The organism is Streptomyces sp. NPDC001532, assembly GCF_040298625.1.
Lineage (GTDB): Bacteria > Actinomycetota > Actinomycetes > Streptomycetales > Streptomycetaceae > Streptomyces.
The window spans coordinates 1-56,424 of record NZ_JBEPAL010000049.1 but is presented as its reverse complement, the minus strand read 5'-3'; the positions used below and the strand labels follow the sequence as shown (position 1 = coordinate 56,424).

General features: G+C 71.7%; 53 protein-coding genes (1 of these 53 only partly in view). 32 read left to right on the top strand and 21 right to left on the bottom strand.

The features are described from left to right. On the top strand, positions 1–635 hold the 3' portion of the coding sequence (locus ABT232_RS32580) for a CHAT domain-containing protein (protein ID WP_351846765.1). It extends 3,496 nt beyond the left edge of the window; the window shows 635 of its 4,131 coding nt (coding positions 3,497–4,131); its start codon lies beyond the left edge, outside the window; it ends in the stop codon at positions 633–635. Between the two features lie 57 nt (positions 636–692). Here ABT232_RS32580 and ABT232_RS32575 read toward each other — a convergent pair whose 3' ends face one another. Further along, the gene (locus tag ABT232_RS32575; RefSeq protein WP_351846763.1) at positions 693–2,378 is read right to left on the bottom strand and encodes a multicopper oxidase family protein; all 1,686 of its coding nucleotides are present in this window, start codon (positions 2,376–2,378) and stop codon (positions 693–695) included. Positions 2,379–2,479: 101 nt separating this feature from the next. Continuing rightward, positions 2,480–3,196, bottom strand: coding sequence for a hypothetical protein (locus tag ABT232_RS32570; RefSeq protein ID WP_351846760.1), 717 nt, complete (start codon positions 3,194–3,196; stop codon positions 2,480–2,482). Between the two features lie 400 nt (positions 3,197–3,596). Here ABT232_RS32570 and ABT232_RS32565 point away from each other — a divergent pair, with 400 nt between their 5' ends. From ABT232_RS32565 to ABT232_RS32550, 4 genes are all read left to right on the top strand, one after another. After that, positions 3,597–4,157 (top strand): snapalysin family zinc-dependent metalloprotease, encoded by a 561-nt coding sequence (locus ABT232_RS32565; protein WP_351846757.1) that lies wholly within the window; start codon positions 3,597–3,599, stop codon positions 4,155–4,157. Positions 4,158–4,316: 159 nt separating this feature from the next. After that, positions 4,317–4,922, top strand: a complete 606-nt coding sequence (locus tag ABT232_RS32560) for a flavodoxin family protein (protein WP_351846755.1) — start codon at positions 4,317–4,319, stop codon at positions 4,920–4,922. Between the two features lie 182 nt (positions 4,923–5,104). Further along, entirely contained in the window at positions 5,105–5,782 is a 678-nt protein-coding gene (locus ABT232_RS32555) for a hypothetical protein (protein WP_351846752.1), read from the top strand. 47 nt (positions 5,783–5,829) lie between these two features. Then, complete coding sequence (locus ABT232_RS32550; RefSeq protein WP_351846749.1) at positions 5,830–6,111, top strand: hypothetical protein; 282 nt, start codon at positions 5,830–5,832, stop codon at positions 6,109–6,111. Between the two features lie 42 nt (positions 6,112–6,153). Here the strand turns inward: ABT232_RS32550 and ABT232_RS32545 are convergent, their stop codons facing one another. After that, on the bottom strand, positions 6,154–6,489 hold the full coding sequence (locus ABT232_RS32545; RefSeq protein ID WP_450871838.1) for a GNAT family N-acetyltransferase: 336 nt from the start codon (positions 6,487–6,489) through the stop codon (positions 6,154–6,156). Positions 6,490–6,712: 223 nt separating this feature from the next. On the opposite strand from ABT232_RS32545, the gene ABT232_RS32540 reads away from it, so the two are divergent. Together ABT232_RS32540 and ABT232_RS32535 are read left to right on the top strand one after the other, a co-directional pair. Further along, entirely contained in the window at positions 6,713–7,042 is a 330-nt protein-coding gene (locus tag ABT232_RS32540) for an ArsR/SmtB family transcription factor (RefSeq protein WP_351846745.1), read from the top strand. After that, positions 7,039–7,431, top strand: coding sequence for a VOC family protein (locus ABT232_RS32535; protein ID WP_351846742.1), 393 nt, complete (start codon positions 7,039–7,041; stop codon positions 7,429–7,431). Before ABT232_RS32540 ends, ABT232_RS32535 begins: the two co-directional genes overlap by 4 nt. Positions 7,432–7,435: 4 nt before the next feature. On the opposite strand, the gene ABT232_RS32530 is transcribed toward ABT232_RS32535, so the two are convergent. Next, positions 7,436–9,286 (bottom strand): SMI1/KNR4 family protein, encoded by a 1,851-nt coding sequence (locus ABT232_RS32530; protein WP_351846779.1) that lies wholly within the window; start codon positions 9,284–9,286, stop codon positions 7,436–7,438. A 466-nt stretch (positions 9,287–9,752) separates the two neighbouring features. On the opposite strand from ABT232_RS32530, the gene ABT232_RS32520 reads away from it, so the two are divergent. Both ABT232_RS32520 and ABT232_RS32515 read left to right on the top strand, forming a co-directional pair. Further along, positions 9,753–11,090 (top strand): bifunctional class I SAM-dependent methyltransferase/NUDIX hydrolase, encoded by a 1,338-nt coding sequence (locus ABT232_RS32520; protein ID WP_351846740.1) that lies wholly within the window; start codon positions 9,753–9,755, stop codon positions 11,088–11,090. Beyond that, a complete protein-coding gene (locus tag ABT232_RS32515; protein WP_351846737.1) occupies positions 11,087–11,239 on the top strand; it encodes a hypothetical protein in 153 nt (50 codons plus the stop codon). The genes ABT232_RS32520 and ABT232_RS32515 overlap by 4 nt, the downstream gene beginning before the upstream one ends. 41 nt (positions 11,240–11,280) lie before the next feature. Here ABT232_RS32515 and ABT232_RS32510 read toward each other — a convergent pair whose 3' ends face one another. The 6 genes from ABT232_RS32510 to ABT232_RS32485 all read right to left on the bottom strand — a co-directional run bounded on the left by ABT232_RS32510 (position 11,281) and on the right by ABT232_RS32485 (position 20,468). Continuing rightward, positions 11,281–12,912 (bottom strand): glycoside hydrolase family 13 protein, encoded by a 1,632-nt coding sequence (locus tag ABT232_RS32510; RefSeq protein ID WP_351846736.1) that lies wholly within the window; start codon positions 12,910–12,912, stop codon positions 11,281–11,283. Between the two features lie 102 nt (positions 12,913–13,014). Continuing rightward, positions 13,015–15,558, bottom strand: a complete 2,544-nt coding sequence (locus ABT232_RS32505; RefSeq protein ID WP_351846734.1) for a CBM35 domain-containing protein — start codon at positions 15,556–15,558, stop codon at positions 13,015–13,017. A 573-nt stretch (positions 15,559–16,131) separates the two neighbouring features. Beyond that, a complete protein-coding gene (locus tag ABT232_RS32500; protein WP_351846732.1) occupies positions 16,132–17,016 on the bottom strand; it encodes a carbohydrate ABC transporter permease in 885 nt (294 codons plus the stop codon). An 11-nt stretch (positions 17,017–17,027) separates the two neighbouring features. After that, a complete protein-coding gene (locus ABT232_RS32495) occupies positions 17,028–17,972 on the bottom strand; it encodes a carbohydrate ABC transporter permease (protein ID WP_351846730.1) in 945 nt (314 codons plus the stop codon). A 1-nt stretch (position 17,973) separates the two neighbouring features. Beyond that, positions 17,974–19,329: an ABC transporter substrate-binding protein gene (locus ABT232_RS32490; protein WP_351846727.1), complete on the bottom strand. Its 1,356-nt coding sequence runs from the start codon at positions 19,327–19,329 to the stop codon at positions 17,974–17,976. A 125-nt stretch (positions 19,330–19,454) separates the two neighbouring features. Beyond that, a complete protein-coding gene (locus tag ABT232_RS32485) occupies positions 19,455–20,468 on the bottom strand; it encodes a LacI family DNA-binding transcriptional regulator (RefSeq protein ID WP_351846724.1) in 1,014 nt (337 codons plus the stop codon). Positions 20,469–20,660: 192 nt separating this feature from the next. On the opposite strand from ABT232_RS32485, the gene ABT232_RS32480 reads away from it, so the two are divergent. Genes ABT232_RS32480 through ABT232_RS32435 form a run of 10 tightly spaced genes read left to right on the top strand, consistent with a single transcriptional unit; the run spans position 20,661 to position 26,177 of the window. Further along, entirely contained in the window at positions 20,661–20,984 is a 324-nt protein-coding gene (locus ABT232_RS32480) for a gas vesicle protein GvpO (protein WP_351846721.1), read from the top strand. 34 nt (positions 20,985–21,018) lie between these two features. Beyond that, on the top strand, positions 21,019–21,606 hold the full coding sequence (locus ABT232_RS32475; protein ID WP_351846719.1) for a gas vesicle structural protein GvpA: 588 nt from the start codon (positions 21,019–21,021) through the stop codon (positions 21,604–21,606). Then, entirely contained in the window at positions 21,603–22,355 is a 753-nt protein-coding gene (locus ABT232_RS32470; RefSeq protein WP_351846718.1) for a GvpL/GvpF family gas vesicle protein, read from the top strand. The genes ABT232_RS32475 and ABT232_RS32470 overlap by 4 nt, the downstream gene beginning before the upstream one ends. 4 nt (positions 22,356–22,359) lie before the next feature. Next, positions 22,360–22,641 carry a gas vesicle protein GvpG gene (locus ABT232_RS32465; protein ID WP_351846715.1) on the top strand — a complete coding sequence of 94 codons (282 nt, stop codon included), beginning with the start codon at positions 22,360–22,362 and terminating at the stop codon, positions 22,639–22,641. Next, positions 22,638–23,366 carry a hypothetical protein gene (locus tag ABT232_RS32460; RefSeq protein ID WP_351846713.1) on the top strand — a complete coding sequence of 243 codons (729 nt, stop codon included), beginning with the start codon at positions 22,638–22,640 and terminating at the stop codon, positions 23,364–23,366. The genes ABT232_RS32465 and ABT232_RS32460 overlap by 4 nt, the downstream gene beginning before the upstream one ends. 6 nt (positions 23,367–23,372) lie before the next feature. Further along, positions 23,373–24,368: an SRPBCC family protein gene (locus ABT232_RS32455; protein ID WP_351846711.1), complete on the top strand. Its 996-nt coding sequence runs from the start codon at positions 23,373–23,375 to the stop codon at positions 24,366–24,368. A gap of 18 nt (positions 24,369–24,386) precedes the next feature. Then, positions 24,387–24,731 carry a gas vesicle protein gene (locus ABT232_RS32450; protein ID WP_351846708.1) on the top strand — a complete coding sequence of 115 codons (345 nt, stop codon included), beginning with the start codon at positions 24,387–24,389 and terminating at the stop codon, positions 24,729–24,731. Continuing rightward, positions 24,728–25,642, top strand: coding sequence for a GvpL/GvpF family gas vesicle protein (locus ABT232_RS32445; protein ID WP_351846706.1), 915 nt, complete (start codon positions 24,728–24,730; stop codon positions 25,640–25,642). The genes ABT232_RS32450 and ABT232_RS32445 overlap by 4 nt, the downstream gene beginning before the upstream one ends. Next, positions 25,639–25,887 (top strand): gas vesicle protein, encoded by a 249-nt coding sequence (locus ABT232_RS32440; RefSeq protein ID WP_351846704.1) that lies wholly within the window; start codon positions 25,639–25,641, stop codon positions 25,885–25,887. The genes ABT232_RS32445 and ABT232_RS32440 overlap by 4 nt, the downstream gene beginning before the upstream one ends. Beyond that, positions 25,884–26,177, top strand: a complete 294-nt coding sequence (locus ABT232_RS32435) for a gas vesicle protein K (protein ID WP_351846702.1) — start codon at positions 25,884–25,886, stop codon at positions 26,175–26,177. The genes ABT232_RS32440 and ABT232_RS32435 overlap by 4 nt, the downstream gene beginning before the upstream one ends. A gap of 56 nt (positions 26,178–26,233) precedes the next feature. Here ABT232_RS32435 and ABT232_RS32430 read toward each other — a convergent pair whose 3' ends face one another. From ABT232_RS32430 to ABT232_RS32420, 3 genes are all read right to left on the bottom strand, one after another. Next, complete coding sequence (locus ABT232_RS32430; RefSeq protein WP_351846699.1) at positions 26,234–28,021, bottom strand: acyltransferase domain-containing protein; 1,788 nt, start codon at positions 28,019–28,021, stop codon at positions 26,234–26,236. Positions 28,022–28,165: 144 nt separating this feature from the next. Further along, the gene (locus tag ABT232_RS32425; RefSeq protein ID WP_351846697.1) at positions 28,166–29,431 is read right to left on the bottom strand and encodes a DUF4241 domain-containing protein; all 1,266 of its coding nucleotides are present in this window, start codon (positions 29,429–29,431) and stop codon (positions 28,166–28,168) included. A gap of 211 nt (positions 29,432–29,642) precedes the next feature. Further along, complete coding sequence (locus ABT232_RS32420) at positions 29,643–30,260, bottom strand: lytic polysaccharide monooxygenase auxiliary activity family 9 protein (RefSeq protein WP_502975518.1); 618 nt, start codon at positions 30,258–30,260, stop codon at positions 29,643–29,645. Positions 30,261–30,656: 396 nt separating this feature from the next. Between ABT232_RS32420 and ABT232_RS32415 the strand changes: the two genes are divergently transcribed. From ABT232_RS32415 to ABT232_RS32405, 3 genes are all read left to right on the top strand, one after another. Continuing rightward, a complete protein-coding gene (locus ABT232_RS32415; protein WP_351846692.1) occupies positions 30,657–31,397 on the top strand; it encodes a hypothetical protein in 741 nt (246 codons plus the stop codon). Positions 31,398–31,496: 99 nt separating this feature from the next. Next, on the top strand, positions 31,497–32,021 hold the full coding sequence (locus ABT232_RS32410; protein WP_351846689.1) for a hypothetical protein: 525 nt from the start codon (positions 31,497–31,499) through the stop codon (positions 32,019–32,021). 49 nt (positions 32,022–32,070) lie between these two features. Then, positions 32,071–32,466 (top strand): TOBE domain-containing protein, encoded by a 396-nt coding sequence (locus tag ABT232_RS32405; RefSeq protein WP_351846687.1) that lies wholly within the window; start codon positions 32,071–32,073, stop codon positions 32,464–32,466. 103 nt (positions 32,467–32,569) lie between these two features. On the opposite strand, the gene ABT232_RS32400 is transcribed toward ABT232_RS32405, so the two are convergent. The 3 genes from ABT232_RS32400 to ABT232_RS32390 all read right to left on the bottom strand — a co-directional run bounded on the left by ABT232_RS32400 (position 32,570) and on the right by ABT232_RS32390 (position 36,700). Continuing rightward, on the bottom strand, positions 32,570–33,763 hold the full coding sequence (locus tag ABT232_RS32400) for a phospholipase D-like domain-containing protein (protein ID WP_351846685.1): 1,194 nt from the start codon (positions 33,761–33,763) through the stop codon (positions 32,570–32,572). A 98-nt stretch (positions 33,764–33,861) separates the two neighbouring features. Continuing rightward, positions 33,862–36,249 carry a hypothetical protein gene (locus ABT232_RS32395; RefSeq protein ID WP_351846682.1) on the bottom strand — a complete coding sequence of 796 codons (2,388 nt, stop codon included), beginning with the start codon at positions 36,247–36,249 and terminating at the stop codon, positions 33,862–33,864. 91 nt (positions 36,250–36,340) lie between these two features. After that, entirely contained in the window at positions 36,341–36,700 is a 360-nt protein-coding gene (locus ABT232_RS32390; protein ID WP_351846679.1) for a hypothetical protein, read from the bottom strand. 89 nt (positions 36,701–36,789) lie between these two features. Here ABT232_RS32390 and ABT232_RS32385 point away from each other — a divergent pair, with 89 nt between their 5' ends. The 5 genes from ABT232_RS32385 (at position 36,790) to ABT232_RS32365 (ending at position 42,045) form a co-directional block, all read left to right on the top strand. After that, positions 36,790–38,244, top strand: coding sequence for a hypothetical protein (locus tag ABT232_RS32385; protein ID WP_351846677.1), 1,455 nt, complete (start codon positions 36,790–36,792; stop codon positions 38,242–38,244). Between the two features lie 467 nt (positions 38,245–38,711). Then, positions 38,712–39,542 (top strand): molybdate ABC transporter substrate-binding protein, encoded by an 831-nt coding sequence (gene modA, locus ABT232_RS32380; protein ID WP_351846674.1) that lies wholly within the window; start codon positions 38,712–38,714, stop codon positions 39,540–39,542. After that, a complete protein-coding gene (gene modB, locus ABT232_RS32375) occupies positions 39,539–40,387 on the top strand; it encodes a molybdate ABC transporter permease subunit (protein ID WP_351846671.1) in 849 nt (282 codons plus the stop codon). Before modA ends, modB begins: the two co-directional genes overlap by 4 nt. Further along, on the top strand, positions 40,384–41,511 hold the full coding sequence (locus ABT232_RS32370; RefSeq protein WP_351846670.1) for an ABC transporter ATP-binding protein: 1,128 nt from the start codon (positions 40,384–40,386) through the stop codon (positions 41,509–41,511). Before modB ends, ABT232_RS32370 begins: the two co-directional genes overlap by 4 nt. Before the next feature lie 114 nt (positions 41,512–41,625). Next, a complete protein-coding gene (locus tag ABT232_RS32365) occupies positions 41,626–42,045 on the top strand; it encodes a TOBE domain-containing protein (RefSeq protein ID WP_351846667.1) in 420 nt (139 codons plus the stop codon). Positions 42,046–42,395: 350 nt separating this feature from the next. Here ABT232_RS32365 and ABT232_RS32360 read toward each other — a convergent pair whose 3' ends face one another. After that, positions 42,396–43,679 (bottom strand): serine hydrolase domain-containing protein, encoded by a 1,284-nt coding sequence (locus ABT232_RS32360; RefSeq protein WP_450871831.1) that lies wholly within the window; start codon positions 43,677–43,679, stop codon positions 42,396–42,398. 346 nt (positions 43,680–44,025) lie between these two features. On the opposite strand from ABT232_RS32360, the gene ABT232_RS32355 reads away from it, so the two are divergent. After that, entirely contained in the window at positions 44,026–44,928 is a 903-nt protein-coding gene (locus tag ABT232_RS32355; RefSeq protein ID WP_351846663.1) for a hypothetical protein, read from the top strand. A 616-nt stretch (positions 44,929–45,544) separates the two neighbouring features. On the opposite strand, the gene ABT232_RS32350 is transcribed toward ABT232_RS32355, so the two are convergent. Beyond that, the gene (locus ABT232_RS32350; RefSeq protein WP_351846661.1) at positions 45,545–46,528 is read right to left on the bottom strand and encodes a trypsin-like serine peptidase; all 984 of its coding nucleotides are present in this window, start codon (positions 46,526–46,528) and stop codon (positions 45,545–45,547) included. Positions 46,529–46,844: 316 nt separating this feature from the next. On the opposite strand from ABT232_RS32350, the gene ABT232_RS32345 reads away from it, so the two are divergent. The 3 genes from ABT232_RS32345 to ABT232_RS32335 all read left to right on the top strand — a co-directional run bounded on the left by ABT232_RS32345 (position 46,845) and on the right by ABT232_RS32335 (position 51,678). Then, positions 46,845–48,233, top strand: a complete 1,389-nt coding sequence (locus ABT232_RS32345; RefSeq protein WP_351846658.1) for a ricin-type beta-trefoil lectin domain protein — start codon at positions 46,845–46,847, stop codon at positions 48,231–48,233. Positions 48,234–48,295: 62 nt separating this feature from the next. Next, the gene (locus tag ABT232_RS32340) at positions 48,296–50,539 is read left to right on the top strand and encodes a pectate lyase-like domain-containing protein (protein ID WP_450871830.1); all 2,244 of its coding nucleotides are present in this window, start codon (positions 48,296–48,298) and stop codon (positions 50,537–50,539) included. A gap of 176 nt (positions 50,540–50,715) precedes the next feature. Then, positions 50,716–51,678, top strand: coding sequence for a YihY/virulence factor BrkB family protein (locus ABT232_RS32335; protein ID WP_351846656.1), 963 nt, complete (start codon positions 50,716–50,718; stop codon positions 51,676–51,678). 90 nt (positions 51,679–51,768) lie between these two features. Here ABT232_RS32335 and ABT232_RS32330 read toward each other — a convergent pair whose 3' ends face one another. Beyond that, the gene (locus ABT232_RS32330) at positions 51,769–53,181 is read right to left on the bottom strand and encodes an alpha-lytic protease prodomain-containing protein (protein ID WP_351846653.1); all 1,413 of its coding nucleotides are present in this window, start codon (positions 53,179–53,181) and stop codon (positions 51,769–51,771) included. Positions 53,182–53,335: 154 nt separating this feature from the next. After that, the gene (locus ABT232_RS32325) at positions 53,336–54,283 is read right to left on the bottom strand and encodes a LysR family transcriptional regulator (protein WP_351846650.1); all 948 of its coding nucleotides are present in this window, start codon (positions 54,281–54,283) and stop codon (positions 53,336–53,338) included. Positions 54,284–54,506: 223 nt separating this feature from the next. Between ABT232_RS32325 and ABT232_RS32320 the strand changes: the two genes are divergently transcribed. Next, positions 54,507–55,061, top strand: coding sequence for a tellurite resistance TerB family protein (locus ABT232_RS32320; RefSeq protein ID WP_351846648.1), 555 nt, complete (start codon positions 54,507–54,509; stop codon positions 55,059–55,061). Positions 55,062–55,125: 64 nt separating this feature from the next. Here ABT232_RS32320 and ABT232_RS32315 read toward each other — a convergent pair whose 3' ends face one another. Continuing rightward, positions 55,126–56,289: an FG-GAP repeat domain-containing protein gene (locus ABT232_RS32315; RefSeq protein ID WP_351846645.1), complete on the bottom strand. Its 1,164-nt coding sequence runs from the start codon at positions 56,287–56,289 to the stop codon at positions 55,126–55,128. Positions 56,290–56,424 lie beyond the last annotated feature (135 nt).

Genomic DNA, 56,424 nt, shown 5'->3' with positions numbered 1-56,424 from the left:
CGCACGCGGGCCGGGAGGCCGCCGCCCTGCACGCCGCCTTCTACCGCACCGCCCCGTACCTGGGGCGGCACCCGGCCGGCGCGGCCACCGGCACCGGCACTCCGGAGGAAGTCCTCGGCTGGCTGCGGCTGCGTGGCCTGTCTCCGGGCGGAGTGCTGCATCTGGCCTGCCACGCCGAGGTGGCGGCGCACTCGGCAGCCCGCACCTCACACCTCCACCTCGCGGGCGGCACGCTCGCCGCCGAGCAGCTCACCGAGCTGGCCCAGCGCCGCGACCGGCCCGGACGACTGGGGCTGGTGGCGCTGGCGGCCTGCACCACCCATGTCTCCGGGCGCGGCTACGACGAGGCGTTCACACTGTCCACCGCGTTCCTGGTGGACGGGGCCAGGTCGGTGCTGGGCTCGCTGTGGCCGGTGCCGGACGAGGCGACCTCGTACCTGATGTTCATGGTCCACCACTACCTGCGCACCGAGGGCGCCCGTCCCGCCGCCGCGCTGCGGCTGGCCCAGCTGTGGATGCTCGACCCCGAGCGGCGGCCCCCCGCGACCATGCCACCCGAACTGGCCGCGCGGGCCGCCTCCGTGGACCCCGACGACCTGCGGGGGTGGGCGGGCTTCACCCACCTCGGGCAGTGAGGCGGCCGTCCTCGGCCACAGACCGCAGGTCGAAGGTCACAGGTCACAGGTCGCAGGTCACTTCTGATAGCCGACGACGGTCATCATGCCGCTTTCGGAGTGGTACTGGTTGTGGCAGTGGAGCATCCACAGGCCCGGGTTGTCGGCGTAGAAGTCGAACACCAGCTTGCGGTGGGGCAGGACGATGGCGGTGTCCTTGCGGGTCCCCGCCGCGTCGATGCCGGTCAGGGCGAAGGTGTGGCCGTGCAGATGCACGGGGTGCCACATGTCGGTGGCGTTGATGACGGTCAGCCGGACCCGCTCGCCCTGCCGGACCGCGTGCCGCTGTTCCACGGCGTAGGGCTGGTGGTCGATGCCCCAGTCGAACTTCTTCATGCTCCCGGTGAGCCTGATACGGATCTCACGGTCCGGTTCCTCGTCCCGCAGGGCCACGCTCTCCGCAGGCAGGAGACGTCTGGCCGGCACGACGAGCCCGTCCAGCTCCACCGGATGCGCGTCGGGCGAGGGAAGCGCGCCCTGGCTGCCGGTGCGCAGTACCGCCATCGCTCTGGCGCCCTTGCCCTCGGCGAGCGCGACCAGGGGGAACACCCCGTCCTTGGCGGTGACCACAACGTCGTAGCGCTCCGCCATGCCGATCAGCAGGGCGTCCGTGGTCCTGTGCTCGACCGGGTAGCCGTCCGTGTGCGTGATCGTCATCTCGTGGCCGCCGAGCGCCACCCGGAAGGCCGTGTCGGCCCCCGCGTTGATGATCCGCAGCCGGATCCGGTCCCCGGGGCGGGCCCTGAAGACCGACGGAGCCTGCGGAAGGCGCCCGTTGACCAGGTAGTACGGGTAGGCGACATGGCCGGCCACGCCGTGCAGCATGCGGCTGTGGGAGTCGTGCAGGATGCGCGAGGGGACGCCGGGGGCGACGGAGGCCGAGGCGTCGGGGTGGACGGGCGCGCGACGGCCGGCCGCTCCGCCTGCGGCCTCCGGTCCCATTCCCATGTGCATCGGCGGCATGGCCCGGCCGCCTCGCAGCTGGGCCAGCACGCCGTCGGGCGAGGAGCCGCCCACGCCGTCCAGCCAGTCGTCCAGGACGACGACCCACTCCTGGTCGTAGGACAACGGCTCCTTGGGGTCCTCCACGATCAGCGGGGTGTAGAGGCCGCGGTCGGGCTGCATGCCCGAGTGCGAGTGCAGCAGATAGGTCCCCGGGTGCGCGGCGGCGTAGCGGTAGGTGTAGTCCGTGCCCGGCATGATCGGGTCCTGGGTCAGCCCCAGAACGCCGTCCATGTCGCAGCGCAGGCGCACGCCGTGCGCGTGGAGCGATGTCGCCTCGGGCAGGCGGTTGGCCACCGTGAGCTGGAGGAGGTCGCCCGCGGTGACGCGGATCGCCCTGCCCGGCACCATGTCGCCGTACGCCCATGACCTGACCTGCTGTCCTCCCAGGTCGAGAACCGTCTCGGTGGCGGTGAGGCGGTGTCTGCGCAGCGGGCCGGAACCGCGTTCGCGCTCAACGGCCAGGACCTCGGGATCGGAGGGGTTGATGTATCCCTTGGGGCCTTTGGGGACGAAGCCGCCGCCGTCTCCGCTGTGCGCGCTGCCGCTTCCGGGTCCTGCCGCGGAGCCCGGACGTGAGGCGCGTGCGGACGCGGGACCGGGCGGGGACTGCGAGTCCGGCCCGGAACAGGCTCCCAGGACTCCCGCGCCGACGGTCGCGATCGAGGCACTGAGCACGGTACGCCGCTTAGGTGTATTCATGATCAAATAACACACGTTTTGTGATGATATGTCCGGGAAGCGGCGCGGCGCGTCTCGTCAAGGGCCGATCCGAGGCAGCGGTGACACCGCCCCGCGGCCGGCTAGCTCCGGCTCTGCGGGGACGCGGACGCCTCGGGCTCGTCCTCCATGCCCATCAGGGCCTCCTCCTCCGCGCTGAGGCGATCGAAGCAGGCGTTCTCCGTGGCCACGACTTCGGACCGCGCCCATCCGCCCAGGTCGAAGTGGCGGGCGTACACGCTCCAGCCTCGCTTCTCGTACGAGGCCTGGAAGTACGACCGGCCCTCCCCCACGGGTGTCTCCGTGTCCGGGCCGGTCTTCTTCCAGCCCTGCGCGGCGAGCTCGGAGAGCATGGCGTTGAGCTCCTGGCGCCGCTCGGTCGCGGACACCTCCGTGTCGCTCTCCGACGAGCCCGACGACGTGTCCGACGAGTCGTACGACGACTTGTCCGACGACCAGGAGACGACGCAGGGCGAGAGACGGGTGGCGAGGGCGATCAGCTTCCGTTCCTTCTCCGTGGCCTCGGGGTCCGCGGACCGATCCGCCTCGGGGTAGCCCACCTCGGTCTGCCCGGCGGGCATCCCGGCGGCCTCGACGGCCGCGTCGAGCTCACCCTTCACCGCCGCCTGCCCGAACGCCGTCCCGGACGGGGCCGGGGACGACGACGCGGACGCGGACGCGGACGCGGACGGAGCGACGGTCCGAGCGGAGGAAGCGTCACCGCCGCCGCAGCCGGCGGCGAGGACGAGCCCCGCGACGGACATCGCTGCTCGGCCGGCTCTGATCACGTTGGTGCGCATACGGACTTTCCTTGGTGCTGGGTCGCCCCGGTCGGCTCTCGCGGTCCCGGGCGTGGATACCTGAGTGCGGATCTTCGCACGTCACTCACCGGAGACTCACAGGGGGTGAGCGGGCAGGTGAGCGGTCAGGTGACCGGCCTATGACCGTCGTCGCAGCAGGCGTCCCGGTTCGACGTGGCCGCGCCACCGCGGCCGTCCTACGAGCGTGCAGCGGGAGGCGGTGGTGGCGGGCGACGGCGGACGGCGGCGGGGGCAGCGGACCACGGGCCGCGCGGATGTTCGGTTACGGTGGCCCGGTGCCGGGTGCGCCGAATGAGGGATTGGCGCTCGCCGAGCACGGGCAGGGAGCCCAGCAGTACGCGGCATGAGCACGCCCACCTTCCCCCACAGGAGGTCGACCTTGCACGCACGCACACTCGCCCCGATCCTCGCCGCAACCTTCGCAGCGAGTCTGATAACCGCAGGTCAGGCATACGCCACACCCGCAGCCGCCGAGGCCCCGGCCATCGCGGCCCGCGTCGTCACCTACGACGCCGGCGCCTCGGCCGAGTTCAAGGCCGCCGTCGACAGGGGCGCCGCCATCTGGAACGAGAGCGTCGACAGCGTCGAACTGCGCCCGGTCGCGGCCGGACAGCGCGCGAACATCCGGATCCTGGCCGACAACGGCTGGCCCCGCGCCCTGACCACCTCGCTCGGCAACGGCACCGTCTACATCGGCCGGCAGGCCGTCACCCAGGGTTACAACACCGTACGGATCTCGGCGCACGAACTCGGCCACATCCTGGGCCTGCCGGACCGCAAGCCCGGCCCCTGCTCCAGCCTTATGTCGGGCTCCAGCGCGGGAGTGTCCTGCACGAACCCGTACCCCGACGCCGCCGAGAAGGCGGAGGTCGAGGACAACTTCGCGTCGGCGGCGGCATCGCGGGCAGGCGTCCCGCGCCAGGCGGCGCTGGTGGACTGACCCACCGGAGTGCGTGCGTGGGGGCGGTGTGCCCGTCCCCGCGCACGTCCGAACGCGGACCGGGCCGCCCTCGCGCTGGTGGTGAAGGGACGGGATCGATCGGGTGAACAGACCGGACGCCGGCCGTGTGGTTCCGCCGAGCGGGGAAAGAGGGGCTGCATGCGCGCACTCGTCATCAACTGCACCCTCAAGCCGTCACCGCAGCCCTCGAACACCGAGGCTCTCGCCGAGATCGTCATCGCCGCCCTGAAGGGCCACGGAGTGGAAGTGGACGTCGTACGGGCCGTCGATCTGAACCTCAAGCCCGGGGTCGAGACCGACATGGGCGAGGGCGACGACTGGCCCGGCGTACACGAGAAGGTGTTGTCGTCGCAGATCCTGATCATCGCTTCGCCGACCTGGCTCGGTCGCCCGTCCTCGGTCGCCCAGCGCGTCCTCGAACGCCTCGACGCGATGCTGAGCGAGACGGACGACCAGGAGCGCCCCGTCGCCTACAACCGCGTCGCCGGTGTCCTGGTGACCGGCAACGAGGACGGCGCACACCACGTCATCAGCGAGATCAACGGCGCCCTCGGCGACATCGGCTTCACGATCCCCGGTCAGGCCTGGACATACTGGCATCTCGGCCCCGGTCCCGGCCCGGACTACCTGGACGACGAGCGCGGCCACGACTGGGCCGCCTCGACGGGGCGGGCCATGGCGTCCAACCTCGTCCACGCGGCCTTGGCCCTGAACGCGAAGCCGATCCCCGCTCCGCCCTCCTGACCCGGATGAAGGGGGCCCGGATGTCCGGCAGGGTGGCAGACTTCGCCAAGTAGGCTGCCTTGCACCGCCGTTGGGGCGGACCGGGACGAGCAGGCGGCCTTTCGGGGGTGGTGTCCGGTGTCCTACCTTCCGGTGTCACACAGCTCGAGCGGAGCGGCGGGGCCGCTGTCGTGAGCGGCGGCATGGCATGGATCGCCACCGGCTGGCCGCTCGCCTTCGCGGGCGTCAACGCGGCGCTGTACGTGGTCTGGTGGCGGCGCACCGTGCCGCGCGGACGCCTCGGGACGCAGCAGAACCCGGCACTGGCAGCCCTCGTGACGACCGTGCGCCGGCACAAGGGCGCCACCGTCCGCGAGTTGCTGCACGACGCCCGCTTCGCCCGGTTCCGCAAGCTCCTCCAGTCGCGCCGTCCGCCGCTGCGCAGCACGTTCGGCACCTACCGCGTACCCGCGCTGACGGCCGCCCTCGCCACGGCGTTCGGCCTGTCCATGCACGCGATGATCGCGAGGTGTCCGGTGCCGGGACTGCCCGCTCTGGATGCCGGTATGTGGACGACAGCGTGGATCGTCCTGTGGGCCGTACTGGCCGCCCTCGCGGCGATCCGGCCGCCCGCGTTGTCCCGCCCCTGGCCCCGCTTCACCCGCCGCTGCCGCGCCGCGGTCACGCGGGCACTGGCCGGCGAGGACACCCGCACTCGCTACCGGGTGTCCGTCGTCAGCTCGTCCGCTCCGCCGACACCGGTCACGACAGCGCGCTCATGCCCGAGGGGCAGGCCGAGCCGCGCCGGCCGAACGGCGCCCCGGTGGGACCTGGGCGACGTGACGGACTCGGACAGCGGCGATCTCGGCGGAGGAGACTGACCGGCCCGACGGCCGCAGCCGACACCCACCACTACGGAAAGGCAGCCATGCCCATCACCTACCTGCTGCTCGCACGCCTGCCGGAAGGAGGACTCGATGCGTTCGACGCCTACGAGAACGCCGTTCTCCCGCTCCTCGAGGAGCACGGCGGGCGACTGGAACAGCGACTTCGCACTCTGGACGACCGCGTCGAAGCCCATGTCGTGACCTTCCCGAGCGACGAGCACTTCGCCACCTACCGAGCCGACCCCCGCCGCACCTCCGCCGCACCGCTGCTGGAACGGTCCGGCGCGGACATCGAACTGCTCGCCGTGCGCGAGGTGCGGTGACGCCACCGCGTGGGGGGACCTGCCGAGCAGCAGTGCTGCCGCCTAGTCGGCGACCCTGCTCCGGTTCTGGTAGGCGAGGTCGCGGTACTCCGGGTGCCGCAGCATCCAGGCCGAGATGAACGGGCAGGTGGCCAGCACCGGCAGGCCGCGTTCGCGGGCGTCGTCGAGGACCGCGCGCGCCAGGGCGGAGCCGAGGCCCAGGCCGTTCAGGGACTCGTCGATCTCCGTGTGCGGGTACACCACCAAGGCGTCGGTGCGGAGGTAGTCCGCAAGGCCCACGGTCCTGCCGTCGAGGCGTACCTCGAACCGCGAGGCCTCGGGGACGTCGACGATCTCCACGGTCCGGTCGTCGGAGTCGGAAAGGGGTCGTGCGGGCATGTGCATCTCCGGAGATCTTGCGAATGGGCGACGCGCAGGAGCCTATAGCGGCCCTGACCGTCGACCGGCCGACCGGCGCACGGGTTCTGGTCTCCGCGCGCACTCGGAGCGGTCCGGGGTGCTGGGGCAGTGCGTGCCGGCGTCCGAGCTGCCAGGTCCCGATCGCCCTCCTGGCTCCGCCCTCGACTTGATAGGCAAGCGAGGGCTTGCCTATGCTGTGGTCGTGGCCGACGACCTTTTCAAAGCCTTGGCCGACCCCACCCGTCGCACGATCATGGACGAGCTTTCAGAGAGGTCCGGACAGACACTGTTCGAGATCTGCGGGAGGCTGAGCATGAAGCACCGGCTCGGTATCTCGCGGCAGGCGATCTCCCAGCACCTCGCCGTACTGGAGGCCGCCGGGCTCGTCGAGACCAGGCGGGAGGGCCGCTACAAGTTCCATGACCTGAACACGGCCCCGCTGCGGCACATAACCGAGCGATGGCCCGCACCCACCCCGTCCGACGCATCGGAGCCCTCGGACGCCTCAGATACCTCGGAGAGCACCTCATGAAGATCCGTCTGACCAGCGTCTTCGTCGACGACCAGGCAGAGGCCCTGCGCTTCTACACCGAGATCCTCGGCTTCGTGAAGAAGCACGACGTCCCGTTGGGCGAGAAGGACCGCTGGCTGACCGTCGTCTCCCCCGACGAGCCCGGCGGCACCGAACTCCTCCTGGAACCCGCCGGCCACCCCATCGCCAAGACCTACCGCGACACCCTCGTCCAGGACGGCATCCCGCTGGCCCAGTTCGCCGTCGACGACGTGACGGCGGAGTACGAGCGCCTGCGCGCCCTCGGCGTCCGCTTCACCCAGGAACCGCTGGAGATGGGCCCCGTCACCACCGCCGTCTTCGACGACACCTGCGGCAACCTGATCCAGATCGCCACCCAGGCCCCGTAGAGGCTTACCTGATCCACGGTTTCGTCGGCAGGGCGGGCAATCTGCCGTGATCCAGGGCGAATTGCGGGAGCGAGACTCCGAATTCCGCCGCTATGGCGTCCAGGGCACGGCGCTCGTCCGGGACCGGGGTCGCGGTCTCCGCGAGGTACGGGAGGAGACGGTCCGGGAAGAGGCGGTCCGGGGCGAGCGCGGTGGGGAAGGTGCCCGTGTGGTGGAGATCCGCTCCGTGGAGTGTGCAGGCGTACCGCTGCTCGCCGTCCTCGGCGCAGGCGAAGTGGAAGAGGTTCCGCGCTCGCCAGACCGTGACGGCACGGGTGCCGCGCGACAGCTGGGTGCCGGGGTGGGTCAGGCGGGCGGCGGCGAAGCCCTGTCCGCAGGCCGACTCGAAGGCGAAGCTCCAGCCGTCCCGGTGACCGATGCGGGCCAAGGGGCCGACCCGGCCCTCCCGCTGCCATGCGTACCGCAGACCCCAGAGGTCGGTCTCGCCGGCCACCGGCTCCAGCGGGCCGACGCCGAATCGCTCCGCGAGCTCTTCTGGGCGTATGCCTTCCAGCAGGACGAAGCGGTACGAGTCCCGGCGCAGCGCATGCCTGGGGTGTCCCTGGGACAGCCATCCGAGCCCGTCGACGACCGTCTCCTCCGCAGCGGCGGGCACCGGCGTCGCCGCCGCGTGACCCGCACGGGGCGTGGTCAGCAGTTGGCGGCCTCGCTCCGGCGTGACGAGCGGCCCGAGCAGCGGATCGCCTAGCAGGCCGAACGGGGCCACATGGTCCTCGCGGTACGGCTCCCACTGCGGGACGGCCGCCGCGAGCACCCGCCAGGCGCCGTCCGTGTCGCCCCAGCGCGCCAGCTTCCTGGCGTCCTCGACCGCGCGGCCGAAGGGACCCGGTGAGGTGTACTGGTAGGTGCGCTGCCTGATCTCTTCCAGGACGGCCTTGGCCCGTACCCGGTCCGCCGCGTAGTCCTCCGTCACGGGGCCGAGGACGAAGGAGTCGTCGTGCGGGTGTCCGCGCAGGTGGTCGCGCACCTTCAGGGGCAGCACCTCACGCGCGTACAGCGGATCGTCCATGCGTGGTTCGACCGGGATCCAGCCACTGCCGTCGAGCAGGGCCCGGAGCTGGGCGGCCAGCAGGCCGGCGCGTGGTCTGCCGAGCTCTCCCGCTTCGCCGAGGACGGCGAGTGCTTCGTCCAGCCGGCCCCGCAGACAGCCAAGTCGGGCCTCTTCGGTCTTGGCGTCGAGGTCACGCGTCACGGCGTTCTCGAATCCCGGCTGACCGCCGCCGAGCCGGTAGAACTCCTGGTACATGTCCTCCATGAACACGCGGAACGAGTCGTACCGGTCCGGCGGCTCACCGCCCCACCCGTGGTACAGGTACACCGCCCACTCCCCGTCGGCGCCCACATCGCCCGGGTCGAGCAGCACGTCCGTCATGTCCGAGTCGAGCGACAGTTGCAGCGCACGGCCCCACATACCGGCCCGGAGGGCCTCCTCCTCGGTCGGGTCCTCGGCCAGGTGCTCCTCGTAGATCGACTGGAGGTCGTACGGATCTCCGTAAGGCGCGATGCCCTCCGCCCCCGCCAGCAGGTAGACGAAACCTCCCGCGTGGCGCCAGCCGTCCGTCGTCGCGAGGAAGGAACGCAGGGACGGCGGCAGCGGCACCTCGATCCCGAGTCCCCGGATCCGCTCGTCCAGGGCCGCGAGGCGTGCGGGACTGGCCGGCGCGAAGCCCAGCCAGCGGTTCCGCACGATCTCCTCGTCCAGCTCCGCGAATTCCTCCGGCTCTTGCGCTTCCAGCGCTTCGAGCCACTCCTCGCTCCACCGCTTGAGCAGCGGCCCCCACTCGAAGGTCTTCATGCGGTCCATCGTGGCACCCGCCACTGACAACGGATCAAGGTCGCGCCGGCCCCAGCGGCTGCCTGCCCTCGGCTGATCGAGGTGTGCCCAAGCGTGCCAGGCGCGGCCACCGCTCTCCCAGCGCCACCGGTAACCGCCGGGATAGGCGGTCAGACCGCCGTTGCTCGTCCCGGTGACGAACTGTGAGAGGTACACGCCGCCGGCCGCCGAGGCAGCCAGGGTCGAGCGGGTCACCCTCGACTTCCCTCCGGACCGTCCGGCGCGGGCAGGCCGACCAGGCACGTCGGTTCGGCGTCGCGGCTCATGGGCGCAGTGTGCCTCCGGCTGATCGACCGTCGCATGCGGTTTCCGATGGCGCAGCCCGACCCTGACCCCGTGGCGCCACCCGGCGCCCGTCCGACGCCCGTCTGGTTCGCCCGTCTGACATCCGCCTGACGCCGAGGCTCTCCGCCGCGAGAATCGACCCATGACCACGCAGCCGGGCTACGAGCAGAGCTGGACGATCTACGGGCAGCGGCAACTGGACCGCGGTTACTCGCCGCCGGTGCCGGACCGCATCGACTGGGCAGGCTGGCCCGGTGTCGGCCCTGGCTCCGAGATCCTGGGAGACCTGCGTGGCAGACGCGTGCTCGACATCGGCTCCGGGCCCGGCCATCACGCCGTGCATCTGGCCCGCGCCCATGGGGCCCTGGTGGACGGGGTCGACGTGTCGCCCACCCAGCACGCGCGCGCCACGGCCGACCACGGTTCGGAACCCGGCGTACGGTTCTTCCACGCCGACGTCGTCGACCACCTGCGCCATGCCGAGCCGTACGAGGTGGCCTACGGCATCCGCACCTTCGGCTGCGTCGACCCGGGTCATCTGATCCCGGCTCTGCGGGACGGCCTTGCCGACGGCGCTCTCCTCGTCTTCTCCGCGCTGCACACCGACAGCGACGGGAACGGCCCCTCGGACACCGTCACACCGCGTCGGCAGTTCATCCGGCTGCGCGACCAGGAGCCCATCCCGGCGCAGTTGTGGGCGCTCACTCCGCAGACGTGGGAGGACTTGCTCTCCGAGCACGGATTCGCGGTCGAGTCGGTGGAGCTGTTGCGTGCGCCGGAGCCGGACGACCCCGTCGTCGTCCAGCTGATCAGCGCGAGGCGCCGGCCACGTCCGAGCCCGAACCGCGTCTCCAGCCGCCCTCGCACCCACCGGCCACCGGCCCCCCATGCGGCTGTGGGGGTCGGAGCCATCCTCCACGGCGAGCGGGGTCTGCTGCTCGGCCGACATCGGCGAGGCACCTGGGAGCTTCCCGGCGGCAAGGTGGATCCGGGTGAGAGCTTCGAGGAGGCGGTGGTGCGCGAACTGGCCGAAGAGACAGGACTCCAAGCGAGCAGCCGGGACGTCACCCTCGTCGGGACGCTGGTGGACCGGGTGGGCGACGTGCTCCGGGTCACCGTCGGTGCCGTCGTCACGGCCTGGGAGGGAGAGGCCGCCGATCAGCCGGACGAGAGCGTCGGTGACTGGAGGTGGCACAGCCTGGATGATCTGCCGCAAGGGCTCTTCGTCTGCTCGGCCCAGATCCTCACCGCTTGGCGTCCGGATCTGCCCATCGACCACGCCCCGGCGCACTTCAACCCGTTCCACGGTCCGTCCCGCACGCCGTCCCGCACGCCGTTCGGCACGCCGTTCGGCACTTCCCTCCGCGCAGGCGGCCCGGCAGCTGACAGCCGGGCCGGCACGGCGGCCGGCACGGCACCGGCGGGCCCTGACGACGCAAGCACATGCGCGTCGAACGACGGGGCACCAGAAGGCACATGAGCCTTGCTGTCGTATCGAGCCAGGTCCTGCTTGCCGAGGGCGGTCGCCCGGAGCTGCCGCCGTGGGGCGAAGTCGTGCTCCTGATCGTGTGGGCGGTGCTCTTCGTCTTCATCGTGTTGCGGCTGCGGGCGCGGCGGCGCGGGCGTTAGCCTCCTCCGCCGCGCCCGCAGGGTGCCGGCACCTGTCGCGGTCAGGTGCCGCGCAGCCAGACGCTGGTGTCCGTCGGCAGCCGTGACCCTGTCAGTGGCTGGGAGGACAGCAGCACGGTGTGGTGTTCGGGCAGGTCGAAGGGTTCTGGGGAGAGGTTGACGACGCAGGTGAAGTCGGTGCCTCGGGTGAAGGCGAGGACGCCCTCGGGGGCCGGCAGCCACCGCATCGGGCCGTCGCCGAGCGCCGGGTCGCCGGCCCGCAGGGACAGGGCCTCGCGGTAGAGGTGCAGCATGGACGACGGGTCGGTCTCCTGGACGGCGACGCTCAGGTCGGCCCAGGCCGCGGGCTGCGGCAGCCAGGGGCGTGCCGCGCCGTCGGGACTGAAGCCGTAGGGCTCGCTCCGGCCGCTCCAGGGCAGGGGGACGCGGCAGCCGTCGCGGCCGGGGTCCTGTCCCTTGGTGCGGTGGTAGATGGGGTCGTCGCGGCGGTCGGCGGGAATGTCCTCGACCTCCGGCAGGCCGAGTTCTTCGCCCTGGTAGATGTAGACGGCTCCCGGGAGGGCCAGGGTGAGCAGGGCGGCGGCGCGGGCGCGGCGGCGTCCCAGGTCTTCGTCGACGACCGGGTTGTACTGGCGGATGCCGGCGGCGGTGCTGGTGTCGGGGCGGCCGTAGCGGGTGACGTGGCGGGTGACGTCGTGGTTGGACAGGACCCAGGTGCTGGGGGCGCCGATGTCGGCGTGCGCGGCGAGGGTCTGGTCCACGCAGGCCCGCAGATCGGCGGCGTCCCAGCCGCAGCCGAGGAAGTCGAAGTTGAACGCGGAGTGGAGTTCGTCCGGTCGCAGGTACCGGGCGAAGCGGGCCGGGTCGGCGAGCCAGACCTCGCCGATCAGTGCGCACGGCTCGGGGTAGGAGTCGGCGACGGCACGCCAGCCGCGGTAGATCTCGTGGTTCTCGTCGCGGTCGACGTAAGGGTGCGGGTCGGGGAAGACGCTGTGGTCGTAGTCGGGCAGCTCGGGGTCCTTGCTGCACATGGCGGCGGAGTCGACGCGGATGCCGTCGACGCCGCGGTCGAACCAGAACCGCAGGACGTCCTCGTACTCGGCGCGCACCAGCGGGCTGCGCCAGTTGAGGTCGGGCTGCTCGGGGGCGAACAGGTGCAGGTACCACTGGCCGTCGGGGACGCGGGTCCAGGCCGGGCCGCCGAAGATGGACTGCCACTCGTTCGGGGGCAGTTCACCGTGCTCGCCGCGGCCCTCGCGGAACCAGAACAGTTCGCGCTCCGGTGAGTTGGGCGGCGCGCTGAGGGCCTTGAGGAACCACTCGTGTTCGTTGGAGACGTGGTTGGGGACGACGTCGACGATGACGCGGATGCCGCGTTCGTGTGCGTCGTGGATGAGCGCCTCGGCGTCGGCGAGGGTGCCGAAGCGGGGGTCGATCTGGCGGAAGTCGGTGACGTCGTAACCGGCGTCGGCCATCGGGGACAGATACCAGGGGCTGAACCAGATCGCCTCGATGCCGAGGGCCTTGAGGTAGTCGAGACGGTCCCGGACTCCGGCGAGGTCCCCGATACCGTCACCGTTGCCGTCGGCGAAGCTGCGCGGGTAGAGCTGGTAGATGGCGGCGTGCCGCCACCAGTCGGTGGCGTCGGTGCGGGCGGTGGTGCGGGGGGTCATGGGACCTGCCTTCGGGTCTTCGAGGAGGGCGGATCGTCGGTGGTCGTGGACCGCGGGCGCGGCCGGTCAGGGAGGCGAGCCGCGCCCGCAGCCGGTCAGGTGCTACCAGCCGGAGTTGTCACTGCCGCGCTGAACGGTGAAGCCGCCGGCCAGACTCAGGGGAGCGGCGGCGGTGCCGCGGACCGTGACACCGCTGAAGGTGCCCCTGCCCGCGGCGTTGATCTCGATGCCGTGATGGCCGGTGGTGTCGATGGTCGTCCTGGACACCCGCAGGTCGGCGACGTTCTTCTGCCAGGAGACCAGCAGGCCGCTGTAGGTGGAGTCGACGATCTTGTTGTCGTCGATGATCACCGGAGTGGTGATCTCGTGGACGTCGGCGTAGACCCAGAGGGCACCGAGCTTGCTCTGCCAGTTCGGTTCGTAGCCGCCGGCGCGGGTGAGGGTGTTGCGGGCGACGGTGGTGGTGCCGGTGAAGGGCAGTCCGAAGCGGGTGCTGACGGCGATGCCGGCGGAGCCGACCACGGTGTCGGAGATGACGTTGTCCTCGACGCGGTTGCCGCTGCCGCCGTAGACGGCGGCGCCGTTGGCCAGCAGCGGGAGCTGGACGGTGTTGTGGCGGAAGACGTTGTCGACGTCGGGCCGGCCGTCGGACCACATCGCCAGGGCGTCGTCGCCGGTGTTGCGGATGCTGGACTGGGCGATCGTCGTGCCCACCACACCGCCGTGCAGGTTGACCCCGTCGGCGAAGGTGTTGCGGATCCGCAGTCCCGCGGCGTACAGGCCGGTGGTGGGGCTGGTGGGCCACAGGCCGACCTTGGTGTGCTCGATCCATACGTTCTGGATGGTGCTGCCGTTGCCGAAGTCGCCCTCGATCCCGGCGTCGAACGCGGCGTCGTCGCGGTAGGTGACGTCACCGATGATGCTCAGGTCCTGGACGGTGCTGGTGCCGCCCTGCCCGAACAGCACGCCCTTGCCGTTCTTGCCGCGCAGGACGGTGTGCCACTGGCCGGCGCCGGCGAGACGTACGCCGTCGATCGCGACGCGGCCGGAGATGTCGTAGGTGCCCGCGGGCAGCCACAGGCCCTTGCCCTGCGCCTTGGCCTGGCCGAGCGCGGTGTTCAGACTGCTGGTGTCGTCGGCGTTGTCGCCGGGTGTGACGCCGAGGGTGGTGGCGCTGACATAGCCGCTGGGAATGGTCAGGGGACCGGGTGCGGTCTCGGTCTCCACCAGGTCGAGGGTGTAGGTGGCGGCCGTGTCGCCGCCGGCCCTGGTGAAGCGGAGCTTGGTTCCGGCGGGCAGGGTGCGGTCGAGGCGGACCCGGGTGTCGTCGAAGAACCGGTGGGCGTTTCCGGCCGCCGGATCGTTGTTGTACGGGTAGTCGCCGTACACCCATGCGTGACGCGAGGTGAGCGACAGCTTGGGCAGGGCCGTGCCGTCCGCCGACAGGCTCAGCGTCGCGTCGGTGCCGCCGCCGTTCGCGCTGTCGGGGAGCGAGTGGCGCAGCGTCAGCGCGTTGGCGGGCTTGGTCAGGGTGATCTCGGCGTAGTCGCCGCTCTTCTCCAGGACGACCGCGCTGCGCCCGGACGCCTCGGACGCCACCGTCTTGTAGGTGCGGTCCGGGGTGAGCTTGCGCGCGGTGGTGCCGGCGTTCTCCAGCTCGTACGTGGTGTACGGCGTGGTGGCTCCGCGGACGTCGGGTGCGGTGGTTCCGGTCAGGTCGATGCCGTCCAGCTGGAAGTCGGCGGTGCCGCCGGTGCCGGTGCGCAGGGACAGGTGGTTGAGGCCCGCGCGCAGGGTGACCTTGACGGAGGTGGTCCTCCAGGCGCCCGAGGTCGCGGGCAGGCTCAGCTGGGTGGGGCTGCCGCCGTTGGCGTCGACGCTCACCGACGCGGTCTGGGTGCCGGGGGTGCGGTAGCGCACGGTGAGAGTCTGCTCGCCGGTGCCGGCGGTCTGCGCCGCGAAGACGGCACGGGCTCCTGCCGCGGTGAAGCCGGTGAGGTAGCCGCTGCCGGAAAAGCCGGTGACGGAACCGGACTTCGCCGGGCCGCCGGAGGCGAAGGCGTTCTCCGCTTCGTAGGCGATCGTCGAGGGTCCCGGGTCGGTGGGGTCGGTCGTGCCGGGGGTGGTGGCGGTGAGGTTGTCGAGGTTGACGTTGCCGCTGTCGGCACTCGTGAAGGTCAGCGCGACGGTGTTGGAGCCCTTGGCGAAGGTGACCGGCACGTCCACCGTGGCCCAGCTCGTCCAGCCACTGGTCGCCGGGAGACTCACCTGACCGGCACCGGCCCCGTTCACGAACAACGTCAGCGTCTTCGCCGACCCCGTCCCGTTGGCGTAACGGACCTTCACCGAACCCGAACCCGCGTCGGCCGACTGCACGGCGTACGACGTCGACGCCCGGCCCTTGTTGGCATCCGTATAGCCGCCGACATAACCGGTACCGGTGTAACCGGAATGCTCCCGCTCCACCACCGCACCGCCCGACAAGGACGCCGACTCCGCCTCCAGGACGGTGGTGGCGGCGTAGGCCGGGGCGGGCGGGGTCAGGCCGTAGGCGAGGCCTCCGGTGAGGGCGAGGAGGAGGGCGGCTGTCGCGGCGGAGTTTCTGGGGTGTGGGGTGGGATGTGTGGTGGTGCGGAGGATCGACACAGCGGTGTGTCCTTCCGGTGCAGGGGCGGCTCGGCCCTGGGAGAGACCGGCGGAGGCGCCGGCGAGGGTGCCGTCGGCACCTGGATCGGGATCACAGGCGGGCGGCGGGGTGGGTGGCTTGTGACGCCGGGCCCGGGGTGGCGGGGCCCGAGTGAGGTGGGGGCCTGGTGTGGCGCGGTACCGGTGTGGCGAGGGCCCGGGCGTGGTCGTGGCTTGAGCCTGATCGTGACCCGGGCGTGGCTTTGGCCTGGGTGGGGTCTTGTCCTAGGTGGGGTCGTGGCCTGGGTTGGGGCGTGGCCTGGGTTGGGTGGCCCGTGATGGGCGGTGCGGTTGCACAACGGTGAGGCGGACCCGTCGGCGGTGGCACGGAGCGCGGTTGTGCAGCCGTGGCCAGGCTGGATCCGTCCGCCGGTGACAGGCAGCGCGGCTGTTGAGCCGTGGCCAAGCTGGATCCGTCCGCCGGTGACAGGCAGCGCGGTCGTTGAGCCGTAGCCGGGCTGGACCGGTCCGCCGGTGGCAGGCGGGGTGGTTGGGGCCGGGGCCGTACCGCCGGGCCCCGAGCGTGGCTCGGCCTCAGCCCTTCAGGCTGCCTGCCGTCAGCCCCGCGATGATGTGCCGCTGGAAGATCAGGAAGATGACCAGCAGCGGGACGGAGGCCATGACCATGCCTGCCAGCAACTGGTTGGCGGGCATGAACTCGGCCAGGCGGTTGAGTGCGACGGTGATGGGCTGGCGTGCCGGGTCGGGCAGGACCAGCAGCGGCCAGAGGAAGTCCTTCCAGACTCCGACGACGGCGAAGATGGAGACCACCGCGAGCACCGGCCGGGACAGCGGAAGGACCACCGAGAGCAGGACCCGGACGGGCCCGGCCCCGTCCAGGCGGGCGGACTCCAGCAGTTCGGCGGGGATCTGGTCGAAGAACCGCTTCAGGATGAAGATGTTGAAGGCGTTGGCACAGGCCGGCAGCCAGATGGCCCAGGGCGTGTTGATGAGGTTGACGTGAACGAGGGGTACGTCGGTGACGGTGAGGTAGGTGGGAACCAGCAGGGCCGACACCGGCAGCATGAGCGTGGCCAGCATCATGCCGAGGACGACGTTGCCCAGGGCGGGACGCAGTCTGGACAGGGAGTAGGCGGCCGTCACGTCGACGAGGAGCTGGATGAGCCAGGCGCCGACGGCCAGCAGGAGGGTGTTGAGGAAGTACTCGCCCAGTCCGACGTTCGTCCAGGCCTGGCTGTAGGACTCCGGGTGCCAGCTCTGCGGCAGCAGTGTCGGTTCCGGGTCGGCGAGTTCGGCGGACGACTTCAGTGCCCCGCCGGCCATCCAGTACAGCGGGAAGACGAACGCGAGGGTGAAGCCGACGACGGTGAGGGTGAGGACGAAGCGGTAGAGGAACCGGCCGGTGCGGCGGTTCATCTCGGCGGGGGCGATGAGTGTGCGTTCGGCGGGGGCGGCCATGGTCGTTCCTTTCAGCCCTTGCTGCGGGTCAGGCGCAGATAGACCGCGGCGAACAGGCCCAGGACGATGAAGAGCAGGGTGCTCATGGCACTGGCCATGCCGAAGTCGTTGTAGACGAACGCGTACCGGTACAGGAGCAGGAGGATGGTGACCGTGGCGTCGTCGGGTCCGCCTCCGGTGAGCACGAACGGTTCGACGAACACCTGCATGGTCCCGATGACTTGGAGCAGCAGCGTGACCATCAGGATGAAGCGCATCTGCGGGATGGTCACGTGCCACAGCCGCCGGCGGATGGAGGCGCCATCCAGCTCGGCCGCCTCGTACAGCTCACCGGGGATGGAGCCGAGCGCGGCGAGGTAGATCAGCGTGGTGGTGCCCATGTTGGCCCAGGTGGACACCAGTACGAGGGAGATCATGGCGAGGTTCTCCGACTCCAGCCACTGCTGGGCGGGCAGGTGGAGGACCTCGAGGACGTTGTTGAACAGGCCGGGGCCCGGGTCGTAGAACCAGCGCCACAGCAGCATCGTGACGATGGGCGGCAGCATCACCGGGAGGTAGACGGTCATCCGCAGGTAGGCGCGGGCGTGCCGGAACTCGTTGAGGACGACCGCCGTCACGAACGGGGCGGCGAAGCCGAAGACCAGGGCGAGGAGGGTGAAGTAGCCGGTGTTCCTCCACGCCGTGGCGAACAGCGGGTCGTCGAAGAGGCGCTGGTAGTTCTCCCAGCCCACCCAGGTGGCGGGCTGGGCGAAGCTGACCTGCTGGAAGCCCAGCAGCAGTCCTCGCACGATGGGGTACCAGGAGAACAGTGCGAAGCAGAGCAGTCCCGCGCCGAGGAACGCGTAGGCGGTCAGGTTCTCGCTGATGCGGCGCCGGCGCCTGTCGAGGTTCTTCACGCTGTGGTTCTGCGCCTTGGCGGTGCGCTTCGACGGCCGGGTCAGGGTCGGGGCCGCCATGTCACTTGACCGTCGCGACGATGCCGTCGACCTTCTTCGACGCGTCCTTCAGCAGCTGGTCGAGGTCCGCGTCCTTCTTCGTCAGCACCGCCTGCATCACTCCGTCGAGGACGGTGTAGATCTGCTGGGCGTTCGGCGGCTCGACCTTCTGCCGGAGCTGGGCGTTGCGCTCGACGAACGGCTTGTAGTTGTCCTGGGGCACGTTGGCGTACTTGGCGTGCGCGGCGTCCTGCTTGGCCGCCGCCTGCCCGGTGAACAGCCGGTCCAGGGGAAGGCCGATGGGGACGTCACTGTCGGAGGCGCGCTTGTCCTCGAACTCGGTGCGGTCCGGGTTGAGGTACTTCCACTGGACCCACTCGATGCCGGCCTTGATCTTCTCCGGGGTGGCCTTCGGGTTGAACATGAAGCCGTTGCCGCCGCCGAGGGTGGCCTCTCCCGGCATGGCCGCGACGCCGTACTCCGCGTACTCGCGCTCGAACTGCTTGACGATGGTGGGGATGTTGTCCGGGCCGGCCATGTACATCCCGAGCTTGCCGGCGCCCATCATCTTCTGCACGTCCTCGATCTGCAGCAGCTGGCGGGAGCCCATGCTGTCGTCGGTCCAGCGCATGTCGTGCAGCGTCTTCAGGGCCTTGCGACCCGCGTCGCTGTCGAAAGCGGCCTTCCACCGGCCGTCCTTCTGCACCGCGATGTCGCCGCCCAGCGAGTACACCCAGGCGGTGAAGTGCCAGCCGCCCTGGTTGTTCTTGCTGTAGTCGGCATAGCCGACGGTGCCGTCGCCCAGGGCGCTGATCTTCTTGGCCGCCGAGCGTACGTCCTCCCAGGTCGCCGGAGGGACGTCCGGGTCGAGGCCGGCCTTCTCGAACAGCTCGCGGTTGTAGACCAGGCCGAGGGAGTACTGGCCGTTGGGCAAACCGTAGATCTTGCCGTCCGGGCCGGTGAACACCTTGAGGAACTCGGGCTTGAGATCCTTGTAGTAGGCCATGTCCTTCACATAGGGCGTGATGTCGGCGCCCTGGCCGCGCTGGATCAGGCCGGCGGGGTCGGTGAAGTACACGTAGTAGACGTCCTCCAGCTGGCCGCCGGCCAGCTTGGCGGTGAACGTCTTCGGGTCCATCTGGCCCTCGCGGGCATCGATCCTGATCTTCGGGTGGGCCTTCTCGAAGGCCCTGACGTCCTCCTCGAAGTACTTGCGGTCCACCGGCTGGGTCTTGGGCGGCATGCCGTTCACCGTGATGGTGACGACGCCGTCCTTGCCGGCCGTGGACGACTGGCCGCTGCACGCGGCCAGTCCCCCGGTGAGGGCGCAGGCCATGCCCGCGGCGATGAGCCGGCGACGGCTCTGGATACCAGCCATGACGAATCAGCCTCCTGCGATACATCCGCGTCCTGTGAGGCCCGTCGCTCACAGCTCCAGCGGACACGCAGAAGGTAGAAGTCAGTCATGTAAAAAGTCAATGACGGATTGCAAGATATCTACTACTAGGGCCGGTGACCTGGCCTTCCCGTCGATCCCCGCACGATCAGCTGCGTCTGGAACAAGGTCACGCCGGGCTCCGGCCGATGCCCTCGCATCTGCTGCGTCAGCGCCTCCACCGCGGCGTCCGCCATCCGCGTCACGGGCTGCCTGCATGTCGTCAGCGGCGGGTCGACCGCTCCCATGAACGGCGAGTCGTCGAAGCCGACCACGGACACGTCGCGCGGCACATCCAGGCCCTGACGGCGCACTCCGCGGACCGCTCCCAGGGCCAGCTCGTCACTTCCGCAAACGATTGCGGTGGCTCCGTTCCGCAGCAGCCCAGCTGCCGCGGCGGCGCCGGCCTCCATGGAGAACAAGGCGTGCCCGACCAGGGGCATCCACACGTCGGAGGGCACTTGGCGGCTCTTGTGGAAGGCCGCGAACGCGGCCAGTTTGCGCGCCGACGGCACATGTCCCACCGGCCCGATCAGCAGCCCGGTCCGCTCATGACCCACGCCGGTCAGATGGGTCAGCGCCTGCCGGACCGCGTCCGCGTCGTCGGCGCTGATCTGCACCGCGTCGGCGTTCTCGTCGGCCGGGTTCACCAGTACCAACGGCACCTTGCGGTCCTTCAGCGCGGCACCCTGCTCCGCTCCCGCGTCGGCGTAGCTGGACCCGATGAAGACGATGCCACCGATGTTCTGGGCCAGCAGCATCTCGATGTAGTTCGCCTCGGACACCCCGTCGGAGGTGCGCGTGCACAGCACGGGTACAAGACCGCGCTTGTTGAGGCGCCCAGCGATCGCCTCCGCAAACGCCGGGAACACAGGGTTCTGGAGATCGGGCACCACCACGCCGATGAGCGGGCTGCGCTCGTCCTCCATCGCCGCCGGCCGCGGTATGCCGAGCACGTCCAGGGCCCTGAGGACGCGTTGCCGCGTCCCGGGGGCGACCAGGGGGCTGCCGTTGAGCGCGCGCCGGACCGTCACTTCACTGACGCCCGCGAACTCGGCGACCTCGATCAGCTTCTCCTTCATGCGCACACCGTATAGCACGAGCGCAAAAATTGGTCAGGAAGTCGCAAGTTTCTTGCAAGGAGTGATGCGCGTCGCTCGTGATCGGGGGACCCGGCCTCGCCGTGCCCCTGCGTCTCGTCGTCGATGCGCGCCGTGGCCCGGATGGCTCAACCCCGCACGCGATCCCCGGTACTGGTGACCAGAGTGGTCACCATGACGGAACCTGGCGAGCGACGGCGCGGCACCGGCACGGTCTCCTCCCCTCCGCGCAGGCGTGCGCTCCGGGGCGCACAGGACGCCGCCGAGCGTGCCGCGGAGGGCCTGAGCGCTCTGGTCCGGCACCGCCTGGAGGGTGTCTCGGCGGTACGCCGCGGCGACGAGGACGGCTGGATCGTCAACGTCGACGTACTGGAACTGGCGCGCATCCCGGACACCACCAGCCTGCTCGCCGTCTACGAGGTGGAACTGGACTCCACGGGCGAGTTGACGCAGTACCGCCGGATCGCCCGCTACCGGCGCGGTGCCCAGGACCAGTGACCGGCCCCGCGTGGCCCGCCCGGAAGGACAGCACATGATCACCTACGAAGAAGAGGTCGTCTGCGCGCCTCGCGCCGGAACCCTCTACGACGTTCTGGAACTCATACTCGACCGCGGCATGGTGATCGACGTCTTCGTCCGCGTGTCCCTCGTCGGCATCGAGATCCTCAAGGTCGACGCACGGATCGTGGTCGCCAGCGTCGACACCTATCTGCGGTTCGCCGAGGCCTGCAACCGCCTCGACCTGGAGCACGACTCGCGCAGCAAGACCGTGCCGGAGCTGTTCGGCGGACCGATGGCCAAGACGCTGGGCAAGGCGGGTGCCAAGCGTGCCGGACGGTCGCTGTCCGACAAGGTGCGCGGCCTGCTCACACCCGAGGGCGAGGCCCGCGCCGAGGCCGAGGGCGAGTACGCGGCGTACGGCGAGGACGACTACGCGTACGAGGCCGAGCCGAGGGAGCGCAAGCCCGTCGGCCGTCGCGCCGGCGCCCCCGGGCGGCGACGGCCCGAACCGGGGCCCGACCGCCCGCGCCGCCGCCCGCCCGGCGAGCGTCCCGCACGCGGTGAGCACGACCGTCCGGCCCGCCCGCGCCGACGTCGCCGCACGGAGGAGGACGAATGACGGTCACCACCACCGCCGCCACGCTCGACACCCTCTACGTCTACGGCATCACCCCGGCCGACGTCCGGTGCCCCCGCAGGCCGGGTGTGGCCGGAGCCACCGTACGGCTGCTGACCGAGTCCGGTCTGTCCGCGGCTGTCTCCGACCCCCCGGACCGGCTCCGCCCACGCCGCCGCGATCTGGCGGCCCATCAGGCGGTACTGGCGGAACTCGCCGCCCAAGGGCCCGTACTGCCCATGCGGTTCGCGGTCGTCAGCCCCGACCCCGACGCGCTGCGCACCCAACTGCGCGACGGACAGTACGACCTGATGCGGCAGTTGGACGGTGTGCGGGGCTGCGTGGAGATGAACGTCAAGGGCACGGTCGTCCCCGGCTACTTCGCCGAGCTGGTGCGCCGCGACGAACACCTGCGCGCCCTGGCCACCCGCACCCGGCGCCGTCCCGACTACCAGGCGAACGTACGGCTCGGCGAGGCGCTCGCCCGTGGTGTGCGCGCCGAGGCACGCCGCGCCGCCCAGCGCGTCCTCGCCCGGCTGACCCCGCTGGCCGTACGCACGGCGGCGGGCCAGGTCGACGACGACCACGTCCTGAGCATGTCGTTCCTGCTCCGCGCCGCGGACGAGCGGCGGTTCCGCGAGGCCGTCGGGGACCAGGCCCGCAGCTACGGCGACCGGCTGGCGCTCAGCCTCACCGGGCCCCTGCCGTGCTACAGCTTCGTCGACCCGCAGCCCTCCCCCGCCGGACGGTGAACCGATGGGACTGGTGAGCGGCCTCCTCCTGCTGCCCCTGGCACCGGTGCGGGGCACCCTCTGGGTCGCGGACCACCTCCTGACCGAGGCACGACGCCAGGCCCACGACCCGCGAGCCGTGCGCGCCCGCCTCGCCGCGCTCAACGACGCCCTGGACAACGGCGTCATCGACGAGGCGGCCTTCGAACGGGAGGAGGAGCGACTGCTCACCCTCCTGGAAGAGCCACCGCGCGCTCCGGGCCGTGCGCAGACCGACCCCGACCGCCCCCACGGAAGGCAATCATGAACGACGACATGAAAATGGCCGTGGCGGCGGCCCTCGCCGGCGGCTACCTCCTCGGCCGCACGAAGAAGGCGAAGCTGGCCCTGGCCGTTGGTTCCTATGTGGCGGGCCGGCGCTTCGGCCTCTCCCCCGCCCAGCTGGTCTCCGAGGGCCTGACGAGGCTCCAGCAGGTGCCGCAGTTCCAGGAGTTGTCGGACCAGGTGCGCGGCGAGCTGCTGCAGGCGGGCCGCACCGCACTCACCACCGCCGCCAACCGCCGCCTCGCGGACCTCGCCGACTCCCTCCGCGACCGCACCGAGACCCTCACCGGCGCGGCCGGAACGGTCGGCGAACGGGCCGCGCGCGCCACGGGTGCCGGGCGTACCGGACGTACCCGGCGCGAGGACGAGGATTACGACGCGGACGACGAGTACGACGAGGACGAAGACGAGGCTGAAGACAGGTACGAGGACGAGGACGAGGCCGAAGACACCTACCGGGACGACGACACATACGAGGACGAGGACTACAAGGACGAGGATTACGAGGACGAGGATTACGAGGACGAGGAGGACGACGAGAGCTACGAGGACGACGAGGAGGACGAGGAGGACGCCCCGAAGCCCCCCGCCAAGAAGGCCGCTGCGAAGGCTCCGGCTCCGGCTCCGGCGAAGAAGGCCGCCGCCAAGAAGGCGGCCAAGAAGGCTCCGTCCCACGGCCGCCGCGGCCGTTCGCGCCGAGGAAGGTGAGCCGCGATGACCACGACGCGGGACAAAGGCGACCGAGCGAGCCAGGACGACGCTCCCTCTCCGGTGCACGAACTGAAGGACGCGCTGGGCGGCTACGCCACCGCCATGGGCGGCAAGCTGGCGGGCAAGGGCGTGCACCAGGTCGGCAAACTCACCGACCGGCTGAAGAACGCGGGCGGGAAAGGCGGCGGAGGCGGACGCGGTGGCGGAGGCGGCGTCAAGGCCACGCTCATCATGGAGTCCGTCGACGTCGGTGTGCCGTTGCGTACCGCGTACGACTGGTGGACCCGGTTCGAGGACTTCAGCGAGTTCACGAAGGGCGTCCGCAGCGTCTCCAAGTCCGACGAGGTCGGCTCCGACTGGACCCTCAAGGTCGGCCCGTCGAGCCGCAGTTGGAAGGCGACCGTCAAGGAGCAGGTGCCCGACGAACGAATCTCCTGGACGTCCAAGGGGGCCAAGGGCACCACGCGGGGTGTCGTCACCTTCCACGAACTGGCACCCCATCTCACACGGATCGTCGTGGTCGTCGAGTACTACCCGTCGGGCCTGTTCGAGAAGACCGGCAACCTCTGGCGGGCCCAGGGGCGCCGCCTGCGCCTCGATCTGAAGCACTTCGCACGCCACGTCACCTTGCACGCCGACGACGAGGTGGAGGGCTGGCGGGGCGAGATCCGCGACGGCGAGGTCGTCCGCTCGCACGAGGACGCGCTCAAGGACGAGAACGACGACACGGACGAAGCCGAGGACGAGTACGAGGACGCGGACACGGACACGGACGCGGACGCGGACGCGGACGACATCGAGAGCGACGACGCATACGACGGCCACGGCGAGACGGGCGAAGAAGACGAGTATGACGACGACGAAGACGACGAAGACGACGAACTCGAAGAGGACGAAGACGAAGAGGACGGGGCCGAAGACACGTACGACGAGGAGGAGGACGAAGACGAAGACGAAGACGAGGACAAGGACGACCGCGTCAGCCGTCGGCGTCGCTGACCGCACGGGGAGCGCGCTGTGACCGATGTCAGCACATGGCCGGCGGGCCCGGAGACGCAGCCGTACGCGCCCGTCACCGGAAACCTCGCCGACCTGCTGGAACGCGTCCTCGACAAGGGCATCGTCATCGCGGGCGACATCAAGATCGATCTGCTGGACATCGAACTGCTCACCATCCGGCTGCGCCTGTTCATCGCGTCGGTCGACACCGCGAAGAAGGCAGGCATCGACTGGTGGGAGACGGATCCCGCGCTGTCCTCCCGGGCCGCGAAGGACGCGCTCGCGCTGGAGAACGCCCGGCTGCGGGAACGCCTCGCGGCACTGGAAGACACCCTGGACGATGAACCGGAGGAGGTCCGGTGACCGCCGACGCCACCCTCGTATGCGCCTTCGCCGTGACCCGTAGCGTCCCACCCCGTACCGCTCCGCTCGGAGCGGATCCCGGCGCCGCGGCCGGCCATGACGGGGGTGGCCCCCTGCGCCTCCTCCCGGCCGGGGACCTGTGGCTGCTGGTCCAGGACGTGCCCGCGGCCGCCTTCGACGAGACGGCGCTGGCGGAACGGCTCAACCGGCCGGACGACCTGGAGCGCATCGCCCGCGCGCACCACCGGGCCGTGGAGGTGGCCGCCCGGTGGGGTTCCGTCGTACCGCTGCCGCTGGCGACGCTGTATCTGACCGAGGACACCGCCGTACGGGCCGTCGTGCGGCGGGAGGCGGAGCTGGCGGTGCTGCTCGGCCGGCTGCGGGGCCGTACGGAGTGGGCGGTGAAGGTTCATGCGGCCGGGACCGGCGCCACCGCCGGGTCACACAGCGGTGGTGATTCCGGTGGCGTCGGCGGGCGGGCGTATCTGAGCCGGGTCAGCGCGCGGCGCCGTAGCCGGGACGAGGAGCGCGAGCGGGCCTTGGCCGAAGCGCGGGACCTCGACCGGGAACTGAGGCGGCACGCCGTCGCGGCGACACGGCACCGTCCGCAGAGCGAGCAACTGACCGGAACCGACGCCCCGCAACTGCTGAACGGGGCCTATCTGGTCGACGACGCGGAACGGGCGTCCTTCCTGGCCGCTGTGGAGCGGCTTGCCGCACTGGGGCGGCGGTGCGGGACCGTCGAGGTCGTCGCGTCCGGACCGTGGATCCCCTACTCGTTCGCGCGCCTCGACGAGGCGTGGCAGTACGGCGATCGGCATCGGGAGCAGGTACAGGACGAAGACCAGGACCAGGAACAGGAACAGGAACGGGAGCGGACGCAGGCGCAGAAGCAGGAGGTCGGCGCATGACCGTGCCCGACACGCGGGAGCCGGGGCGGCCGTTCGTCCCGTGGGACGAGCCGGAGCCGTACGCGCCGATCGGGGTGCCGCTGGTCGATCTGCTGGACCGAGTGCTGGCGACCGGGGTCGTGGTCAGCGGGGATCTGGTCCTGGCCATCGCCGACGTACCGCTGGTGCGGATCTCGCTGCACGCCCTGCTGTCGTCCGTCAACGAGCGCGTGCCCGCTCCCTGGTCGGACAGCGGGCCGCTGTGAGCGCGCGCCGGACCCGCTCCGTCGACCTGGATCCGGAGCGGGTGACCAACGACCTGGCAGCCCTGGTACTGACCGTCGTGGAGCTGCTGCGGCAGCTCATGGAACGGCAGGCGGTACGCCGGTTCGACGCCGGCACGCTGAGCGCCGAACAGGAGGAACGACTCGGGACGGCGCTCATGCTGCTCGACCGGCGCATGGACGAGCTGTGCGAGCTGCACGGACTGACCCGAAGCGACCTGAACCTCGACCTGGGCCCGCTGGGATCGCTGCTGGCGGACCCCGAGCCCTGACCGGCGCGGCGGCAGCAGAGCCTGGTGCCGCCGCTGTCCGCCGCGACCCGCCGCGATCACCCCGTCGGCCGCCTCGGAGGCACGACCGGAAGCCGGGTGCCCAGTGCGACGGCGGTACGGGCGAGTGGTGTGGTCATGATCCCGGCGACACTGGTGCGGCCGGCGATGTAGGCGTCCAGGCGCCGCCACGCCGGAGGCAGGCTGGTCAGGGCCGTGTGGACGAGCCCGGGGCTGCGGGCGAAGAGGGTCATGAGCGAGCCGCTGGCGCGCATTTCGACGCCGAGGACGTCGTTGATCTGCCCCGCGTAGTGCTCGGCGGCGGCGTTCGCCTCCGCTTCGCCCGCCGCGCCGACGATACGGGCGGCGGCGTGACCCGCGAGGTCTCCTGAGCGCAGGGCGTAGGAGATGCCTTCGCGTGACCAGTGGTCGACGAGGGCCGCGGCGTCACCGGCGACCAGGACGCGCCCGCGCGTCAGCGGGGAGTCGGGGTGTCGGCAGCGGGTCAGGTGGCCGGTGTCGTGGAGGGGGCGCGGGCCGAGGAGTCCGTGGCGCCGGAGGAAGTCCTCCTTGTAGGCGCGGAGGGCGTCGGGGTTGCCTCGGGCGGCAACAACGCGCTCCGGGCCGACGCCGTACAGGTCGCCGGCGGCGGCCACGGCCGTCTCGCACAGGGCCGCGCCGGGCACGACGGCGACGTCGTCGACGCGGTGCGCGCCCAGCCAGGGCAGCGTCGACGGGGAGACGCGGGTCTGCCACAGGTGCCGGCCCTCGCCGTCGGGGTCCACCGTGTGCGGGCCGGTGAGCGGGTGCGAGACCCGGGAGGAGAGCGCCCCGGTCGCCTCCCGCAGCGGTGACGGGTCGACGACGTAGCGCGTACGCTCCCACGTCGTCGGCGGTACGTCGGCCAGGGCGCCGTCGCGGTGGCGTTCGGCCGGGCCCAGGGGATGGCCCGCGCAGTGCAGCGCCGCCACACGGGTGTGGAACGCCAGCACGTCGTCGGTGTCGCGCAGCAGGGAGGGCACGACCGCGGTGTCGGTGTGGCCGTGCGCGGTGAGGGTGGCCTGCACCGGGTGCACGAGCACCGGGTGGGGGCCGATCTCGATGAACAGCCGGTGCCCGTCCTCGGCCGCGGCGTGCACGGCGTCGGCGAAGCACACCACGCGGCGGAGGTTGTCCGATGAGTAGGCGGCGTCGAAGGCGGCCCGCTCACGCGGGTCGTCGGTGACGGTGCTGTAGAAGGGCGTCCTCGGCGGCCTGCCGGTGACATCGGCGAGCGCGTCGGCGAGGTCGGGCAGGATGGGGTCCATGTGGGCGGTGTGCGAGGCGACGTCCACCTCGATCACGCGGATGCCGATGCCGCGGGCGTCCCACTCCTCGGCGAGGCGGCGGACGCGGTCGGCGTCGCCGCCGACGACCGTGTTCTCCGGCGAGGCGACGACGGCGACGGTCACCCCCGCACGTCCTGCTCCGCCAGCAGCCGTTCGACTGGCACGGCCCAGGGCGACCGAGGCCATCAGGCCCTGCCCGCCGGTCCGCAGGATCAGCCGCGACCGGCGGCGGATGACCCGCGCTCCGTCCTTCAGGCCAAGCGCGCCCGCGGCGACCGCGGCGGCGACCTCTCCCATGGAGTGGCCGATCACGGCCGCCGGTTCCACGCCGTGCGACCGCCACATCGCGGCCGGCCCCAACTGGATGGCGAAGATGACCGGTTGCACCCGGTCGAAGCCGGTGACCACCTCGGGACGGTTCAAGGTCTCCCGCAGGGAGAAGCCGGACTCCTCGGCGACGAGTGGTTCCAGCTCGTCGATGACGCGGGTGACATAAAGCCCTCTTTGCTCAAAGGGCATATGTGCTGCGAACGGTGGTGCGTCGAGGGCCGCCCGTGCCCCCGTGCACCGAGTTCAGCCGCTTGGCCGGGCTCTTGAACGATCATCGGCGATCAGCGTCGGCCCTGTTTCCGGCCCTGCTCTCGTGGTGGACCCCGGCGTCGGTCATCGGCGCCGCAGGCTCTCCTTGAAGTCGACGATCTCGTCGATCAGCGCGGCGATGAAGACGGCCGCCTCGCCGGCGTCGCCCGGCTCCGCCCGAGGAGGATCGAGTTCCGCGCTCGGGGTCAGGAAGACGGCGGTGTCCGGTTCCGTGGGTGGCAGCGCCTCGCCGCCGTGGAAGATCAGCATGTCGGCGACGAGACAGGTCACCTGTCCGTCCGCGCCGCGTCCGATCCAGACGGGGTACGAGCCGTCCCCCATCCCGCTGGAGTACGCGATCAGGTTGGCGTCGGTGCCGACGGCGGTCCTCTCGCCCAGCGCGGGCTCCGCCTCGTACGCCTTGGCCAGTGCGTCGCGCCCCGTCGCGTCGAGGAACGCCCCCGTGCCGCTGTCCACTCCGAAGCCGTAGAACTCCCCGTCGCCCAGCAGCCGGATGTCCTCTCCGGGCCGGACCGCCAGTTCCCAGCTCGCGGTGGGCTCGTCGCGGATGCGCAGCATGGCGGCGGTGTCCTCGCCCCATTCCGCGTCGTCCCATTTCATGGTCGCGATCCGCACGGGATACTCGCCCGCCGGCACCCGCACCGTGAACGGTTCGTCGTCCTCGCGAAGGGTGGCCGGGTCGGCGGCCATGACCGAACCGCTGGGAAGTCTGAGCACACCGGCCGTCGTCGGGGCGGTGACGGTGGCCGTGCCGAAGGACCTGTGGGCGAAGCGGCTGCCCGGCGTGAACAGGGCGTCCAGGTGGTGCGGCCGCAGCCCTGCCGGGGCCGACCACACCCGCCGCTCCGGCTGAGGCTGCTCGTCGTGGGCGGCGAGTTCGAGCGTCAGGGTGTCGCCGGCCTCCCAGCCGAGCATCCAGGCGTCGACGTAGGCCGTCCAGTGGCCGAAGGGCGCACGGCGCAGGGTGCGGTGTCGTTCGGGGAGCGGACGGACGGTGTGCAGGCTGCCGGCGTGGTCCAGTTCGACGCGCGCCTTCTCGCTGTCGGGCCTGCTGGTGAGGGCGAAGTGCCAGCCGTCCGCGGGGAACTCCGGCTCGTCGGCGGTGCGGTGGCGCCACTCGTCATAGCCACGCAGGTGCAGCAGTCCCGCCGCCAGTTCCCGGTAGTCGTACCGCCGTACGCGTCGTTCCTGTTCGTCGAAGAGGAACAGGCCGAGGTGGTGGTCCCGCCAGGACACCTGGAGCAGCGCCCGCTGCCGGCCGGCGCCGCCGAGCAGCACGGCGTACGGCTCGCCCGCCGCGTCGTGCTCGCGTGCGCGGTCCTCACTCATCACTCCCACCGGCGTCCGCGTGCGCGGATCCCAACCGGCGCAGTGAACGACCTCGACGGCACGACGAACAGACACGATCCCCACTCCCCACTCCCCGCTCTCCACCTGCTCCCGCACGATATGCGACCCCTCTGACATCGGGGCGCCGCGGCCCGGAGCCGTCCGGGCCGCGGCGGTGAGGAGGCGGAGGCCGTCGGCCCAGGCCCTCAGCTCAGCGGAAGTTGACGTCGCTGCACAGGAAGTACGTCTGGTCCATGTGCGACGCCTGCCAGATCGTGTAGACGACGTGCCGACCGCTCAGGCCCGAGGTGCTCACGTCGATCGAGTAGTTCTGGCTGGGCGCGTACCGGCCGGTGCGGGTGACCAGTTGCAGGTCGCTCCAGCGCAGCGGCTGGGTGGCGGGGTCGACGCCCTGGCGGGTGACGTAGACCAGGAAGTAGTCCGCGCCGTGGCTGGCCTGGTCGTGCAGCCGCACGGTGAAGTTGCTGGAGACGTCCGTGGTCTTCCACGCGCCGACGGTGTCCAGGGCGTTGTAGCGCCCGCCCTCGGTCCGGCCTCCGCTGCACAGCTGGCCGTCGGGGACGACGGCCTGGAAGTTGCCCGCGGAGCCGTTGCGGTACAGGCCGTTCCAGTTCCACATGGCGTTGGGGTTGGCCTGCCAGGCCTGCCAGCACATGGGGTCCTGTTGCGCCATGGCCGGATTCTGGAAGTCGCTGCCCCAGCGCAGCCAGCAGCCGTAGTTGCGGGACGCCGGGTCGACGACCGAACCGTGGGCCGCGGCGGTGCCGCCGGGGATCAGGGTGAGCAGCAGTGCGGCGAGCACGCTCAGGAACAGGGCCGGCCGGAGCCGGGACCTTTTTGCGACATGAACATGACAGCTCGTACGGCTTGTACGGCGTGTGCGGCTTGTGCGAGGTGGCACGGGATCCCTCTTTCCGACGTGGGGGGATGTCGAGGATGTGGAGGATGTGGGGAGTGCTTGCCGTGGGAGCGGCTGGGTGGGGGGATCGCGGAAACGGCGCACTGGGAGCGCTCCCACTCGTCACAGGCTGCGCCTCCGGGTACCGGCCCGCAACGCGGGATCGCGCCACTTTCCGGCCTCCTCTCGCCGTCTCTCCGAATGTTCCGCACGGGACGGGCCCTGATCCGCGCGGCGGCGTGCCACGATCAAGAAGTGGAAGTGAAGGGCACGCACCCCGCAGAGCCCTGCGATCGGGAGGACCTCATGGACGCCGCCGGAGAAGGACGGCAGCAACTGGACGCGGCCAGCGTCCTCAACGCCAAGCAGACGCTCCTGCAGTTCCTCGGCCGGGCGGGGATCGGCCCCGGCGACGCGGCGGAACTGATCGGACTCGTCGAGGCCGGCGCCCTCGCAGGCGCCCACGAGGACGTCGGCGCGGTCGGCCGGAACGCGCCCGTGGAGAAGGGCGAGCTGTACGCGTCCGGCTGGCTCGACGGCGCCCAGGCCGTCGTCGACGAACTCCACGGACTCGCCGGACGGGCCCTGCGGCAGGCCGTCGCCTCTCCGCCGCCCGACGCTCCCGCCCCGGCCCCTCGCCCCGTCGTCACGAGGATGCAGGTGGAACGGGCCAAGGTCGCGGTCCTGCCGCTCTACCGCTCGTTCGCCGCCGACTCCGATCTCGATCCCGATGTCACCGGACAGGTGCTCACCGCTGTCCTCGCCACCATGGACTCGGGCCGACGCGCGGCGTACGCGGGCCGGCTGGCGGCGTTCGTCTCGGAGCACCGGGGCCGTCTGGAGCGGCTGTTCGCGGAGTACGGGCCGGGCAGCGACATCCCGATCCACGGCCGTCACTCGCTGCTCCACTCCCCCACCAGCGTCGCCGTACTGGAACGGCTCACCACCACACCCTCCGCCTTCACCCGGGCGTGGGACGCCGCCGAGCTGCCGCCCGCCTGGCTGGAAGGGCTCACCACGGCCTGGGAGGCACTGGCCCCGGCCTGACCGCTGCCGGCCTGAAATTCGCAGGCGGCGCCTCACCCGTCGGACCTATCGTGTACCGCTGCCGTCCGCCCGGGACGGCGCGACAAGAGAGGCGGCGGAGTGCCGGACACGTACGTGATCATGCTGGACGCCGAGCTGAGCAAGGCGTTCGACGTGTGGGCCGGCTATCTCGACGCGGACACCGGTGAGGACCCCGAGGCGCGTGCCCGGCTGCGCCGCACGCTGGAGGCCGCCCGCGCGGCCGCCGCCGACGGCGAACCCACGACCGCGCGCACTCTGGTGGCGGACATGTACGAGGACGCCCGGGGAGCCGGCCTGCGCTGGGCTCCCTCGCCGCCTCGGCCCTGGGAGGCCGACCGGCAGGCGCGCGACTACGCCAGGAACGAACTGCGGCACGTGCTCTCCGTGGACCTGCGCGCGCGTCTCGACAGCATCGAGCTCTTCCTGAGGGTCATGACCCGCCGCTTGTACGCCGTCCCCGGCCTCGACGCCGCGACCCGCCAGGACATCCTCTACCTCACCGCCCGCGCCGAGATGGCCCTCGACCTCGCCCACCCGGCAGCGGCGCGACGCGAGTACGAACGCCTTCAGGACATCGCGCGGCGCTGGGGCGTGGAGCGCTGAGCGCCACGTCGTGATCGCTCGGCCCCTCCCATGACCTATCTTGGCGCGCATGCAGTCCTACACGATCGGCCAGGCGGCACGGCTGCTCGGCGTGAGCCCCGACACCGCGCGCCGGTGGGCGGACGCGGGCCGGGTGGCGACCCATCGCGACGAGACCGGCAGACGACTCATCGACGGAAAGGACCTGGCCGCCTTCTCGGTGGAGCTGGCCCAGACCGCGAGCGGTGAGGAGGACGTCTCCCACACCTCGGTCCGCAACGCCTTCCCCGGCATCGTCACCGCGATCAAGCTCGGTGACGTGGCGGCACAGGTGGAGATCCAGGCCGGTCCGCACCGGCTGGTGTCGCTGCTCACGCGGGAGGCCGTGGAGGAGCTGGGGCTCGAGGTGGGCGTAGAGGCAACGGCCCGGGTGAAGTCGACGAACGTGCACATCGACCGCGCCTGAACGAGCCCGCGCCACGCGGCGGCGCACACCGTCGCGGTCGAGGAGCGGCACTCGCCGTCGCCGTCGACGAGCGGTGCTCACCGTCCCGGTCGGCGGGCGGTGCTCACAGGAAGTGCCGGACGGGAGTGACGGCGGCCTCTCTGGCGCGCTGGAGCACCGAGCGTCGTCTCCATCGGCCGCGTTCGATGGCCACGCTCTGCCGCAGGTCCGCCTCGTAGTCGCGGTCCAGGGCGGCGGTGAACTCCTCGTCCAGGACGGCGAGCATGACCTCTTCGTCGTGATCCATGGACCGGCGGTTGAAGTTGGTCGATCCGATCAGCGCGGCCACCGAGTCCACGGTGATGACCTTGGCGTGCATCATGGTCGGCTGGTACTGGTGGATGCGTACGCCCGCTTCGAGCAGACGCGTGTAGTGCTGCTGGCCGGCGAGTTGGCAGGCGCGCTGGTCGGTGTGGGGGCCGGGCAGCAGGATCTCCACCTCGACGCCTCGCTGGGCGGTCGCGCACAGCAGGTCGATGAAGTAGCTGTCGGGAGCGAAGTAGGCGGTGGCCAGGCGGAAGCGTTCCTCGGCGGAGGTGAGCATGACGCGGATGAGGGTCTGCATATCCTGCCAGCCGATGCTCGCGGAGCCGCGCACCACTTGCACGATCGACGAGCCGACCTGCGGATGCTCGGTGAAGCGGTCGCGGTCGTCGAAGAGGTCGTCGTGGCACTCGGCCCAGTTCTGGGCGAACGCGGCGGCGATGCCGTCGACGGCCGGCCCGCGCACCCGGACGTGGGTGTCGCGCCACTCCTGGGGATTGCGGGCGTCGCCGCACCACTCCTCCGCGATGCCGACACCGCCGGTGAACGCGGTCTCCTCGTCGACGATGAGGGCCTTGCGGTGGCAGCGGTGGTTCTGCTTGAACGGCGACAGCCAGGCGGGCTTGCGGAACCAGGCCACCTCCACGCCCGCGGCGTTCATCCGGTCCAGCAGGTGCGGCTCGATCTCCTTGGCACCGAACCCGTCGAGCAGCAGGCGTACCCGCACTCCGGAGCGAGCGCGGTCGGCGAGAGCCTCCGCGAAGTCGCGGGCGACCTGACCCCGCCAGTAGACGAAGGTCATCATGTCGATGGTGTGCCGGGCCGACCGTATCGCCCCGAGCATGGCGGGGAAGATCTCGTCCCCGTTCCGCAGCCGCAGCAGGTCGTTGCCCTCGGTCGCGGCGACGCCGAGCAGTCGTTCCAGGCGGCGTCGCAGGCGCTGCTTGCGGGCTGCCGGTTCGGGTGCGGTGTCGAGTGAAGGGTCTGCTGTCATGCCGTCGGGGGTCACGCCGTTTCTCCGTTGCCCATGAGGACCAGTTGTTGCGGGCTGCGGGACGAGCCCGGACATCCGCATGCCCGGCGACCGCGCCTTCACTCCGTGAGGTGGGCGATCGGTCTGCTCGGGAGCCAGTCCGCGAAGACCTCCGGGAGGCGGTCCAGGTCCTCGGCCGTGACGGTGACGAGCCGCAGGCCGTGGTGGCGGGCCAGCTCCCGCTTGCGCGCGACCTTCGCCGCGTACGCCTCCTGAGTCATCAGGCCCAGGGCCTCGACGAGCGTGCCGTCCGCGAGGCGCCAGTCCGCCCGCAGGCCCGTGGTGTTGAGTTCGGGGTGGCGCGGGTAGGCGGGCTCCGGCTCGTGGGCCACGCCCCGATGGTGGAGGAAGTCGTCCACGTGACGCTCGAACAGGGAGCGGCACAGGTGTCCGTCCGTGGCGACGGTGGCCGTGCCCAGCGACGTGCGCGTCCCGTCCGTGAGGAGCTCCGCGTACGCCAGCCACTCCGTCCACGTCCGGGCGGGGCGCGCCGGGCGCATGCTCAGCAGCGCGGAGCCGGGGCGCGGCACGAGGAAACGGCAGAGCATGGCTTCGTCGACCAGACCGGGATCGTCGAACGGCACGCTGACGCGGCCCAGTTGGACCAGTGAGGGCGGACCGGAGAACTCGATCTCCGCGAGCCTGCGCAGGGCGTACACGACGGCCTGCGTCCAGGGGCCGTCCGCGCCGTTGTCGCGCAGCACCCCGTTCCTGGCGAGGCCGCAGCAGCTGTGGCAGTAGAAGAGTGCCGGGCGCGCCGACTGGGCGGAGCGCCCGCACAGCCTGCACGGCCCGCGCTCCGCGAGGTCCACGGGAGCACCGAACAACGCTTCCAGTGCTCGCCGGTAGTACGGGTTGTCCGCCGCGTCGTCGATGAGCGGCGGCAGCGCGCTTCCGGCGGTCGCGGTGCGCGCCGCCCCGGCATCGGGCCTCGCGCCGAGCCAGCGACGGTGGGGCTCCGGGATCAGCCGCTGCGCGGCGGTGGTGACCCGGCTGGAGCTGCCGAGCGGGCTGATCTCGGACGGCGCGACCGCCGCCCGGAGGTTGTGCCGCTCCACCTCCGCGCGCGGCGCGCCCCAGGTGACGAGCAGCGGCCGCACCCCGTGCCGGCGCAGCAGCACGGTCAACGGCTCGGCGAGCGGGGCGGCGTACACGGTGAGGGTGCCCGAGTCCGGGTCGAACCAGCCGACTTCCCGGAGCTCGTCCCGTGCCACGCCGGGCTTCGGGAGACGGATCGACCATGTGCCCCTGCGCATGACGATCACCGCGTCCGGGAAGCCGTCGAGGGCCGCCAGGTGCTCCGGCGCGGTCACGTCCACGCCGTGGGCGCGCAGCGCGTCGAGTGCGTCGGGGCGCGTCCGCTCGTCGACGAGGGTGAGCGGGCCGTCCGGCTGGTGGTACTGCCCGACCTCCACACCGGACTCGTCCAGGACGAGGATTCGGGTGTGCTGGAACACGGAGCGGGTGACGGCGCGCAGGTTCCGGAAGCCGTGGGCCGAGCCGCGGTACGTCTCCCAGGCGCTCAGGAGCGGCAGCGCCTCGGCGTTCCGGCGCTGCCGCGCGCGATCACGGTCGGTCTCCCTGCCCCATGCGCCACCGGCGGCACGGTGGCCCAGGGCCGTCCGCAGCCGGATGGCGAGGCGTTCGGCGAGCGCGCGGCGGAGGCCGCGCTCGACGCCGGTCGGTGTCGGCGCCTTCTCCTTGCCGTTTCCGGGGTTCGCACCGAGGTTCGCTCCGGCGTTCGCTCCCGCGTTCCCTCCTGTGTTCCGGCCGGTGTTGCTTCCCGTGTTCCGGCCGGCGTTCCGGCCGGCGTTCTCTCCGGCCTTCCGGCGGTGGGCCGTCACATGGGCGTCCACGAGCCTCCGCACGGTCTGCCGTTCGGGCAGCAGTACGCGTACGGCACCGACCGTGTACCCGAACGCCTTTTCCTCGGCCCAGGACACCAGTTCGTCCCGGCTGGGCTCCCAGTCCTCGTCGGACTCGTCCTCGCCGTCGCCGTCCTCTTCCTCCCAGAAACGGCCGTTGGATCGGAGGTCGTAGAACTCGATCCATCCGTGGCAGCCGACGGGTGTCCCGGTCTCGTCGGCGAGCCGGCGGATGGCCTCGCTCGTGATGTGCAGCGCGCTGCTGTAGAGGTAGCCCATGTGCCGGTCGAGGACGGATCCGCCGTGGCCGGGTGGGGTGGCGACCGAGACGGCGCGCGAGTCGTAGTCGTTGTCGGGCCTGGGGACGAGGTTCACCCGCACGGGTATGACCGCGTCGTATTTCGCCTGCGGCGGTGCCGGCCTGACGCTGTCCTTCCGCATGTGGCTCAGGACGAAGGCCCGCAGAGTGGGGACGCAGTCGTCGAAGACCGCGAACGCCGGGGCGAAGTCCGTCGCGGGATCGCCCGGGATCATGAGCATGCCCGCGTCGGGGGCGTACTGGATGGGGTTGCGGCTCGACATGCGCGGATTATGCCACTGGCATATGTGGAGCCGTCGTCGCGTCGTGTGGCGGCGGACGGCGCCTCCGTACGACTGCCGCGCGGTGCCCTGGTTACGCCGGTGGCGTCGGTGCGGACGGGGAAGACGGAGGCGGGCCGGGGAAGTCGCTGTCGAGTTGCGCCAGTCCATCGTCCCATCGGCGTCGGCGCTGCTCCTCGGACTCCTCCCACCAGGGAGTGCCGCGTTCGCCCAGCGCGACCTTCGCGCGGTGCACCCGGGCGCGTGCCGACCGTTCGGCCGCCGCGTCGTCCGCGGACTTCGCCGAGCGCACCGCACGCCGGGCCGCCATGAGGTGACGACGGAGCCGGGCGGCGACGTCCTCGGGCACGAGCGGGTCCGTCGCACGCCATTTCCGCCCGTCGACGACGATGAAGTGGCCGTCCGGGGTCTGCTGCGGAGGGTGCGCTTCCACGTCCACGATTGTCCCAGCGGCGCCTCCGGGCGCCACAGCGGACCGCCGTCCGGCGGCGTTGTCAGAGGCCTCTGCCATGATCGGGCGGCATGAGCGACACCGACCTTGATCAGGTACACACGGCCGTGGCGGCCCTGCGCACACGGGGCCTGGAACTCCTTGACGGCTTCACCGACGCCGAGCTCGACCGGTGGCCGGTCGAGGTGCCGCCGGCCGTGCGCGCGGTGCTGCGGGAGGCGGGCGGCGTGCGCGCGGGACGCGTGCGGTACGACTTCGGGCCGCGCACCCTCACCCCGCGCGACTTCGCCCGCGGTCTCTGGCGCCTGGCCGAACTACCCGGTGACGAAGGCACGTTGGTCGTCGGTGTGGCAGGCGCGGACTGGGGTCCGGTCATCCGCGTCCAGCCGTGGGACGACACGGAGGTCGTCGTGGAGGCTTCGTCGTTCACGGACTGGCTGCTGGGCCTGGGCACCGAGCGGCCCCGGGCCCAAGTGTCCGTGCCCGCCGTCCCGTCGGTGGCGGCGGCCGAGGGCACGGACGCGGAACTCGCCGCGCTCGTCGCCGGAGGCGACCCACTCACCGATGTCGTCGACCTGCGGGCACTGCCCGGCTTGCCGTGCCGGGTGGTGTGGGAGCCGTACTACTCGCTGGAGTACGGGACCGCGGACACCAGCGGCAGCGAGACGACGTACGAACTCGTCGGTGACGGGCGGGCGCTGCTGCTGCACAGCTTCGTCAGCGGTGACTTCCTGGGCCGCCCGGTGCGTCGGCACCGGGTGCCTGCCGACGCCGCGCGCCTGGCCGTCACCGAACTGCGCGCCCTGGCCGCCGCCCACCCCGACCTGGTCACCCTCGACGCGGGCCACACCGACGCCGAGCTGGACACCTGGCCGGTGCACGTCCCGAGCGACATCCGTGTCGTACTGCGCGAGATCGGCGGCGTACGCATGCCCGGTCTGCCCGCGGTGCGGCTGCTGCCCGGTGCTCCGGAGCACGCGGTCGACCCGGAGGCGCACCGCATGATGGGAGGTGACGGCTCCTACTGGCCGGTCGCATCGGCCGGCCGCGGGCGGGACGCCGTGCTCGCCCAGGTCCGCATCGACCCGCGCACCGGCGAGTGGGGTTACGTGGTGTCGATCCCCACGGATCCCCGGTCCCTCGGCGAGGAACCCGGACTGTCCCTGATCGCCGAGTCGCTGCCCCACCTGCTGCTGACGGTGGCGCGCATCGCGCGTGACGCGGTCACCGCGTCCGACTTCGCCTCTCATGTCCAGGCCGCCACCGTGGGCTTCTTCCCGCACAGCGGCGAGCCGTGGACCCGGCCCGTGCCGATCGGCGAATGGGCCGGTTCCGACGATCCGCTGCGCGCCGCCCTGACCACGCTCCCGTCGGGCACCCACGCAGCGGACCTGCGCGACTCCCCCATCCCCACCGACCTCGGCTTACACCGGTCCGAGGACTGGCCCTACGGGCCGGACTCCCTGGACCACCTCCGCTTCGAAGGGGCGGGGCACGTGGTGGCGGCCGTCCCGAGACGTCGCTGAGGCCCGGCCGGCAGCGCTCCCGACCCTCACCCGGTATGAACGCACATGCCATGCAAGTCGAATAAAGCTCCGGCTCATGCGATGCCACAGAAGACTTTCGCCTGGCACTTGCGGCAGTATCATCGGCATATGCACACCGACCGGATCGGGGACGCGGCCGCACCGCTAGGCACCGGCGCCGACTCCGGGAGGCGTCTGGCCGACGGCGGGAACCGACCGCCGAACGCGATGAGGCGGGCCACCGGACGAATCCCGGTCCCGCCCTCGCGGCCCGCGCCCGGCAGTCGCGCCGGGCGCACGGGAGTCCACCGGCTCCACGGCCCGCGGCCGCCGCACCGGCCCGCGTCACCGAGGTGATCCTCGGGGCGTCCCGGCCCAGGTGCAGACGGTGTGACCGAGCCGACCGACGCGGTCGCCGAAAGACCGTGGACGAGTCAGTCCGTCCAGGACTGTGAGGGAGTGGACCCGTGACAACCCGTTCCGCGCGCCGGACCCGCCGGACGCTTCCGGTGACCGGCGCGGCAGCCGCCGCCCTGCTGGCCCTGAGTGCCTGTTCCTCCTCGGAGGCGGACTCCGCCTCCGATTCCGGCACCTCCGCTTCGGGCTCCGCCTCGGACAAGCTGTCCGGCGAGGTGACGGTCTTCGCCGCCGCCTCGCTGAAGGAGAGCTTCGAGACCCTGGGCGAGGAGTTCGAGAAGCAGCACCCGGGGACCGAGGTCACCTTCAGCTTCGGCGGCAGCGACGCCCTCGCGGCGAGCATCACCGGCGGCGCCCCGGCCGATGTCTTCGCCTCGGCCAGCCCCAAGACGATGAGGATCGTCACCGACGCGGGACGCGCCGCGGGCACGCCCGTCACGTTCGTGCGCAACCAGCTGGAGATCGCCACCCTGCCGGGCAACCCGGACAAGATCGCCTCCCTCGCGGACCTCACCGACAAGGACCTCAAGGTGGTGCTCTGCGACGAGAGCGTGCCGTGCGGCGCCGCCGCGCGGAAGGCGCTCGACGCGAGCGCGCTGAAGCTCACCCCGGTCTCCTACGAGGAGGACGTGAAGTCCGCCCTCAACAAGGTCGTGCTGAAGGAGGCCGACGCCGCGGTCGTCTACAAGACCGATGTGGAAGCCGCGGGCGACAAGGTGGAGGGCGTGGAGTTCGCCGAGTCCGCCGACGCCGTCAACGACTACCCGATCGCCTTGCTCAAGGAGTCGGACAACACCGAGGCCGCCGAGGCCTTCATCGCGCTGGTACGATCCGCCGAGGGCCGGCGGGTCCTGGGCGAAGCCGGGTTCCTCAAGCCGTGACCTCGCTCGACAAGACCGGTGCCGCGACCGGCCCCCGCACGGGCGGGCGGCGGCGCCGCCGCCCGCGCGCCGGCGCCCCGCTGCCGCTCCTGCTGCCCGCGCTGATCGGCCTGGCGTTCCTGGTCCTTCCGCTCCTCGCCCTGCTCATCCGCACTCCGTGGCGGAGCATGCCCGACCTGCTGACCAGCACCGAGGTGTGGCAGGCGCTCCAGCTGTCGCTGGTCTGCGCGACGGCGGCGACCGCGGTGAGCCTGGTCGTCGGGGTGCCGCTGGCCTGGCTGCTGGCGCGCGTCGAGTTCCCGGGGCGTGGGCTGGTGCGTGCCCTGGTGACACTGCCGCTCGTGCTGCCGCCGGTGGTGGGTGGCGTGGCCCTGCTCATGGCCCTCGGCCGCAACGGGGTGGTGGGACGGTGGCTGGACTCATGGTTCGGAATCACCCTGCCGTTCACCACCACCGGGGTCGTCGTCGCCGAGGCGTTCGTGGCGATGCCGTTCCTGGTCATCAGCGTGGAGGGCACCCTGCGCGCCGCCGACCCGCGCTACGAGGAGGCGGCCCAGACGCTGGGCGCCTCCCGGTTCACCGCGTTCCGCCGCGTCACGCTGCCCCTCATCGCGCCGGGTGTCGCGGCCGGTGCCGTGCTGGCCTGGGCCCGTGCGCTCGGCGAGTTCGGCGCGACGATCACCTTCGCCGGCAACTTCCCCGGCCGCACCCAGACCATGCCCCTCGCCGTCTACCTCGCCCTCCAGAACGATCCGGAGGCCGCGATCGCCCTCAGCCTCGTTCTGCTGGCGGTGTCGATCGCGGTGCTGGCGGGGCTCCGGGACCGTTGGATGACCGCCTCATGACCGACACCGCGCACCCTGCACAGCCCGAACAGTCCGCACAGACCACGGGCGCAGACGTTGGCGCAGACACCGGCGCCGACTCGGGCACGGGGCTCGACGCCCGTCTGGTCGTCGAGCGCGGCGCCTTCCGCCTCGACATGACGCTGACGGCGGCACCCGGCGACGTGGTCGCGCTCCTCGGCCCCAACGGCGCCGGCAAGACGACCGCCCTGCGGGCCCTCGCCGGTCTCGCCCCGCTCACCGACGGCCACCTGCGGCTGGACGGAGTGGAGTTGGACCGTACGCCACCGGAGTCCCGCCCGGGCGGCGTGGTCTTCCAGGACTACCTGCTGTTCCCGCACCTGTCGGCGCTGGACAACGTGGCTTTCGGGCCGCGCTGCCACGGCGCGAGCAAGGCCGAAGCCCGTGCGCAGGCCGCCGCATGGCTGGAGCGCATGGGCCTCGCCGACCACGCCGGCAGCAAGCCGCGGAGGCTGTCCGGCGGTCAGGCCCAGCGCGTCGCCCTGGCCCGGGCGCTCGCCACGCGTCCCCGGCTGCTGCTCCTCGACGAGCCGCTGGCCGCCCTGGACGCCCGTACCCGCCTGGACGTGCGCGCCCAGCTCCGCCGTCACCTCGCCGACTTCGAAGCGGTCGCCGTGCTCGTCACCCATGACCCGCTGGACGCGATGGTCCTGGCCGACCGCCTCGTCGTCATCGAGGACGGCCGCATCGTGCAGCAGGGCACTCCGCCCGACATCGCCCGCCACCCGCGCACCGACTACGTCGCCCAGCTGGTGGGCCTCAATCTCTACCGGGGACAGGCCGAGGGGCACACGGTGCACGTCGACGGCGGACCCGCGATCGCGACCACGGAAGACCTCACCGGCCCGGTCTTCGTCGCGTTCCCGCCCAGCGCGGTGACACTGCACCGGGACCGCCCCACCGGCTCCAGTGCGCGCAACCTCTGGCGGTGCGAGGTGGCCGGCCTGGAGACCCACGGCGACCAGATCCGCGCCGATCTCGCGGGCGAGCTGCCCCTGGCCGCCGATCTGACCACGGTCGCCGCCGCCGAACTGGGTCTCCATCCCGGGTCCACGGTCTGGGCGTCGGTGAAGGCGGCCCAGACGCACGCGTACCGCGCCTGAGGGAGTCGCCGGGGTCGCGAGAGTGTCGGCAAGGAGATCAGTCGCGCCGGACTACGGTGGGGCACAGCAACCGCGAAACCGGACAAACCACTCACACCCGCGAGGCGTCCCCCCATGAGCCTGAGCATCCGCAACCAGATCCCCGGCACCGTCACCTCCGTCACCGCGGGCGAGGCCATGGCCACGGTGAAGGTGCGTCTCGACGGCGGTCAGGAGATCACCGCCGCGATCACCCTCGACGCGGTCGAGGACCTCGGGCTCACCGCAGGCTCCGCCGTGCGCGCCCTGGTCAAGGCCACGGAGGTGGCGCTGGCCACCGGCCCGGTCGAGGGCCTGTCCATCCGCAACCGGCTGGCCGGCACCGTACGCGGACTCTCGACGGGTGCCGCCATGGCGACGGTCGGGGTCTCGGTCGAGGGCGCCGAGCTGACCGCCGCGATCACCAAGGACGCGGCGACCGACCTCGGCCTGACGGAGGGCTCCGCCGTCACGGTCCTGTTCAAGTCGACGGAGGTCTCGCTCTCCGCCGGCTGACCGGCCGGATGCCACGGCGGACGGCCGTCACAGCGGTCCGGACGTCAGGGCGGGCAGCGGCCACGGCAGTCCGGACGCCATGGCGGACGGCCGTCACGGCAGTCGGACGTCACAGCGATCCGGACGTCACAGCGGTCCAGCCGACGCGGCAGGCAGCGGTCACGGCAGTCCGGACGCCACAGCGGACGGCCGTCACGGCAATCCGGCCGTCACAGCGGTCCGGACGTCACAGCGATCCGGACGTCACGGCGGTCCGGCCGACGCGGCAGGCAGCGGTCACGACAGTCCGGCCGTCACGGCCGCGCCGAGGAACCCGGCCCGTCCGCCGGATTCCTCAGCGGGCCGTCGGCTCAGCGCCGCTCGGGCAGGTCTCGCTCGGCGGGCAGCGAGACGGCGGAGCGCACGGACGGCTTGGCGGCGCGGGCGGACGGCGTGGCCGCCGGCTGCTTGCCGCAGAACGCGGCCTCCAGCGTGCCGCCGAGCGCCGTGTTGGCCGCACCGTGGTTGGAGGTGTTCGCCACCGCCGACAGACTGCGACGGCCGTCGCGCGTCGAGAAGGCGTACGTGTAGTAGCCCTGCACCGTGCCGGTGTGACCGTACACCTGCGTGCCGCAGGACAGGTCGTAGCGGCGCAAGCCGAGGCCGTAGAAGCGGGTGTTGGTCGCGTCGGTCGGCGTCACCGTGGTCATGGCCTCCAGCATGGCCGGGGACAGCAGCCGGCCGCGCATGAGCGCGCTGGTGAAGGTGTTCAGGTCGGCGGGGCTGGAGATGAACGCCCCGGCGGACTGCGCCCAGGACACGGTCTGCTCGGTGGAGTCCACGAGCGGCGCGCCGGCCTCGTCGGGGTGCAGGTAGCCACGTACGTGCAGGCCCTTGATGCGCGTGTCGGGGTGCACGTACGAGGTCTGGCGCAGCCCCAGGGGCTTGATGATGCGGCGCTGGTACGCGTCGGCGACCGGGCGGCCCGTCAGCTTCTCGATGAGCATGCCGACGACGACGAAGTTGGCGTTCGAGTACTTGTAGGCGACGCCGGGCTCGGTGGTGCGGGGCTCGGCGAGGGAGAGGTCGACCAGCTCCTGGTAGCTGAACACCCGGTTGCGCACGGCCTCGAAGCCGGGCACGGTCTGGTTGAACATGGCGTTGGTGTAGTCGGCCAGGCCGCTGCGGTGGGTGAGCAGGTGACGGACCGTGATGCGGTCGTCGGGCAGCAGACCCGGAAGGTACGTGTTGACCGAACGGTCCAGCTCCAGCTTGCCCTCGTCCACCAGCTGGAGCAGCACCACGGAGGAGAACGTCTTGCTGACGCTGCCGATCCGGAACCGCGCGTGCACGTCCATGGGCGCCTCGGCGACCTTGTCGCGGATGCCGACGGCACGGCTCCTGACCCCGTCCGGCCCGGAGTAGCGCGCCATGGCGCCGGGCGCGCCGTTGGCCAGCGCCGAGTTCAGCGCGGCGACGACGCCCTCCATGTCGGGTGCGGTGGTGGAGGGCGTGCCGGTGGCGGTGGTGGTGGTCGTGACGGCGTCGGGCGCTGCGGGAGCGGCCGACGCCGTCGCGGCCGGAACGAGTCCCGCGGTGAGCGCTGCGATCACGGTGACGCTCACAGCCAGAGGTCGGTGCGGCAACAGGGGCACGGTGATTCCTCGGTTTCTTCCTCGACTCGGTCGGTGCGGCGCGCGGTGGTCGGCCGCGGCCACTCATGGATCATGAGTGGCCGACACCGCGATCGGTTCCGGACACGCGCGGATTGCCTCGGCGGTGCGGAGAATGAGGCGCCGGCGTGACGCACGGACGGGAGGTGCCGGCGCCGGGTCGCGCACCGGCGCCCGGACCTTGTGGGGTCGCCCTTCGAACGCGCGCCCCGTACCAACCCACTCCGGAGTGGCATCGGTTGCCGCCTGGCATGGCGAATCGTTCCGCCGCGGAAGCCTCCTCGTGCCCTCGGCGGACGTGCCGCTCGGGGACGCACAGGGGGTTGTCGTGAACGCCATCAGCAAGATCGTCGCCCGGGTCGCCACCGCGGACGTGCCGTACGCCGCCACCGCGTCCCGGGTCTACCTCGGTATCGCCGGGCGGGAGTTCCGTCTCGCGCGGGGAACGGGAGACTTCGCCCGTGGCGCCGAGGTGGAGTTCGTCCTCGGCCAGGACACCAACGTCCGCAATCCCGAGCACAACGACCCTCGCCTCAGCCCTGTCCTGGACATGGCCCTCCTGGACCACCATCCGGTCTACGTGCGCATGGAGGAGGACGGTGCGGAGCCGGCCTGGTGCCTGGACCATGTGCTCGTCACTGTCAATCCCGGTCGGGACAGCCGTGTCTACGGCCATCCCTCCCTCGAAGGCTTCGGGCCTGAGCACCGCGTCTGGTTCGAGGAAATGCGGGGCACCACGTTGTACCTGAGTCGCGCGGGCGAGTCACCGCCTCAGCCGCAACCGCAGTCGCAGTCGCAGTCGCCCGCACCACCAACGGCGGCTCAGCCGCAGGCGACTCCGCAGTTGACCGATGAACTGATCCAGGAACTGAAGGAGGAGCTGAAGCGGGAGCTGAGTCAGGAGCTGAAACGGGAGTCGGCGGCCTCGGCGCTGCGGATCGTGCACGGCAGTGTGCGTGCCGACGGCCGGGTGGAGGGCGAGAGCTCGGACTTCGCGGTCCAGCGCGTGGCCCTCGGCACGTACACCATCCGGCTCCGTCAGCCGTTCGCCGCCGCGCCCACCGCCACGGCGCTGGTCTCGGGTCGGGCCTGGCGTCTGCTCGACAACGCCCATGTCGTCCGCGCCACTCCGCAAGAGGTCGAGATCTGCACCGGCGACGACAGAGGCAACAGGGCCGACCGGGACTTCCACTTCCAGATCGTCGAGCAGCCCCTGCGAGGGGCGGCGTGAACGAGCGGTGCGGGGAGGCCGGACCCCCGGCGAGGTGAAGCTGCCCGCCCGGGTCCCCCGTGGCGGGCAGCTTTCGGCCTGGTGTGCAGAGATCAGAGTCGGCGACGGCGAACTGTAGGTGTCCTGGGCCACTGGACGACACCGGCACCATACCGGCGACGGGATTCGAACCCGCGTCACCCGCTTGAGAGGCGAAGTAGCCGCAGCCTGCGCACCTGCACGTGTACGACAGTAGTGGGGGCCGAAGGGCGGCACACCCGATTATTGCGTCAGTCCCCTCCGCCACCGCCGCCGCACGACGAGCCGCCTCCGCAGGACCATCCGCCCCCGCAGCTCGATCCGCCGCTGTCGCCGCCCCAGTACCCCCGACTGCGCGAGGACCGCCGGCCGCCGCGAGCCGCCGCAATGGCCACCGCGATGACGACGATGCCCACGATCACCAGGAACTCCATGTTTTTCCCCCGTTGTCGTGCGTAGTGCTGTGCCGCGCCGCCTTGCGCGGCGTGTGAGGGAGATGCCCCGCCCACTCCCCGGTCCAAGCGCCTCTTGAGCAACTTCAGAGCTTGGGCGGATGATCGGCGCCGTGCCCGCGGGGTACGGGCGCGGCGCCGGCCGGCTAGGAGAGCTGGGCCCTGTCGTACAGGGCCTTCGCCTCGTTGCCGAAGTACGGGCCGAACATGCGGTTGGGCAGGAAGGTGTAGCCGAAGCTGTTCACGGAGACCTGGAGTCCCGTGCCGGTGGCCTCGCTGAAACCGGTGAACCAGGGGCCGCCGCTGGAACCGCCGGTCATGTTGCAGGCCAGGCTGTGGTCCTGCGAGAAGAGGAAGTCCTTCGCGCTGTTGCCGGCGCAGTGGATGAGCTTCGTGCCGTCGTACGGCGAGGCCGCCGGGAAGCCGAAGGCGTACATCGGCTTGTTGTAGCCGCCGTTGAACTGGATGCCCTGTGCTCCGACGACCGAGGTGAGTGTCCGGCCGTCGAGCGGGGCGACGACCGCGGCGCCGATGTCGTGGTTGATGTCCTCGCTCGCCTCCCACTGGGGTGTGGTGAGCGTCTTGGTCGCGGTCCACTGGCCGTAGGGCGCGTTGCCGTTGTCGTAGGCGGGCACGAAGACCCAGTTGGTGTGCCAGCTGCCCTGGTACTTGACGCAGTGTCCGGCGGTGATGACCGTGCTGGCGTTCTGGCTGGTCACGGCATTGCCCGAGCAGGATGCGGTACGGCCCTGGAAGGTGAAGAACACCCGGCCGGACGTCTTGACGACGGCACCGCCGCCGGTCCACGGGCCACCGGCCTGCGGGAAGGAGGCGGGTGCGGCGGTGGGTCGGACGGTGGTCGTCCGGTCCTCGGGCCTTGGGGTGTTCAGCCGCTTGGCGGCCTGCGGGGTCAGCAGCACATCGAGCGGGGTGGCGCCGCGCATGCGCTCGGCGGTCCAGTAGGCGCGGGCCGTGTGCTGCTCTGCGGCGGAGGCGGTGCGGGCCGGCACGGACCGTCCCGAAGTGGCGTCGGGCGCGGCGGCGTCGGCCGCGCCCGCCTCGACGATGCCGCTGGTGAACAGGGCTGCGACGGCGAGCAGCATGCCCGCGGCGGTGCGATGGCGTCTCACGCATGTCTCCTTCTGCCGTGCCCGGACGTCGGTGGCCGGGCAGGGTGGGGGGTGCGAAGAGCGGTGCGGATCGACGTGCGAGAGGCAGCGTGCCACGGGGATCTTGTGTTGTCAGGGGCGCGTCAACGGCAATTTTTCATCTGGTCTGTACCAGACTCTTGACGAACTTTTCGATCACTCCTTAAATCACGTGCTGAAGTAAGTAAGGTTTCCTACCCCCCACCACCGCTCCGCCGTCATGCGCCTCCGGCACCCCACGCACTCGCGCCTGTCATAGGCATGCCATACGTATGACGGCAGAACAGGACAGTGACGCATGACCAGAACACTTCTCCGTCGGCCTCTGGCGCGCGGCGCACTGTGCACGGCCGTCGCCGTGGCCATGCTGGCCGGTCTCGGCTCCTCGCCCGCGGTCGCCGCGGCCACCGCGGCGACCGGGCAGATCACCGGCATCGGCGGCGCGTGTGTGGACGTCGCCGGCGCCGCCACGGCCAACGGCACGGCCGTCCAGCTCTACGGCTGCAACGGAACGGCCGCCCAGCAGTGGACCGTCGGCGACGACGGCACCATCCGCGCGCTCGGCAAGTGCCTGGACGTCGCCTCGGGCGGCACCGCCGACGGCACCCGGACCCAGCTGTGGGACTGCAACGGCAGCGCCGCCCAGCAGTGGGTCGTGACCGCCGCCCGCGACATCGTCAACCCGCAGGCCGACAAGTGCCTGGACGCCACCGGCAACAGCTCCGCCAACGGCACCCGGCTCCAGATCTGGTCCTGCACCGGCGGCGCCAACCAGAAGTGGACCGCGCCGAGCGGCGGCACCCCGGCGCCCGGTCCGGGCGCGATGGCGGTCGCACCGTACCTGTACAACGGCTGGGGCAGCCCGCCGCATCCCACCACCGTGATGAACGCGACCGGCGTCAAGTGGTTCACTCTCGCCTTCGTCCTCAGCAACGGCTACTGCAACCCGCAGTGGGACGGCAGCCGGCCCCTCACCGGCGGTGTCGACCAGCAGACCGTCAACACCGTCCGAGGCGCCGGTGGCGATGTCATCCCGTCCTTCGGCGGATGGAGCGGCAACAAGCTCGAGAGCTCCTGCGGCAGCGCCGGGGAGCTGGCCGCCGCCTACCAGAAGGTGATCAACGCCTACGGCCTGAAGGCCATCGACATCGACATCGAGGCCGCGGCCTACGACAGCCCCGTGGTGCAGCAGCGCACGGTCGACGCGCTCAAGACCATCAAGGCCGACAACCCCGGGATCAAGGTGTACATCACCTTCGGCACCGGACAGAACGGCCCCGACAGCAGCCTGATCAGCAAGGCCGCCGCGTCCGGGCTGACCGTCGACAGCTGGACGATCATGCCGTTCAACTTCGGCGGTGCCGGCCAGAACATGGGCCAGCTGACCGTCCGCGCGGCCGAAGGGCTCAAGACGGCGGTCAAGAACGCCTACGGCTACACCGACGACCAGGCCTACCGGCGCACCGGCATCTCCTCGATGAACGGCATCACCGACAACAGCGAGACGGTGACCGTCCAGGACTTCCGCACCATCCTCGCCTACGCGCAGCAGCGGCACCTGGCGCGGCTGACCTTCTGGTCGGTCAACCGGGACCGGCCGTGCACCGGCGGCGGCGCGGACACCTGCTCGGGCGTCGCCCAGCAGCCCTGGGACTTCACCCGCGTCTTCGCCCAGTACACCGGCTGACCCCCGCCCCCTTCCCCCCTCCCCTTCCCCCAAGCCGCGCAGGCGGCACAGGAGTTGTCACGATGCATCGCCCTCCCCCACCCTCCCTCGTGAGGCACGGCAGTGCCCGCCGGCCCTGGTTCGCCGCCCTCGCGGCCGCCGCCACCGCGGTGTCGGTGCTGAGCGCCGTACAGCCGGCGCGGGCCGCCGCGCCCTCCGACACCACCGCCGTGGCCGCCGCCGCCCTGCCGACGGGCTGGGCCACCGTGGTCAACAGCGGCAGCGGCAAGTGCCTGGACGCCCGCGCGGCCGGGACGGTCAACGGCACGGCCGTCCAGCAGTACACCTGCAACAACAGCACCGCCCAGCAGTGGAGCCTCACCCCGACCAGCGACGGCTACCTGCGGATCGACAACCGCAACGACGCCCGGCAGGTCGTCGACGTGAGCGACGTGTCCACCGCCGACAACGCCGCCGTGCACCTCTGGACGTACGGCGGCGGCAACAACCAGCAGTGGCGGGCCGTCGACGAGGGCGGTGGCGCCTACCACTTCGTCAACCGGCACAGCGGCAAGTGCCTCGACGTGCCGTCCGCCTCGACGGCCGACAGCGTCCAGCTCGTGCAGTACACCTGCAACGGCACGGCGGCGCAGCGCTTCCAGGTCACGCCGGTGAGCACCGCGCCCGGCGACGTGGACCTCGGTCCGAACGTGGCCGTCTTCGACCCGTCGATGCCGTCGTCGACGATCCAGAGCCGGCTGGACGCGATCTTCCGGCAGCAGGAGACCAACCAGTTCGGCTCGCAGCGCTACGCGGTCCTGTTCAAGCCGGGCACGTACAGCAACGACGTCAACGTCGGCTTCTACACCCAGGTCGCGGGCCTGGGCCAGTCGCCCGACTCGGTCACGATCAACGGGGCCGTGCATGTGGAGGCGGACTGGTTCCCGCCGCAGAACGCCACCCAGAACTTCTGGCGCGGCGCCGAGAACCTCTCCGTCAACCCGACCGGCGGCACCGACCGGTGGGCGGTCTCGCAGGCCTCCGCGTACCGGCGCATGCATGTGCGCGGCAACCTGGAGCTGAGCGACGGCGGCTGGTCCAGCGGCGGTTTCATGGCCGACAGCAAGATCGACGGCCAGGTGCGCTCCGGCACCCAGCAGCAGTGGCTGACCCGCAACTCCCAGCTCGGCAGCTGGACCGGCTCCAACTGGAACATGGTCTTCGTCGGCAGCCAGGGCGTCCCGGGCAACACCTTCCCGAACCCGCCGTACACCACCGTCGCGCAGACGCCGACCGTCCGGGAGAAGCCCTTCCTGTACGTCGACGCCGCCGGCGCCTACCGGGTCTTCGTCCCCGCGCTGCGCGCCGACTCCACGGCCACCACCTGGGCGAACGGGAACGCGGCCGGCACCTCGCTCGGCATCGACCAGTTCCACGTCGTCAAGCCCGGGGCGACCGCCGCGCAGCTCAACGCCGCTCTCGCCGAAGGAAAGAACCTGCTGGTCACGCCCGGCGTCTACCACCTGGACCAGACGCTGCGGGTGACCCGGCCCGGCACCGTGATCCTCGGTCTCGGCCTGGCCACCTTCATCCCGGACAACGGCATCACGGCCATGACGGTCGCCGACGTCGACGGAGTGAAGATCGCGGGCGTCCTCTTCGACGCCGGCACCACCAACTCCCGGACCCTCGTGGAGATCGGACCGGCCGGCGCCGCCGCGGACCACTCCGCCGACCCGACCTCCCTGCACGACGTGTACTTCCGCGTCGGCGGCGCCGCCGTCGGCAAGGCGACCACCAGCCTCGTCGTCAACAGCGACGACGTCATCGGCGACCACATGTGGATCTGGCGCGGCGACCACGGCAGCGGCATCGGCTGGAACTCCAACACCGCCGACACCGGTCTGATCGTCAACGGCGACGACGTGACGATGTACGGCCTCTTCGTCGAGCACTACCAGAAGCACCAGACCATCTGGAACGGCAACGGCGGCCGGACGTACTTCTACCAGAACGAGATGCCCTACGACCCGCCCAACCAGGCCGCCTGGATGAACGGCTCCACCCAGGGCTACGCCGCCTACAAGGTCGCCGACTCGGTCACCAGCCACCAGGCGTACGGCCTCGGCAGCTACTGCTACTTCAACGTCGACCCGAGCGTCACGGCCGAGCACGCCTTCGAGGTCCCCGACCGACCCGACGTCCGCTTCCAGCACATGGTGACCGTCTCCCTCGGCGGCACCGGAACCATCCGGCACGTCATCAACGACCGCGGCGGCCCGTCCAACTCCGCCACCAACGTCGCCAACCTCGTGAGCCATCCGTGAGGCGGCGCGCCGCGCCGCTGCCGGCCTGACACGTCCAGGCGAGTTGCCCGGCCGCACCTCACCGCACGCCTGCATCATGTGCGGCCGGGCAGACGGTATCCCAGAGGGCCGGAGCGGCGGGCCTCCCGGTGGCCGCCGCTCACCGCCGGGCCGGAGCACGAGGAGAGACGCAGACCATGGGGACGGTCGTACACGTTCCGCAGACGCGGGACATGATCGGGGAGGAGCTCTCCGGCGACGAGGCCTTCACCGCGTTGCGGCACTACGGAGGGGTGCGGCTGCTGGTCGACGCGTTCTCCCGGTTCCGGTACGCCGACGGTTTCACCAACGCGCGCGCCCTGGGCTTCCAGATCGTGCTCGGGATGGTGCCCTTCACGATCGCCCTCGTCGGCGTCGCCACCGCGGCGCACACCGAGAGCATCGGGCGGATCATCGAACTGACCCTGGGGCAGATCGTGCCGGGTGCCAGTTCGGACGTGGTCGAGGAGGCGCTGGACGGGACCAGGCGCAGCGCGGGCTCCGACGTCTGGAGCACCGTCGCGCTGTGGTTCGGTCTCGCCTTCTCCGTCCTCAACCTGGCCTCGGCCATGGGCCAGGTCGAGCGGGGCGCCAACCGCATCTACGGCATCGAGCGCGACCGGCCCTTCCCGCGCAAGTACGGGCGGGCCCTGGTGCTCGCGTTCGCCGCGGGCGTTCCGATGGTGCTCGGCTTCCTCGTCCTGGTGGCGGGCGAGGCGGTGGGCGAGGCCACCGCCGAGGCGTTCGGCTGGTCCGGCGCACCGGGGTGGTGGGGGGTCGTCCGGATCCCGGTGGGCATGGCCCTCGCCTGGATCGCCTCGGCCGTCATCTTCCGCTGGTCGCCCCGGCGGGACCAGCCCGGCTACACCTGGCTGGCGTTCGGGTCGGCGGTCCATCTGGTGCTGTGGGTCGGCGCCACCTGGCTGCTGGCGCTGTACGTCGCCGAGAGCGGCTCCTTCGGCGCCGTGTACGGGCCCCTCACGGCGTTCGTGGCGCTCCTGCTGTGGGCCAACCTCACGGGCGTCGCGCTGTTCCTCGGCATCGCGTTCGCCGCGCAGCTGGAGGCGGCCCGGGCCGGGCTGAGCTCCGCGGTACGACCGGACCCGGGGCCGGGTCCCTGAGGCGCACGTGCGGGCCCGGTGTGCCGCTCGGCACCCCGGGCCCGCGAACGCGCCCCCGTCGGCCGGTCGCTGTGACCGCCGGTCAGCGGCTCAACCGCGCTGCCACAGCGCCGGCACGTTCGGCGGCTCCCAGCCCGGCTGGGCCTGGTGGCCCTGGAGGCAGCGGTAGGTGGCACCGCCGTAGGTGACGGTGTCGCCCGGCTGGTAGACGGTGCCGGCCGCCCAGGTGCCGCCCGGCTCGCCGGGGTCGCCGGGGTCGCCCGGGTCACCGGGGCCGGTGGTCGTCCTGAGGGTCAGCCCGTAGTTCTGCAGCAGCGGGTTGATCGGCTGGAAATACGTCGTGCCGCCGCTGCCGCAGTTGCCCGAACCGCCCGAGGTGACGCCTTGCGCCTGGCTCCCGGAGATGTAGGAGCCGCCGGAGTCGCCCGGCTCGGCGCACACCGAGGTGCGGGTGACGCCGGTGATGGTGCCCTCGGGATAGGTGACGCTGGTGTTGTGCTGCTGGACGGTGCCGCAGTGCCAGCCCGTGGTGGAACCCGACCGGCACACCGACGCGCCGACCGGCGCCTGCGTCGACCCGGTGACCTGGACGTTCTGGCCGCCCGCGCCCAGGACGTACGGGGTCGCCGTCCACTGGGAGTTGACCGCCACCCACGCCATGTCTCGGCCGGGGAAGACCGAGCCCTGGAACGTCCCCTGCGCCACCCGGTTGGCGCCGGTGGTGGACGTTCCCGCCCGACCGCAGTGCCCGGCGGTCGCGAAGCCGTGCTGGGTGCCCCGAGTGACCGGGAAGCCGATCGAGCAGCGTCCGCTGTTGTCGATGTAGTACGCCTCGCCGCCCCGCAGGTCGTACAGCGGGCGGGGCCGCTCGGCCGACTTCTCGACCCGGGCGAGCGAGCGGTCGACACCGGCCGCGTCCAGGAGTTCGCGCGCCGCGGACGGGCGGGCGGCCTCGACCACGACGCTGTTGCTGCGCACGTCGACGTACCAGACGAAGGCTCCGGGGGCGCGCCGTCCTTCGGCGGCCCGGTCCAGGCGGGCCTTGGCGGCGTCCAGGTCGGCGAGGGAGTGGCGCACGACCGTGGCCTTCGCGCCCCGCGCCGCGATCGCCCGTACGTCGTCGGCGTCCGTCGTGGCCACGGTGAGCGTGCCGGAGTCGGCGCCCCGCACCCAGGCGCCCGCGAAGTCGGCGCCGAGGTCGGCCCGCAGACGGCCCGCGACGGCGCCGGCCTCCGCCTCGTTGGCGAGGCGCCGCTGCGCCTGCCGCCGGTCCAGACCGAGGTCGCGCTCCATGGCACTGAGCAGGGCGGGCGGGGCGGCGTCGGTGCGCAGGGTCCGCGCGGCGGAGGACGCGGCGTCGGCCGCGGAGTCCGGAGCGGTCGGGGAAGTGACGGCGGCGGCCGACCCGGCGCTCGCGGTGCCGCTGAGCCCGGCCACGAGCAGGGCGGCCGTCGCCGCCACGGCGGCGCCCGCGGCTCTGGCCCGGGTGTGTCGTCGGAGCATGAGGGATCTCCTCGGTTCGGTTCTCGCTCGGTGGGGAGGTGCCGAAACCGTAGGGACGGACAACGCGACGGCATAAGACGTCGGTTGGCCCTCTCCCCCGTGTTATGGAACGTATGGAACGTATGGAACGTATGGAACGCAGAACGCGGTCGCGCTACGGGACCCGGTGCGCCGCCAGCCACTCGGTGTAGCTGTCGCTGCGCGCCGCCACGCCCGCGTGGGCCATGCGCGCCTCGGCGAGGACGGTGACGGCGGTGTCGGCGTCCTGCGTCGCCGCGTGCCAGCCGAGCAGATGCCGCCAGGCCAGCGGGGTGCCGCGCAGCGGCCGGGTGACGATGCCCGGCGTGGTCGGGAACGTCGCCCGGCACAGCCCGACCGCCCGCCCCGCCTGCACCAGATGCACCACGGACGAGGTGTCCGTCTCGTACATGCGGTGCGGGGTGAAACCGGCGCGCGCGCAGGAGGCGGTGAAGCAGTCTCCGAAACAACCGTCACCGGGCACGCAGGCCCACTCCTCGCCCGCCAGCCCGACCAGATCGACCTCGCGCGCGGACGCGAGGGCGTGCCGCTCGGGCAGCATGACGAAGACCGGGTCCACGGCGACCTCGCGCCAGACCAGGCCCTCGGCACCGGGTGGGGCGGCGGGTCCGCAGGTGCCGGCGAGCGCGAAGTCCAGGCGCCCCTCGGCGAGCAGTTCGGCCAGCTGCCGCTCCGACCAGGAGGCGCAGGTGGTGACGCGGGCCTCGGGCACCGCGTCGGCGAGCCGGACGACCAGGGCGCCGAGCAGCGGGCCGTGGGTTCCGCCCAGCCGTAAGCACGCTCGGGTGCGCGGGGTGCGGGCGAACCGTGCCGCCTCCCGCTGAAGCTCGGTCACCGCGGGCAGCACGACGCGGGTGCGTTCCAGGACGAGCTCGCCGAGGGCGGTGGCCCGCACGCCGTGCCGTCCGCGCTCGAACAGTTCGCCGCCGAGCGCCCTCTCGATCCGCTTGAGCTGTGCGCTCAACGCGGGCTGTGCCAGCCCGAGGGCGGTCGCCGCCCTGGTGAGACTGCCGGCGTCGGCGATGGCCCGGACCGTCCTGAGATGCCGCAACTCCAGCTCCATGAGGTGAGCTTGCGTCGGTGGAGGGACGGAGGCAAGGGGTTGGTACAGACCAGAGCCGGGTCCGGTGGGCCCGGTGAGCCCGAGGTCCCGTTCGCCCGCCCGGGGGAACTTCGCCGCGGTGGCGGCTGGGGGAACTTCGCGGTGGTGGCGGCCGTTGACCGAGTGGCGCGCGCGACAGCGCGTGACGACGACGGACGACACGGCAGAAGCCGAGGTGGCACGAGTGGCGATGTGGGATCGGATCAAGGACCAGGCGACCAGGGGGCTCCAGCAGGCCCAGGGTGCGCGAGGCGGCGCGGGTGGACACGGACAGCCCGGCGCGCGGTCCGGCGGCGGCTCCAAGGCCCAGCTCGTGAGCGCGCTGAAGTCACAGCTCACCTCGCTCAAGACGGAGCTGAAGAGCGGCGCCTACCGGGACGCCAGCATGGCCATGTGCGCCCTGGTGGCCGCGGCTGACGGGCATGTCGACGCGACCGAGCGCCAGCATGTGGAGTCGTTGATCCTCACCAACGACGTGCTGCAGAACTTCCCGGCGGATCAGCTGCGCGAGCGCTTCAACAAGCATGTCGACCAGCTCTCGGGCAACTTCGTCATCGGAAAGGCGGCCGTCCTCCAGGAGGTCGCGAAGGCGGCGAAGAAGCCCGCCGAGGCGCGGGCGGTCATCCAGACCGGCATCGTCGTCGCCGGTGCGGACGGGTACATCGCGCCGGCCGAGGAGCAGATCATCCGCGAGGCGTGCGCCGCGCTCGGGCTGTCCCCGACGGAGTTCGGCATCTGAGCCCGACGTGCACTGCCGGCCCGGATGGCAGCGCCCTCGGGGGACGCGCCGTCCAGGCCGGAGGTCACCGCTGGAACGCTGAGCCGAACCGCGCCCCGGGCACCGGCGCGGCGAGCGTGCGCGGGCCGAAGGAGACCACACCCGCCGGGTCGACACCGGCGGCGGAGGCACGGAACACCCAGACCGCTCCCGTGCCGTCGTTCTCCCCGGGCGCGGAGACGGCCACGTGTCCCGGCATCACGGCGGCGGCGCCGCCGAACGCGTCACCGCGCTCCGCCGTGCCCGGCACACCGGCCGAGTCCTGGCTGACGGCCGTGGCGCCGCGGCCGGTGAGGCCCGTCGCGCCGCCGAGGAGGACGACGAAGGTGCCGGCGTCGGCGCGCCCGGCCAGGTCCTCACCGGGGACACCGGTGACGACGTCGGCGTATCCGTCGCCGGTGATGTCAGCGACGCGGAGGTCGGTGCCGAAGCGGTCGCCGCTCTCGCCGGTGCCGGGGACACCGGACGTGCTCTGGCCGATGAACGTCGCCCGCGCCGCGAGCCCGTCGGCGGTGCCGCGTACGACGCCCACGACACCGCCGCCGCTCGCGGTGGGCCGTCCGAAGACGACGTCCTGGTGGCCGTCGCCGTCGACGTCACCGAGTCCGACGCCCGTCGCCGAGACGGTGTCGGCGGACGCGACGACCGGGCCTGTCTCCAGTCCCGCCCGGCCGCCCGTCAGGAGCCGCACCCGGATCGTCCCGGAACTGCCGGTGCCGCCCGAGGCGGCGCTGACCACGAGATCGGTGGTGCCGTCGCCGTCCACGTCGCCCGCGTGCAGGGCCCGGACGTCGCGGACCCCGGGGCCCGAGGTGACGAGGGGGGCCGTGCGGGGGGCCCGGCCGTCGCGGCCCATGGGCCCGTACCGCATCCGGTCGGCGCTCGCGAGGTCGAGGTGTCCGTCGCCGTCGAAGTCACCGGCTTCGGTGCCGGTGCGGCCGGTGCCGAGGGAGACACCGGTGGCGAGTCCGCCCACGCCTCCCCACAGCACGGTCTGCGTCCCGACGTCACGGGCATCCCCGACGTCCTCGCCGGACGCCGTGATCACGAGGTCGGTGAAGCCGTCGGCGTCCAGGTCGGCCGCCTCCAGCGCGGCGCCGAAACGGTCCCCCGCCTCGGCGGTGCCGGGCACGTGGTAGCGGTTCTGGCTGATGATCTGCCGCTTGACGCCGTCGGGCCCGTCGGCCATGCCGTAGACGACGGCGACGTACCCGGCGCCGGTCTCGCCGCCGACGGTGCCGCCCGGGGCGGCGATAGAACCGGCGGCGTCTCAGTCGCCCTCGACGGAGGACCAGGCGGACAGCGAGGCGACGGGGGAGGCCGC

Coding starts and splice junctions, on each gene's coding strand:
- ABT232_RS32575 (WP_351846763.1), bottom strand. CDS start 2,378: ATGAATACACCTAAGCGGCGTACCGTGCTCAGTGCCTCGATCGCGACC.
- ABT232_RS32570 (WP_351846760.1), bottom strand. CDS start 3,196: ATGCGCACCAACGTGATCAGAGCCGGCCGAGCAGCGATGTCCGTCGCG.
- ABT232_RS32560 (WP_351846755.1), top strand. CDS start 4,317: ATGCGCGCACTCGTCATCAACTGCACCCTCAAGCCGTCACCGCAGCCC.
- ABT232_RS32555 (WP_351846752.1), top strand. CDS start 5,105: ATGGCATGGATCGCCACCGGCTGGCCGCTCGCCTTCGCGGGCGTCAAC.
- ABT232_RS32550 (WP_351846749.1), top strand. CDS start 5,830: ATGCCCATCACCTACCTGCTGCTCGCACGCCTGCCGGAAGGAGGACTC.
- ABT232_RS32545 (WP_450871838.1), bottom strand. CDS start 6,489: ATGCCCGCACGACCCCTTTCCGACTCCGACGACCGGACCGTGGAGATC.
- ABT232_RS32535 (WP_351846742.1), top strand. CDS start 7,039: ATGAAGATCCGTCTGACCAGCGTCTTCGTCGACGACCAGGCAGAGGCC.
- ABT232_RS32530 (WP_351846779.1), bottom strand. CDS start 9,286: ATGAAGACCTTCGAGTGGGGGCCGCTGCTCAAGCGGTGGAGCGAGGAG.
- ABT232_RS32520 (WP_351846740.1), top strand. CDS start 9,753: ATGACCACGCAGCCGGGCTACGAGCAGAGCTGGACGATCTACGGGCAG.
- ABT232_RS32515 (WP_351846737.1), top strand. CDS start 11,087: ATGAGCCTTGCTGTCGTATCGAGCCAGGTCCTGCTTGCCGAGGGCGGT.
- ABT232_RS32510 (WP_351846736.1), bottom strand. CDS start 12,912: ATGACCCCCCGCACCACCGCCCGCACCGACGCCACCGACTGGTGGCGG.
- ABT232_RS32500 (WP_351846732.1), bottom strand. CDS start 17,016: ATGGCCGCCCCCGCCGAACGCACACTCATCGCCCCCGCCGAGATGAAC.
- ABT232_RS32495 (WP_351846730.1), bottom strand. CDS start 17,972: ATGGCGGCCCCGACCCTGACCCGGCCGTCGAAGCGCACCGCCAAGGCG.
- ABT232_RS32490 (WP_351846727.1), bottom strand. CDS start 19,329: ATGGCTGGTATCCAGAGCCGTCGCCGGCTCATCGCCGCGGGCATGGCC.
- ABT232_RS32485 (WP_351846724.1), bottom strand. CDS start 20,468: ATGAAGGAGAAGCTGATCGAGGTCGCCGAGTTCGCGGGCGTCAGTGAA.
- ABT232_RS32480 (WP_351846721.1), top strand. CDS start 20,661: ATGACGGAACCTGGCGAGCGACGGCGCGGCACCGGCACGGTCTCCTCC.
- ABT232_RS32475 (WP_351846719.1), top strand. CDS start 21,019: ATGATCACCTACGAAGAAGAGGTCGTCTGCGCGCCTCGCGCCGGAACC.
- ABT232_RS32470 (WP_351846718.1), top strand. CDS start 21,603: ATGACGGTCACCACCACCGCCGCCACGCTCGACACCCTCTACGTCTAC.
- ABT232_RS32465 (WP_351846715.1), top strand. CDS start 22,360: ATGGGACTGGTGAGCGGCCTCCTCCTGCTGCCCCTGGCACCGGTGCGG.
- ABT232_RS32460 (WP_351846713.1), top strand. CDS start 22,638: ATGAACGACGACATGAAAATGGCCGTGGCGGCGGCCCTCGCCGGCGGC.
- ABT232_RS32455 (WP_351846711.1), top strand. CDS start 23,373: ATGACCACGACGCGGGACAAAGGCGACCGAGCGAGCCAGGACGACGCT.
- ABT232_RS32440 (WP_351846704.1), top strand. CDS start 25,639: ATGACCGTGCCCGACACGCGGGAGCCGGGGCGGCCGTTCGTCCCGTGG.
- ABT232_RS32430 (WP_351846699.1), bottom strand. CDS start 28,021: ATGCCCTTTGAGCAAAGAGGGCTTTATGTCACCCGCGTCATCGACGAG.
- ABT232_RS32425 (WP_351846697.1), bottom strand. CDS start 29,431: ATGAGTGAGGACCGCGCACGCGAGCACGACGCGGCGGGCGAGCCGTAC.
- ABT232_RS32415 (WP_351846692.1), top strand. CDS start 30,657: ATGGACGCCGCCGGAGAAGGACGGCAGCAACTGGACGCGGCCAGCGTC.
- ABT232_RS32405 (WP_351846687.1), top strand. CDS start 32,071: ATGCAGTCCTACACGATCGGCCAGGCGGCACGGCTGCTCGGCGTGAGC.
- ABT232_RS32400 (WP_351846685.1), bottom strand. CDS start 33,763: ATGACAGCAGACCCTTCACTCGACACCGCACCCGAACCGGCAGCCCGC.
- ABT232_RS32395 (WP_351846682.1), bottom strand. CDS start 36,249: ATGTCGAGCCGCAACCCCATCCAGTACGCCCCCGACGCGGGCATGCTC.
- ABT232_RS32385 (WP_351846677.1), top strand. CDS start 36,790: ATGAGCGACACCGACCTTGATCAGGTACACACGGCCGTGGCGGCCCTG.
- ABT232_RS32370 (WP_351846670.1), top strand. CDS start 40,384: ATGACCGACACCGCGCACCCTGCACAGCCCGAACAGTCCGCACAGACC.
- ABT232_RS32365 (WP_351846667.1), top strand. CDS start 41,626: ATGAGCCTGAGCATCCGCAACCAGATCCCCGGCACCGTCACCTCCGTC.
- ABT232_RS32345 (WP_351846658.1), top strand. CDS start 46,845: ATGACCAGAACACTTCTCCGTCGGCCTCTGGCGCGCGGCGCACTGTGC.
- ABT232_RS32340 (WP_450871830.1), top strand. CDS start 48,296: ATGCATCGCCCTCCCCCACCCTCCCTCGTGAGGCACGGCAGTGCCCGC.
- ABT232_RS32335 (WP_351846656.1), top strand. CDS start 50,716: ATGGGGACGGTCGTACACGTTCCGCAGACGCGGGACATGATCGGGGAG.
- ABT232_RS32330 (WP_351846653.1), bottom strand. CDS start 53,181: ATGCTCCGACGACACACCCGGGCCAGAGCCGCGGGCGCCGCCGTGGCG.
- ABT232_RS32325 (WP_351846650.1), bottom strand. CDS start 54,283: ATGGAGCTGGAGTTGCGGCATCTCAGGACGGTCCGGGCCATCGCCGAC.
- ABT232_RS32315 (WP_351846645.1), bottom strand. CDS start 56,289: ATGGCCGACGGGCCCGACGGCGTCAAGCGGCAGATCATCAGCCAGAAC.